This is a genomic window from Massilia sp. UYP34 (assembly GCF_056279385.1).
This window is the reverse complement of the sequence record NZ_JBWBRF010000003.1, coordinates 1-56,117: the sequence shown is the minus strand read 5'-3', so window position 1 is coordinate 56,117 and position 56,117 is coordinate 1. Positions and strand designations below refer to the sequence as shown.

Below are 56,117 nucleotides of genomic sequence, written 5' to 3'. Positions count from 1 at the left end.
ACGACGATCGCGCCCCAGGGCTTGATCGCCAGTGTGTACGTGGTGCCGGCAACGGCCGCCTCGGGCGGCGTGCCCTGCGGCGCCAGCTGGACCGAGGTGGGCGGCACCGCGGCGTCGGGCGCGGGCGGGGGCGCGACCGGCGTCCCGGAGGCGCTCTCGTCGATCACCGGGCCTTCCAGGCGCGCCGCGGGTTCCTGGGGCAGCGTCACCAGCGGCGCGTCGGAGGCGTTGTGCGGGTCTTCGAGCGCGGGCGGCACGGACAGGGCCAGCGCATCGCTGGAGTCGGCCTGGCGCAGCAGTGCGAACAGGGCGGCCAGCGCCGCCACCACCACCAGCGCGGCGATGCCGATGAGCAGCCAGCGGCGCGGGCGTTCGGTGGCGGCAGGGGCCGCGGCCGGATCGGGCGCCGAGCGGGTCTGGGGCACGTGGACCGGCGACGCAGGCGAGACAGGCGAAGCAGGCGAGGCAGGCGAGGCGGGCGATGCAGGCGAAGAGTACGCGGGAGCGGGAGCGGGTGTGACGACCGGCTCCGCGTGGATGTCGGCGGGCGGCGCCAGCGGCGCTGGCGCGACGTCGTCTTCCTCGGGCGGCAGCGCCGCCGCGGGCGGCGGGCCGAGCACCACGATGCCCAGCAGTTCGCGCATCTGTTCAATGGTGTGCGGCCGCAGCGCCGGATCGGGCGCCAGGCAGCGGTCGATGGCCGCGATGAAGGCCTCGCTGTAGTCGCCGAGCGGGCGTCCGTGCAGCAGCGTGGTGGGAGCGAGGTCGAGCGTCACCGCATAGTGCACCACCGCCGCCAGGTCGTGCACGTCGCGCGCCTCGATGTCGGGCAGCGTGGCCGGATCCGGTTCTTCGTCCGAGCTGGGCAGCAGCACGGGATCGCCGGAATCGAGGATGAGCAGGGTGTCGGGCGTGATTACGCGATGCGGCATGCGCATGCCGTACTGCACTTCGAGCGATTGCAGCACCTGGCGCACGATACGGCGGCACCAGGCTTCGCTGACCATCTCGTGGTTGTGCTCGACGATTTCGCGGACGGTACGGCCGTCGAGTTGCTGTGTTGGGGTGTCGGAACTGATCATGGCATCATGGCGGACGCTGGGGCGGCGCCCGGTGAATGTTTATTTGTTGCAAATAATGCCAGAATTGCGCCAAAGATGGCGTTGTCCCGCTCAACCGTGCGCGGCAGTTACAACTGCCGGGAGGGGGCGGGGGGCGCTCAGACTTCCATGAAGCGCATCTTGAACCAGCGTCCCTTGATGGCGCCGAAGCCGGGGCCGGGCGAGGCGCCTTCGCCCAGGCGCGCGACCGCGGCCGCCGCCACGCTGCGCTCCAGCGCGATATAGCTGTTGAACTCGCCAATATTGATCTTGCCCACTTGCTCGCGGGTCAGGCCGGCGTCGCCGGTCAGGGCGCCCAGCAGGTCGCCGGGACGCAGCTTGGCCTTCTTGCCGCCGGCCACGCACAGGGTCACCATCGGCGCCGGCGCGGCTGGCTCCTGGTGTTCGCCCAGGGCGTCGAGGTTGTCCCAGATCGCTTCCTGGTTCTGGTATTCCTCGACCAGGCGCACCCATTTCTTTTCGTTCGGCGCCACCAGCGTGTGCGCCATGCCGCTCGCGCCGGCGCGGCCGGTGCGGCCGACCCGGTGCACGTGGACCTCGGGGTCGCGCGAGACGTCGACGTTGATCACGGTGTCGAGGTCGGCAATGTCGAGGCCGCGCGCGGCGACGTCGGTGGCCACCAGCACCGAGCAGCTGCGGTTGCTGAACAGCACCAGGATCTCGTCGCGTTCCTGTTGTTCCAGTTCGCCGTACAGCGCCAGCGCCGAGAAGCCCTGCGCCTGCAGGCTGTCGGCCAGTTCGCGGCAGCGCGCCTTGGTATTGCAGAAGGCGAGGGCCGACACCGGGCGATGCGCCTTGAGCAGGCGGCCGACCGCTTCCTCGCGGCCTTCGAAGCCGATCTCGTAGAAGCGCTGGTCGATCGCCTCCAGGCTGTGCTGGCCTTCGACCTTGACTTCGAGCGGGTCGCGCAGGAAGCCGGCGGTGGCGAAGCGGATGTCGTCCGGGTAGGTCGCCGAGAACAGCAGGGTCTGGCGATGGACCGGCGTGGCCGACACGATGCCCGCGATTTCATCATAGAAACCCATGTCGGTCATGCGGTCGGCTTCGTCGAGCACCAGGGTCTGCACCTTCGACAGGTCGAGCGTGGCGCGGCCCAGGTGGTCGCGGATGCGGCCGGGCGTACCGACCACGATGTGGGCGCCATGCTCGAGCGAAGCGATCTGCGGCCGCATCGACACGCCGCCGGTCAGGGTCAGGATCTTGACGTTGCCGACGCCCCGCGCCAGGCGCCGCAATTCGCCCGCGACCTGGTCGGCCAGCTCGCGCGTCGGGCACAGCACCAGGCCCTGCACCGCGAACCAGGCCGGATTGAGCTTGTTCAGGATGCCGATGCCGAAGGCCGCGGTCTTGCCGCTGCCGGTCTTGGCCTGGGCGATCAGGTCGCGTCCGGCCAGCACCGACGGCAGGGTCTCGGCCTGCACCTGCGTCATGTGGTGGTAGCCGAGCGCGGCCAGGTTGGCGAGGAAACGCGGTTCGAGGGACAGCGAGGTGAACGAGTCGGATTGCATGGCTAAGCCTCCAGCCGGCAGGGCCGGGCTATTCAGGATCGGGCGCCCAGACCGGCAGGCCGGTCAGGTCGAGTTTGTCGTCGCGCTTCCAGACGGGCAGGCCGGTGGTGTCGGTTTCGTCGAGCAGGCGAAGCTGCTCTTGCTTGAGCGCGGTGCGGCGCGGACGGGAGCCGGTGCGCTTCGGCTCCGGCGTCGATTCGGGACTGGAGCCAGGCGCTGCGACGACCGGCGCGGCCGGCTCGAAGCCCGGCAGGTCGAACGTCGCGTTGTCTTTCTTGTCTCTCATCCTCTGCCCTCTGCATGTTTCTGCCGCAGAAAACAAAAGCCCGGCTCGTTGAGTCGGGCTTTGTATTGAATTTGGTTGCGGGGACAGGATTTGAACCTGTGACCTTCGGGTTATGAGCCCGACGAGCTGCCAGACTGCTCCACCCCGCGTCTGAGAACGATAGTATAGCGCCTTCTGCCGGTATTTGCAATGCCGGCATGTGGCGCGGGCTCGACGCTCATCCGGCGCTCAGCCGGCGCTGCGCAGGCGCCACAGCGACGTGACTTCTTTCGCGCGCGCCGCATGCAGCGGATCGTCGGGGTCGCTGGCGCGCGGGTGGACCGGGCGCGTATCGTGGCGCGCCACGACCTCCAGCCCCGCGTCCGCGATCCAGCCCAGCAGTTGCTCGCGGCTGCGCAGACCCAGGTGTTCGGCGAAATCGGACATGATCAGCCAGCCTTCGCCGCCGGGCTCCAGGTGCGCGTCCAGTCCACCGAGAAAGCCGCGCAGCATGCGGCTGTCCGGATCGTAGATCGCGTATTCGATCGCCGAACTCGGTTTGCCGGGCAGCCAGGGCGGATTGCAGACGACCAGCGGGGCGCGGGCATGGCCTTGCGGGAACAGGTCGGCCTGGACCACCTCGACCTGCGCGGCCAGGCCGAGCCGCGCGATGTTCTCGCGCGCGCAGCCGAGGGCGCGCGCATCCATGTCGGTGGCGAGCACGCGCAGGCCGCGCCGCGCCAGCACGGCGGACAGCACGCCGGTGCCGGCGCCGACGTCGAAGGCCGTTTTCGCGCCCGCGGGCAGCGGCGCCTGCGCCACCAGCTCGACGTATTCGCCGCGCACCGGCGAGAACACGCCATACCAGGGATGGATGCGCTCGCCAAGCGCGGGGACCATGACGCCCTTGCGGCGCCATTCATGGGCGCCGATCACGCCCAGCAGCTCGCGCAGCGAAGCGACGTAGGGTTCGTCGGCCGGGCCGTAGGCTTCCAGGCAGGCCAGGCGCGCATCCGGCGCGCGCCGCAATGGGATGCCGTGGTCGGCCTCGAACGGGATCAGGAGCATGGCTAGCAGGCGGGCGCGCTGCAGCTGGGTCAGGCGGTGGCGGTGGAAGGCTTCGGTCGGCGTGGCCGGCGCCCTGGGCTTGGCGCGGCGGCCGCGTTCGCCCTTGTGCTCGATGCGGCGCACCAGCGCCTGCAGCAACTGGCGTGCATTCTGGAAGTCGCCGCGCCAGAGCAGGGCGGTGCCGTCCAGCGCGAGCCGATAGGCGGCGTCGGCGCTCATGGTGTCGTCGGCCAGCACCACGTTCTTCGGCGCCGGCCAGCCGCTCTCGGAACGCCACAGCGCCGAGCGCGTCTCGCCGCCTTCCACCCACTCGATCCGCGTCGTCATGTCAGTGATGGTGATGCCAGTTGCCGTCGGCCGACGCCAGATAGGACTTCACCGCGTCCGGGCTGCCGGTCGCGTGACGCTTGACTTCGCCGCAGGCGCAGATGCCCTGGTAAGGCTGGATGTGCGAGCAGGCGGACACTTTTTGAAGGAAGACTTTGACCGGCTTGGTGCACTTGGCGCACTTGAAGGTCAGGATGCGGGCGGGCTTCATGGTTGGGCGATGGTGTGGATGAAAAGAGCGGCATTTTACACCTGCCGCCGGGACGCCTCCGCTGGCGCTGCAGGAATTGACAAACGCCAAGCCCATACACGAGTGATCGCGCCGACAATCAATGTTATCGCTTGCTCCGGGCCTGGTGGTGCGGGGCAGCGCATGACGCGCACTGCCCTTGCGCACTGCCCTTGTTGACGTGCCGAGGCCGAAGAATCAGGCCCGACGCATCGGCATCGCGCGCAGCGAGGCGGCGATGGCTTCGCGCATCGGCTTGGCGCGCAGCTGGCTGTCGTAAGGCGTCGGACGCTGCGCCAGGCCGTCGGCACGCCTGGCTTCGCTCCAGGTCTGCAGCCAGTTCACGTGGTCCGCCATGCCCCACAGCAGGAAATCGCGGCAGCTCGGGTAGCTCAGGGTCACGTCGAGGTAGTCGCGCGCCAGCGCCGCGCTGGCCGCGTCGCGCCTGGCGACATCGGCGGGGAAGCCCTTGTCGTTGACGTCGAACTCCGTGATCAGGAGGTCCAGGCCCATGCCGGTGACCTCGTCCAGGAACTTGCGCCATTCGCGCAATACCGCCGCGTTGGCGGGGCCGGACATGGCGTCGCCCGCGCTGATATGGCTTTGCAGGCCCAGGGCGTGGATCGGGGCGCCGCGTTTTTTCAGTTCCGCCAGCAGCTTGAGCACGCCGGCGCGGTGCCTGGCGTCATTGCCCGGGCCGGGGCCCATGAAGTCGTTGTACACCAGTTGCGCCTTCGGCGCGTGCTCGTGGGCCTGGCGGAAGGCGAATTCGATCTGCTCGACGGCGCCCATGCGCCTGGTGAACACGTTCTCGATCAGTGAGCCGTCTTGCGGCGACACCGCCTCGTTGACGACGTCGTGGCTGATGACGTCCTGCCCCATGTGCGCGCAGACGGTCTTGATGTGCTCGCGCAGGATCGCTTCGGCGTCGCCGACCGGCCTGGACTTGAGGTCCAGCGCATTCACCCAGCCGGGCAGCCATTTCGGATCCTGCCAGATCAGGGTATGGCCGCGCACCGCCATGCCTTCCTTGCGCGCCCAGGCGAACATCTCGTCGGCCGGTCCCCACTGGTACGGCCCCGGTTTGGGTTGCAAGGCCTGCCACTTGGTCTCGTTCTCGGCGACGATCAGGTTGCACTCGCGCGCCATCAGCGCGCGGTAGGCAGGATCGCGGAAACTCTTGCGGGTGTCCTGGTCTTCCAGCATGCCCACGGCGTTACCGAAGCGCATGCCCTTGGCCTTGGCCAGGTCCTTGAGGGCGGGGCCGGCGTCCTGCGCGGCCAGTGCATGGGGGGCGAGCAAGGCGCCGGCCGCGGTGCCAAGCAGTTTCAGGGTGTCGCGTCGCGATGTCATTGGGTGGTGTCTCCTTTTTTGTGTTGATCGATATCGTTCAGGCCTCGCGATAAGGCGAGATGGTGACGATCCTGCCGTCGTCGTCGTAATGCAGCTCGGTCACCTTCACCGAGCGCAGGTGGGTGACGCCGCCAGAGAGGCTGCTGTCGTGATAGAACAGGTACGAGCGGCCTTCGAACTCGCAGATCGAGTGGTGGGTGGTCCAGCCGATCACCGGGGTCATGATCCGGCCCTGGCAGGTGAACGGGCCGTAGGGGTTGTCGCCGGTCGCATAGCACAGCAGGTGGGTGTCGCCGGTCGAGTACGAGAAATAGTATTTGCCATCGTGCTTGTGCAGCCACGGCGCCTCGAAGAAGCGGCGCTCGTGGTCGCCGGCCAGCAGGTCGTTTCCATCCTGGTCGAGGATGCGCACCGCGCGCGGCGCTTCGTCCAGCTCGAGCATGTCGCCGCGCAGGCGCGCCACGCGCGGCTGCAAGGCCGGCTCATGGGCCGCCGGTTCCTCATGGCCGGGGCTATAGGCGTTGTCGCGGTACTTCTGCAGCTGGCCGCCCCAGATGCCGCCGAAATACAGGTAGAACGCGCCGTCGTCATCGCCGAACACGGCCGGGTCGATCGAATAGCTGCCGGCGATCGGCTGCGGCTGCGCCGTGAACGGGCCGGTGGGACTGTCGCTGACCGCGACGCCGATCTGGAAGATGTCGTCGGGCCGCTTGGCCGGGAAGTACAGGTAATACCTGCCGTCCTTGCGCGCGCAGTCGGGCGCCCACATCTGGCGCGCCGCCCACGGCACGTCGCGCACGTGCAGGGCCACGCCATGGTCGATCGCGTCGGCGGCCGGATGGTCCATCGAGACGACGTGGTAGTCCTCCATCGCGAAATGGGCGCCGTCGTCGTTGAAGGGCACGCCGGCTTCGATGTCGTGCGACGGGTAGATGTAGATGCGGCCGTCGAACACGTGGGCGGACGGATCGGCGATGTAGATGTGTTCGAGCAGGGGCGCGGAGATGGCGCGTTCCTTCAGGGACTGCACGCGGTCTTGGTCGATGGTTTCGGACATGGTGTCGGGGTCTGGGTCTGGGTCTGGTTCAGGAAAAGGTCATTGCCGGGCGAGGGCGCGGCGTGCGCCGAGTTCGCGCTCGATCTGCAGCTCGGTGATCTTGCGGATGTCGTAGGCCGCCAGGCAGCACACGGCCAGCAGGAAGGGAATGGCGGCGTACACGCTGATCGACAGCCGCACGCCATCGGCGACCTGGGCCGGCTGGACGGCCTGGGCGGCGTCGTAGCCATAGGCCGACAGCAGGGCCGCCACCAGCGCGCCGCCGATGGAGAGGCCCGCCTTGAGGCCGAAGATCATGGCCGAGAACAGCAGGGCGGTGGCGCGGCGGTTGTTCTTCCATTCCGAGTAGTCGGCGACGTCGGCGATCATCGCCCACAGCAGCGGGATCGTGATCCCGTAGAAGAAGCCGTACAGGACCTGGGCGCCGAACACCAGGGCGATCGAACCCGGGCCGATCCAGTAGTAGCCGAGGCGGAGCACGGCGGCCAGCAGCAGGGCGGCGCCGAACACGTCGCGCTTGCCGAAGCGGTCGGCCAGGGGCTTGGAGAAACCGATCCCGACGATCATCAGGATGATGCCGACCGCGTTGAACAGGCTAAAGCCCGAGGTGGCGGCGTCTTCCGGCCAGTGGAACTGCGTCAGGCCCATGCCAGTGAGCACCGCATTGAGCCCGTCGATGAAGGCCAGGAACCCCACGTCGTCGAGAAAAGCCGCCAGCGCCGGCTCTTCCAGGAAGTTGCGGAAGTAGAAGATGTACATGCCGCCCTTGAGCGACAGCGTGATGAATACCAGGATGGTCAGCACCAGCATCACCACCCAGGGGCGGTTGCGCAGCAGGTCGGCGATGTCCTGCCTGATGCTCGAGCGCTGGCTCGGGTCCGGAATGACGCGCTCGCGGGTGGTCAGGAAAGTGATCAGGAAGCAGATGGTGCCGGCCACCGCGAAGAACATCATCACGGTCTGGAAGCCGGCCACCTTGTCGCCGCCGCCCAGGATCAGCACCAGCGGCAGCAGCAGCACCTGGATCACCAGCTGCGCGACCAGCACCGCCACGAAGCGGTACGACGACAGGCTGTTGCGGTCGGCCATGCTGCCGGTCAGCACGCCGCTCAGGGCCGAGTAGGGCAGGTTGTTGGCCGAATACACCAGCATCAAGAGGATATAGGTCAGCAGCGCGTAGATGTATTTGCCGCGCTCGCCCAGGTCGGGCGTGCTGAAGGCCAGGATCGCCACCAGGCCGAACGGCACCGAGGTCCACAGGATCCAGGGACGGAACTTGCCCCAGCGGGTCGAGGTGCGGTCGGCGATGATGCCCATCAGCGGATTGAAGAAGGCGCCGACCAGGCCGCCGATGAAGATGATGCTGGCCGCGGCGTTGGGCGAGATCTGATAAACGTCGGTGTAGAAGAAAGCGAGGAAGGTGAGCAGGGTCTGGAAGATCAGGTTGGCGGCCAGGTCGCCCAGTGCATAGCCGATTTTTTCCGTTGTCTCCAGCGTCGGCTGCGCCTTGTTAATTATAGTCATTGTCTTATCAATCTCTATGTTGAAAAGCACTTGTGGCCCTCGACCGCCAGGCACGCGGCGAGCGCGTTCATGGCGGTCGGCGCCACGCATGGTTCGCCCCAACCTCCCAGAAAGTTAGCGCAATCATTGTTGTCGATTGTGGATGAGATGCTAACGCCCGTCAACCGCTTTATGGCCCGGCCGTGTGGCCGATATCCGCGCACGAAAGACGAACATTCGCCGGCGTCGCGGGGCCGCGCTGCAGGGGGCGCGACCGGAGTGTCAAGCGCGAGTCGACCGTGCGCGATCCGCATCGGCTGCCTGTGGCGCAGCATCGCCAGATTGCTGGTCACTTCAAATTGATTGCGCTATCATTCGCATCACAGATTTGGCAGTCCCGCCTTTTGCAGGCCATGCCAATCACCGGAGACCCTTCATGCATGCTTTTCGCCCTGGCCGCCTGGCCATCGCCGTCCTGGCCGCGCTCGGCCTCGGCGCCTGTGGTTCGACCGATCGCTTGTCGCCACCTGTTTCCGATCACGGTCCCCACCACTGGGTGGCCAGTTGGGGCACGTCCCAGATGCGCTTCGGGCAGGCCGAAGGCATGCCGGCCGGGTTGTGGAAGGACGGCACCGTGCGCCAGGTGGTGCGGCTGTCTCTCGGCGGCAGCCAGGTCCGGGTCCGGATCAGCAATGCCTACGGCAGCGATATGCTGGTCGTCAACGAGGCCAGCATCGCGCGCGCGGTGCGGCCGGGGTCTTCCGGGGTAGTCGCCGGCTCGCTCCAGGCCCTGCGCTTCAACGGCGGCGCCGCGGTGCGCATACCGGCGGGCGCCGAATACGTCAGCGACCCGGTCGACCTGGCGGCCGTGAGCGGCCTCGATGTCGCGGTCACCCTGCACCTGGCGAATGCGGCGGACCAGCAGACCGGCCACGCCGATGCGCGCACGACGACCTTCCTGGCCCCGGGCCGCCAGACCGCGGCGGCCAGCCTGGAAGGCGCGCAGAGCGTCACGCGCTGGCACCAGCTGGCCGACGTCGAAGTGAGCGCCGCGCCGCCGGCGCGGGCCGTGGTCGTGATCGGCGACTCGATCACCGACGGCTACGGCGTCACCATCGATGCGAACAACCGCTGGACCGATCACCTGGTGCGGCGCATCGCCCGGGACGGCAAGCGGCAGCTCGCCGTGATCAATGCCGGCATCGGCGGCGGCCGCCTGCTGCGCGAGGGCCTGGGCCCGAGCCTCGTCACGCGCTTCGAGCGCGACGTCCTGGCCAGGAATGGGGTGAGTCACGCGATCGTCTTCATCGGCGTCAACGACATCGGCGTGCTGCGCCGCGCGAAAGAGGACACGCCGCAGGCGATCGAGGCGATGCTGGCCGACGTCAAGCAGGCGCATTTGCAGATGATCGCGCGCGCGCATGCAAAAGGGATCTGCGTGATCGGCGCGACCATCACGCCGTTCATGGGTAGCGACTACTATGCGCCGGCGCCGCACAACGAGGCGCTGCGCCAGGCCGTCAACGACTGGGTGAGGACGGCGCAGGCCTTCGACGGCGTGCTCGATTTCGACGGCGTGCTGCGCGACCCGGCGCGCCCGTCCTACCTGGCCGAGGCCTATGACAGCGGCGACGGCCTGCATCCATCCAATGCGGGCTACGCCGCGCTGGCGGCGGCCGTGCCGCTCCGGCAGCTCGACAGATGCGCCTACAGCAGGTCGCCCGGCTTGCGCTAGGGCCGTTCGCGGTACGCGAAGTCATCGACGTCGGCATGCAGAGCGCTGCTGGCCGTGTCCTCCCGCGCTTGCCATGCACCGATGAGCGCCCGGAGGAGTGAAGTCAAAAAAAAGAGCAGACGCCGGCCAATGATTGCGTTAACATAAATGTTAGAATCATGTCAGGCGATGTTCCCATCACAGGCGATGTTCCCATCACGAACCTTCCATAGAGGAATCATGACTACTCTTCAAGCCAATCCGCTTCCCGATGACCTCGACCGCGCGCTGCTGGTCGGCCGGGTCTGGCGCACCGGCGCCAACGCAGGTCCGGCCGTGGTCGCCGTGCGCGGCGGCCGCCTGGTCGACATCACCCGCCATGCGCCGACCGTGGCCGACCTGTTCGAGCGCCGCGACCTCCTGGCCATCGTGGGCGGCGCCGAGGGCACTGACCTCGGCGCGGCGCACGCGCTGATGGACGCCGCGCTGCGCGGCGCGGACGGCGCGGACGGCATGCGCCTGCTGGCGCCATGCGACCTGCAGGCGATCAAGGCCTGCGGCGTGACCTTCGCCGTCAGCCTGCTGGAGCGCGTGATCGAAGAGCAGGCCAAGGGCGACCCGTCGCGCGCGCAAGATCTGCGCGCGCAGCTGCAGGCGACCCTCGGCGCCGACCTGTCGGACATCGTGCCGGGTTCCGAGGCTTCGCAGCGCCTCAAGACCGAGCTGTCGGCGCGCGGCTTGTGGTCGCAGTACATGGAAGTGGGCATCGGCCCGGACGCCGAAGTCTTCACCAAGTCGCAGCCGATGTCGTCGGTGGGCCACGGCGCCGACATCGGCCTGCATCCGACGTCGCACTGGAATAATCCCGAACCCGAGATCGTGCTGGCGGTGAACAGCCGCGCCGAGATCGTCGGCGCCACCCTGGGCAACGACGTCAACCTGCGCGACATCGAGGGCCGCAGCGCACTGTTGCTGGGCAAGGCCAAGGACAATAACGGCTCGTGCGCCATCGGCCCCTTCATCCGCCTGTTCGACGGCGCGTACACGCTCGACACCCTGCGCCAGTGCGAGGTGAACATGCTGATCGAAGGCGTGGACGACGGCTTCATCCTGGAAGGCAGCAGCCGCATGCGCGAGATCAGCCGCGACCCGCTCGACCTGGTGGCCCAGACCTGCGGCGCGCACCACCAGTACCCGGACGGCTTCATGCTGTTCCTCGGCACGATGTTCTCGCCGATCAAGGACCGCGACGCCGAGGGCGGCGGCTTCACCCACCACCTGGGCGACAAGGTCGCCATCTCGACCCCATCGCTCGGCACCCTGGTCAACACCGTGCAACGCAGCGACGCGATCACGCCCTGGACCTTCGGCGTGCGCGCGCTGTACGCCAACCTGGCGCAGCGCGGCCTGCTGGTCCCGGAATGAACACAGTCCTCAGCGACCTACCTGGAATACGAAAAACCCATGTCTGACACCAATCTACCAGTCTTTGTATATGCGAATTATCCGGACCTGGACGGCAAGCGCGTCGTCATCACCGGCGGCGGCAGCGGCATCGGCGCCGAGCTGGTCACCGCCTTCGTCGGGCAGGGCGCCCGGGTCTGGTTTCTCGACATCGCCGAGGACGCAGGACGCGCCCTGGCCGCGTCGCTGGCTGAATCGGTGGCCAACCCGGCCCAAGCGCCGCGCTTCGTCCACTGCGACCTGACCGACCTCGATGCGATCGAGCGCGCCTTCGATGGCATCGTGCGGGACGCCGGCGCCGTCGACATCCTGCTCAACAACGCGGCCAACGACGACCGCCACACCATCGGCGACGTCACCCCGGCCTACTGGGAGAGCCGGATGAACGTCAACCTGCGCCACCAGTTCTTCTGTTCCCAGGCCGTCATTCCTGGCATGAAAGAACAGGGCCATGGCGTGATCCAGAATTTCGGCTCGATCTCATGGCATTTGCCGCATACCGAGCTGGCGCTGTACATGACGGCCAAGGCCGGGGTCGAGGGCATGACGCGCGCCCTGGCGCGCGAGCTGGGACCGCACGGCATCCGCGCCGTGGCCCTGGTGCCGGGCGCGGTGCGCACCCCGCGCCAGGATGCAATGTGGCATACGCCGCACGAGGCAGCGCGCATCCTGAACGGCCAGTGCCTGCAGGAGCGCGTGGAAATGCAGGACGTGGCGGCGCTGTCGCTGTTCCTGGCCTCGAACAATGCACGCCGCTGCAGCGGCCGCGAATACTTCGTCGACGCGGGCTGGTACGGCGCATGAACGTGACGCCGCACTGCCTGTGGGAGGTGGGCGCCACGCTTGGCGAAGGCGCGCTGTGGCACGGCGCGGCGGGCCAGGTGTGGTTCGTGGACATCAAGGGCCGGCGCCTGCATTGCTACGATACCCGGGACGGCGCAAAGCGCAGCTGGGATGCGCCGGGCCAGGTGAGTTTCGTGGTGCCGGTCGCGGGCGGCGGCTTCGTCTGCGCGCTGGAGGACGGCCTGTATCGCTTCATTGAAGCAAGCGGCGAATTCGCCCCCTTGCTGAAGGTCGAGGGCGACCTGCCGGGCAACCGCTTCAACGACGGCCACGTCGACGCCGCGGGCCGCCTGTGGTTCGGTTCGATGGACGATGCCGAGGAACAGGCCAGCGGCGCCCTGTACCGCTTCGACGGGCGCGCGGTGCGCCGCATGGACGACGGCTACGTGATCACCAATGGCCCGGCCATCAGCCCCGACGGCCGCACGCTCTACCACACCGATACGCTGGCGCAGCGCATCCATGCCTTCGACCTGGACGAGGACGGCCTGCTCGCGCGCAAGCGCCTGTTCGCGCAGCTGGCGGACGGCGGCTACCCCGACGGGATGGCGGTAGACGTCGAGGGCTGCCTGTGGGTGGCCACCTTCGGCGGCTGGCGCATCGACCGCTTCGACCCGCGCGGACGCAAGGTGGGCGAAGTGCGCTTCCCGTGCGCGAACGTCACCAAGCTCGCCTTCGGCGGCGACGACCTGCGCACTGTCTACGCCACGACCGCGCGCAAGGGCCTGTCGGCCGCCCAGCTCGAGGCGCAGCCGCTCGCGGGCGCGCTGTTCACCTTCCGCGCCGACGTGCCGGGCCTGCCGCAGCATGCGCTGCGGCTGCAGGATCAACCATGGAATGACCGACACAATGGCCAATAACGAGAGCAACAACGCCACGCGTCGCTACCGGTCCCAGGACTGGTTCGACAATCCCGAGCGCATCGACATGACCGCGCTCTACCTCGAGCGCTTCATGAACTACGGGATCACGCCCGAGGAGCTGCGCTGCGGCAAGCCGATCATCGGCATCGCCCAGAGCGGCAGCGACATCACGCCGTGCAACCGCATCCATCTGGAGACCGTCAAGCGGGTGCGCGACGGCATCCGCGACGCCGGCGGCATCCCGATGGAATTCCCGCTGCATCCGATCTTTGAAAACTGCCGCCGCCCGACCGCGGCGCTCGACCGCAACCTGGCCTATCTCGGGCTGGTCGAGATCCTGCACGGCTATCCGATCGACGCCGTGGTGCTCACCACCGGCTGCGACAAGACCGTGCCGGCGCAACTGATGGCCGCGGCCACGGTCGACATTCCCGCCATTGTGCTCTCGGGCGGGCCGATGCTCGACGGCTGGTTCGAGGGTGAGCTGGTGGGCTCCGGCGCTGCCATCTGGAAGGCGCGCCGCCAGCTGGCGGCCGGTTCCATCGACGAAAAGAAGTTCGTCGACATCGCCACCGCTTCCGCGCCGTCGGCCGGTCACTGCAACACCATGGGCACCGCTTCGACCATGAACGCCGTGGCCGAGGCGCTGGGCATGTCGCTCACCGGCTGCTCGGCGATTCCCGCGCCTTACCGCGAACGCGGGCAGATGGCCTACGAGACCGGCCGCCGCATCGTCGAACTGGCCAGGGACGACGTGCGCCCCTCGCAGATCATGACGCGCGAGGCCTTCCTGGACGCGATCGTGCTCAACGCCGCGATCGGCGGCTCGAGCAACGCCCAGCCGCACATCGTGGCCATGGCGCGCCATGCGGGCGTGGAGATCACGCCCGAGGACTGGATGGAATACGGCTACGATGTGCCGCTGCTGCTGAACATGCAGCCGGCCGGAAAATACCTGGGCGAGCGCTTCCACCGCGCCGGCGGCGTGCCGGCCGTGATGTGGGAGCTGGAGCAGGCGGGCAAGCTGCGTTCGCAACGCCTCACCGTCACCGGCAAGAGCATGGCCGAGAACATCTATAACCGGGAGGCCGACGACCGCGAGATGATCAAGCCGTTCGCCGAACCGCTCAAGGAAACGGCCGGTTTCCTGGTCCTGAAGGGCAATCTGTTCGATTTCGCGATCATGAAGACCAGCGTGATCTCGCCGGCCTTCCGCGCGCGCTACCTGGCCCATCCGGGGCACGAGAACTGCTTCGAGTGCAAGGTGGTCGTGTTCGACGGCTCGGACGATTATCACGGTCGGATCAACGATCCGAGCCTGGGCATCGACGAGAACACGATGCTGGTGATCCGCGGCGCAGGTCCGGTGGGCTGGCCCGGTTCGGCCGAGGTGGTCAATATGCAGCCGCCCGATCGCCTGATCAAGGACGGCATCAACAACCTGCCGACGCTGGGCGACGGCCGCCAGTCGGGCACCTCGGACAGCCCGTCGATCCTGAACGCCTCGCCCGAGAGCGCGGCCGGCGGCAACCTGGCCCTGCTGCGCACGGGCGACGTGATCCGGGTCGACCTGAACCAGGGCCGCTGCGACGTGCAGCTGTCCGACGAAGAGCTCGAAGCGCGGCGCCAGGACACGCCGCCGCCGATCCCCGCCAGCCAGACCCCGTGGCAGGAGATCTACCGCGCCACGGTGGGCCAGCTGCACCGCGGCGCCTGCATGGAACTCGCCTTGCCGTATCGCGGCGTCGGGCGCGACATGCCGCGGCATAATCACTAAGCTGGCTGGGCGAGCAAGCTTGATCGTTAGCTCGGAAACGTCGTCCCCGCCTGCGCGGGGAGTCGTTTTTGCCAGTGGCAGAAACGACGGCTTTGGGCGAACAATACGGTATTTACTCCACCACCACCGCGCTGCTGCCTCCACCGGTGGGCCGCACCAGCACCTTGGTCGCGATCCGCTCGGTCATCTCCTGCACGTGCGAGATCACGCCGACCTTGCGGCCCATCGACTGCAGCGCATCCAGGGCGTCCATCGCCACCCCCAGCGTTTCGCTGTCGAGGCTGCCGAAGCCCTCGTCGATGAACAGCGATTCGACCCGCACCCGGTTCGAGGACAGCGAGGCCAGGCCCAGCGCCAGCGCCAGCGACACCAGGAACGATTCGCCGCCCGACAGCGAGTTGACCGAACGCACTTCGCCGCCCATGTCCTGGTCGCGCACCATCAGCGCCAGCGACGGCATGCCCTGGTAGCCGACGCGCTCCAGGCGGTAGCGCCGGGCCAGCTGCTTCAGGTGCTCGTTGGCGTAGCCGAGCAGCACGTCCAGCGTGAATTGCTGGGCGTAGTTGCGGAACTTTTTGCCATCGCTGGAGCCGATCAGCTCCGACAGCTTGCCCCAGCGCTGCTCGAGCGCCTGCTGGCGCTCGATCTCGGCCAGGCTGGATTCGGCCTGGCGGCGCCGTTCGTCGTCCTGCAGCGCGCGCAGGCGCAGCGCGGTCGCCGCTTCGATCGCCGCCTGGCGCTCGGCCACCAGCGCGTCGAAGGTGGCCTTCACGGCCTCGAACGGCTGGCCGTCCGGCGGCGCGGACGCGAGATGCGCGGCGCGCTGGGCGCGCCGTTCATCGAGGATCGTGGTGGCACTGGCGACCGCGGTCTCGATCGCGTTCAGGGCGCTGCGCTCCTGCGCGAGCCAGGCGGCGCCGACCTGCAACAGGCGCGCCAGTTCGTCGGTGTCCTGGATGTCATCCAGGCCGTCGGCCTGCCGGCGGTAATCGTCGAGCCACTCGGCCAGCGCCGCGCTGGCGCCGGCGCCGGCCTGGTCGAGTTCCGCGATGCGCTCGATCAGCTGGGCCTGCGCGGTGCGGGCGCGGGTTTCGGCTTGCGCCGCCTCATTGGCGGCTTGCTGGCGCGCCGTCACCTGCGCGCGCGCGCCGCTCACGGCGGCGTTCAGTTCGCGTTCGACCTCGCCCGCCGCGCGCCCTTGCCACAAGGCGGCGCGCGCCGCGCGTTTCGCGCCCGATTCCTTGTCGATGCGCTCGTACTCGAAGGCCAGCCGGGCGCCCGCCGCGTCGATCTCGGCGATGCGCGCCTGGAGCGCGCCGGCCTCGACTTCCAGGGTCGCGCTCGCGGCAGCGGCGCGGCCCTGGGCCTCGGTCTGCTCGCGCCATCCGGCGGCTTCCGTCGACCGGGCCTGGCGCCAGCCGGCGGGATCGTGGCGCCACGCCGTCTGCCAGCCGTCGCCGTGGGCGGCCGCCATGGCAGGGTCGAGCTCGGCGAGCAGGGCGTCCAGTTGCGTGCCTGCCGCCTGCTGGCCGGCGTCGAGTGCTTTCAGTTCGTTCTGCAGGCGGGCCGCCGTTTCGCGCTCGGCCTCGGCATCCTGGCGCAGCCTGGCCAGCACCGACTGCGCGCCGTCGACGTCGCGCTGGGCCGCGTCGCGCGCGCCGGCGGCGGCGCGCCAGGCCTGTTCGTGCCGCGCCAGCGCGTCGAGGGCGTCGCGCAACGCGCCGCGTTGAACGCCGAACCAGTCGCTGCGCTCCTGTTCGCCTGGGGCTTCGGCCGCCAGTGGATCGGCATCCCAGGCGGCGGCCAGGCCGGCGATGCGCAGGTCGATCGCCGTACGGTCATGGGACAGCGCGGCAAGACGCTCCCGGGCGCCGGCGAGCGCGGCGTTGTTGGTCGCCTGCAGCGCGGCATTCTCGCGCACCCGCGTGCGGCAGCCGTCGACCTCTGCACGCAGGCCCGTCAACATCGCCTTCAGCGTCGCGTCCTGGTGGGCGTAGGGGTGCTCGAGCGCGCCGCACACGGGGCAGGGATCGTCGTCCGTGAGGTTCGCGCGCAGTTGCTCCACATTGGCGGCGCAAGCCAGTTCGGCGGCGCTCAGCGAGCGTTCGGCCTGCGCCATTGCCGCTTCCAGCGCCGGCGCCGCGGCGCGCGCCTCCTGCAGCGCGCATTCGGCGCCGGCCGCCGCGGTCGCGGCGCGTTCGGATTCACGCGCGAGTCCGGCCAGCGTCGCGCGCGCCGCCGACAGGTCGAGCCAGACGCGTTCGGCCGCCGCCAGCCGCTCGCGGCGTCCTTCCAGATGCTGGCGCTCGGCGTCGATCGCCTCGGCGTCGAACTCCGCCAGCGCCGCCATCGCCCCGCGCCGGTTCGCCTCCAGGGTGTCGAGGCGTTCGATGGCCTGCGCCAGCGCGGCGGCCGCCTGGGCGTCGCGCCCGCGCGCCTGGTCGGCCGCCGTGCGGGTGGCCGCCAGCGCCGTTGCGCCAGCGGCGAGCGCGGCTTGCGCCTGGCCGGCCTGGCGCAGCAGGTGTTCCCACTGCTGCCAGCCGGTGGCCAGGGCTTCGTGCCCGCGCCGGGCCGCCAGCCACGCGGCGGCGGCCTCGACCAGGCCGCGCGCGCGCGCCAGTTCCTCGGACTTCGCCGCATGCTGGATACGCGCCGCGCGGGCCTGCCGGCGCGCCGCTTCCAGTGCGGCGCTTGCCTGGGCATGGCCGGGGGCCAGCGCCTCGAGCGCCGCATCCAGCGCCTTGGCCTGGTCCAGCAGCGGGGCGGCGGCGCGCAGTTGCGCTTCGACGGTGTCGAGGCGCGCGATGGCGGCATCGACGTCGGCGTTGCCGGCGCTGCGCGCGTCGAGCGCCGCCGCCAGTTCGGCCTCCAGCCTGGCGACGGAAGAATGGGCCTGGCGCCGTTCGGTTTCCAGGCGCTGGACCTCGACCGCCAGGGGTCGCGCGGGCTGCACCGCTTCCAGCGTGGCCAGGCGCTGGCGTCGTTCGGCAGCCGCGACGCGTTCGCCGTTGGCGGCGGCCAGCGCTTCCTCGGCCTGGGCCTGGCCGCGCTGGAGCTTGTCGAGCTCCTGGTGCCAGCGCAGTTGCTGTTCCAGCAGGGCGTGGCGGCTGTCGAGCGCTTCCCGCGCGGCGTCGGCGGCGCCCCGCTCGAGGTCGAGCTGCGCGCGTTCGTCTGGTGCCAGCGGCGCCACGTTGGCCAGTTTCGCCTGCAGCACCTGGGTGCGCTGCTGTTCGAGCTTGTGGCGCTCGAAGGCGCGGCGCGAGATCGCGCTGTAGATCGTGGAGCCGGTGAGCGTTTCCAGTAGCTCGCCGCGCTCGTTCTCGTCCGACTTCAGGAAAGCGGAGAACTCGTTCTGCGCCAACAGCACCGCACGCGTGAATTGATCGAACGACAGGCCGACACGCCCGATGATTTCGCCGGCCGCTTCGGTGTTGGTGCCGCCCAGAGGGACCAGTTCGGGCAGCCGGTGGAGGGTGATCTTGACCGGCTGCAGCGCGCCTCCCGGCTTGTTGCGCGAGCGGCGCACGGCCCAGCGTGCACGGTAGCGGCCTTCGTCGCTACCGACGAAATCGACTTCGGCCCAGCCTTCCGCCGCGCCGCGCCGCAGCAGGGTGCGGGGATCCTGCGCCGTCACCGTGTCTTCCCCGACGTCCGGCAGGCGGGTGCCGGAACGCTTCAGCAGGCGCGGCGTATCGCCGTAGAGGGCGAGGCACAGCGCGTCGAGCAGGGTGCTTTTCCCCGCGCCGGTCGGGCCGCTGATGGCGAACAGGCCGGTGGCGGCCAGCGGTCCGGATTCGAAGTCGACCGCGAATTCGCCCGCCAGCGAGGCCAGGTTCTTGCCGCTGATACGGAGGATCTTCATGGCGCGTCTCCTTCGGTGGCGTGGAACAGCTCGGCGAACGCGTCGATCTGGTCGGGCGGCGCCTCGTCGCCATATTTTTGGCGCCACAGGCGGCGGAAGATGTCGTCCGGCTGCAGCTGCGCCAGCTGGTCCAGGCTCAGCGCTTCGGCCTCGCCGGCCGCCGCGACGGGCTTGCGCGTCGGCTCGATCTTGGCCAGCCGCACGGGTTTGCCCGCCAGCACCGCCTCGATGCGCGCGCGCAGGCCCGGCTCGGGGCCGTCCAGCAGCACCCGCACCTCGAGATAGGGCCAGGCCTGCTGCGGCAGGTCGGCATCCAGTTCCAGTGCTTCCAGCGCCGCCAGCGCTTCTTCGAGCGGCGCAGGCAGGGCCGGCACGCGCAGCAGCTCTACCGCACGCGGCACGTACAGGGGAGTGATGGCGGCGACGCTGGCGCCGTCGAGGTCGATGCGCAGCACCTGGTGCCGGTAGCCGACTTCGGAGAACGACAGCGGCAGCGGGCTGCCGCAATAGCGCACGTGGTCGAGCCCGCCGACGCGCTGGGCCAGGTGCAGGTGGCCCAGCGCCGCATAGGCGATGCCGGCGTCGAACATGCCGACCGGCAAGGCTTCGCTGCCGCCGATGACGATGCGGCGCTCGGAGTCTTCGGACGGCTGGCTCCTGGCCATATGGCAGTGGCCCATGGCGACGATGGCCTGGCCCGCGGCCGCCCGTTCGCGCGCCAGCGCCTGCGCCTGGCGGTAGAGCAGGGCGGCGCCGTGCAGATAGGGATCCTGCGGCGCCGCCTCGGCCGCTTCGGCCGGCTCGCCGCCGTCGGCGGCGCGCAGGCGCGGCAGGTCGCCGGGCCGCAGGAAGGGCACGGCCAGGCACCAGGCCGCCGTGTTGCCGTCGCGGTCGCGCAGCGGCACCAGCAGGCGTTCCAGGTCGATCTCGCCGTCGTCGCGGCGCAGGACGTTGCCGACCACGATCGTGCCATGGGCTTCCAGCAACGGCGCGGGCGCTTCCAGCCGGCCCGGCGAATCGTGGTTGCCGGCGATCACCACCACCTGCAGCTGCGGCGTGCGGGTGCGCGCCTGCTGCAGGAAGCGGTACAGCTGGCGCTGGGCGCTCGAGGACGGATTGGCGGTGTCGAAGATGTCGCCCGCGATCAGGAGCACGTCGATGCGCTCTTCCACCAGCGTATCGGCCAGCCAGTCGAGGAAGCACTGGTGTTCGTAGGTCCGGTCGTGATTGTGCAGGGTCTGGCCGAGGTGCCAGTCGGAGGTGTGCAGCAGCCGCATGAGAGACTCGAGAAAAGTGGAACGACAAATCGGCGCCTACTATAGCGCAGCCGGCGGCCGTTCTGCTCAAGCATGTCGATCGACCCGGCCGCTTTCGATAACATGTTGAAAGATTATTTGGTGAAGGAAATTCACCCCGACTGACCTCGCTCGCATTGTGAAATCGGGTTTGAGCAATGTCAAACCTGCCCCCCTTCTTCTCTCTACACTACGAAGTTCCTGTCGGCCGGCGCATGACAAGCCAGAAGCGCAAACCAATAGCCGGCTTACCCCTATAAAGCATCCCCCACCGCCCCAGGCGTGGACTATCCGCGCGCGCCGGAGGAGCAAATTGAGAGGAGACACCATGCTGACATCCACCTATACGCTGGTCGCCTTGTCCGTCGAGCAGGCACGCGCGCGGATCGAGGTGCAGGCGTTGCTCGAACGCTGGCGACCTTGCGCCTGGTGGGGCGAGCCGCCCGCCATGCCCCAGTACGAACAGGCATGCGACGCCCTGCGCCAAGTGTGCGACGCCTGCCACTGGCGCAAGCTCGACAAGTTCGTGCTGCCGGCGCTGCGCCGCTGCGGCGAGGATGCCGCCCGGCTGGTGGCCGAGCTGGATGGATTGAGCCGGCAGGCGCTCGAAGCGCGCCGGGCGGCGCAGGCGGCCGCCGTCGACGGCGATCCGGGCTGCCTGGCGGCGCTCGAGCGCTGCTGCGAGTTGTTGCTCGAGCGCCTCGACCGCGAAGAGCGCGAGTTGCTGCCACTGGCGCGGACGATGATCCCGGGCGAGGCCTGGTTCGCCATCGCCAACCAGATGCTGGCGCACGACGCCCACCAGAGCGAGAATCGTGGCGACGGCCGCGGCGCCGACCTGGGCATCATGCGCGGGCTGCCGCCAGCTGAACTTTCTTCAAGGAAAAACCACGCCTTGCCGCTCGCAAACTAAGGCTCCAGCCGGGCCGGACATGCCGAACGATACCGGGGTTCTTTGCTATGATGGGAGTTTTGGAAGTGCGATTTCATCATGTTCGAATTCCTATTCAAGCGGCAGGGCGGGAAATCCGGCGACAAGCCGGAGGCCAAGCCGGCCGCGGCGAAGGCTTCCGCGCCTGCCGGCGCCAAGTCCGGCGCCGGCAGGTCGGGCAGTGCGGTGTCCGCTCCAGCGACCGCGCCTGATGGGCCGCATGCTGCCCGCCTGGCGCTCGCCGACGCCCGCGCGCGCCAGGCCGAACGGCTCAAGCAGTTGGGCGCCGACGAAGCGGCCGCCGTCGATTTCATCCTCCAATCCGAATTCTCCGAACTGCGCCTCGCCGCGGCCGAACTGATCCACGGACGCGACCACCTCGAGCGCGTGCACGCGGCGATGCGCAACGTCGACCGCCGCGTCGCCAAGCTGGTGCAGGGCAGGCTGGACGCGATCCGCCACCACGAATCCGAGCTGCGCCGCGGCGAAGAAGCGCTGGCCCAGGCCAGGTCGCTGCTGAACGATACCCTCTTGACCCCGAACCACGTGGCCGAGCTGGACCGCAAATGGTCGGTCATCCGCGCTCCCGAGCTGACGGCCGAGTTCGATACGGTGCGCGCCGAACTCGGGCGCCGCCTCGCATCGCAGGTGGCGCTGCAGCGCGCCATGATCGACCGCCTGTCCGCCCTGCGCGCCCTCGAGGCCGGCGGGCTGGACGCGGCCGCGCTGGCCGCGCGCCTGGCCGGGCTGTGGCAGGAGCACGAGGCGGCCCTGCAAGACCCCGGCCACGCCTCGCTGCCGCGCGCCCTGGTGGCCGAATTCGCGGCCGAACACGCGCGCCTGACGGCCGGGCTGGCGACGATCGAGCAAGACCAGGCCGCGCTGGCCGCACGCGAGGCGGCCCTGGCCGCATGGCAGGCCCAGGCTCCCGCCGAACTCAAGCGCGAGACGCTGCGCAGGGAGTGGCAGCGCCTGCCGGCCCTGCCGTCGAACGCCGCCGCCACCGCCGTGCAGGCGGGCTTCGACGCGCTGCTCGCGAGCTTGCCGCAGGAAGCGCAGCGACCCGCGCCGGCCGCGACCACGGTAGAAAGCGCCAGGCCGGCCGGCAAGCCGGCCGCGCGCGGCGCCGACCAGGCGTTTCTGGACAAGCTCGATGCGCTCGAAGCCGCCTTGCAGCAGGGCTCGCTGGGCACCGCTGCCGATCTCGACAAGGCGTTGAAGGAAGCCAAGGACAAGGGCATGCGCCTCTCCGCGCCGCAGGCCGACCGCCTGGCCCATCTGCGCGCCGAGCTCAAGCGGTTGTCGGACTGGGCGCGCTGGGGCGGCAACGTCTCGCGCGAAGAATTGATCAAGACCGTCGAAGCGCTGCCGACCCAGGGCCTGGAGATGGCCGAGCTGGCCAAGAAGGTGGGCAGCATGCGCGATCGCTGGAAAGCCCTGGACAGCCTGTCCGGCCCCGCGCCGCGCAGCCTGTGGGAGCGCTTCGACGCCGCCTGCAGCGCCGCCTATGCGCCGGCCGCGGCCCACTTCAGGCAGCTGGCTGACGAACGCCACGCCAACGCCGCGCGCGGCCAGGCCCTGGTCGAGGAAGCCATGGCCGAGGTGGGACGCCTGCAATCGGGCGAGGCCGACTGGAAGCACGTGTCCGGCACCGTGCAGCGCCTGCGCACCGCCTGGAGCCACCTGGGCGCGGTCGATCGCAAGGAAAAGAAGCGCCTGGACGCGCTGTTCGCCGAAGCGCTGACGACCTTGCAGCGTCCGCTCGAAGACCAGCGCAGGGTCGAGATCGCGGTGCGCGAGCAGCTGATCGAAGAAGTGCGCAAGCTCGACCCGCACGAACGCCATGCGGTGGACATGCTGCGCGAGCTGCAGGCGCGCTGGCAGGAGCACGCGCGTGCGCTGCCGCTCGAGCGCAAGGCCGAGCAGGCGCTGTGGCAGCGCTTCCGCGGCGCCTGCGACGCGCTGTTCGCCGCGCGCAAGGAGCAGGCGCACGCGGCCGACAGCGAGCGCCGCGCCCACGAGAGCGCCAAGGAAGCGCTGTGCGAACGGCTCGAGGCCGCCGCGCCGGATGCCTCACCCGCCAACGTCGGCAAGCTGCTGCGCGAGGCGGCCGCCGAATGGCAGGCGATCGGCCCGGTGCCGCGCGCCCACGAGGCGCGCATCGACAAGCGCTATCACGCCGCCATCGCCCGCGTGCAGCAGCATGCCGACGCCGCCCGCCGCGCCCAGGATACGGTCCTGGCCGGCACCGTGCGCGACAAGCTGCGCCTGGTCCAGGCGCTCGAGATGGCGCTGGCCAATCCCGGCGCCCCTACCCAGGCCGCCGACTGGCGCGCGCGCTGGGACGCCATGCTGGCGCTCGAAGGCGGCTACGAGCCGATCCTGCGCTCGCGCTTCGAGGCCGCCCTCGCGGCCCTCGAAGCGTCCGAGGACGAGCGCGCCGCCTACGTGCGCGCGATGGAAGACAACCGCGGGCGCCTGCTGAACGACTTGCTGCGCCTCGAGATCGCGGCCGGCATCGACAGCGGCCCCGAATTCGCGCGCGAGCGCTTGCGCCTGCAGGTCGAGGTGCTGCAAAGCTCGCTCAAGTCGGGCCAGAAACCCGGCGCGCAGGCGGCCGAGCTGCGCGTGCTGCTGGCGCTGCCGACGCTGCTCGACGTGCGCACCGAAACCCGTATCGAACACCTGCTGTTGCGCCAGCCGAAGGACAATCCATGAATGAAGTGAGGGTACAGGCCGGGGATTTCGACCTCGGCCATGAAGTGGCGCGCCTGCGCGCGAACGATGCGCGCATCGGCGCCGTGGTGTCTTTCGTCGGCACCGTACGCGACCTGAACGACGGCGCCAGGGTCTCCGAGATGGAGCTCGAACACTATCCGGGCATGACCGAAAAATCGCTGCAAGAGATCGCGGAGCGGGCCCGCGCGCGCTGGCCCCTGTACGGCACCCTGGTCATCCATCGCGTCGGCCCGCTGGCCCCGCTGGACCAGATCGTGCTGGTGGCCTGCAGCGCCGCGCACCGGGGCGATGCCTTCGCGGCCTGCGAGTTCATCATGGACTACCTCAAGACCGAGGCGCCGTTCTGGAAGAAGGAGCAGACGCCGGACGGCGCGCGCTGGGTCGACGCCCGCGTCAGCGACGATACGGCCAGGGCCAAGTGGGCGCGCTAGCGTGGGTGGCCTGGTGACGCCGCTGGGCTTCGCCGCGGTCGGCCTGGGCGCGGCGCTCGGTGCCTGGCTGCGCTGGGGCCTGGGCCTGTGGCTCGGTGGCCTGCACGGCCTGGTGCAGGTCGGGACGCTGGCGGCCAACCTGGCCGGCGGCTACCTGGTGGGCCTGGCGCTCGGCTTTTTCGCCGGCCAGCCCGACCTGGCGCCGGCGTGGCGCCTGTTTTTGATCACCGGCTTTCTCGGCGGCCTGACGACCTTTTCCAGCTTCTCGGGCGAGTCGGTGACCCTGCTGCAGCGCGGCGAGGTCGGCTGGGCGCTGGCGCACACGGCCTTGCACCTGCTTGGCTCGCTGCTGCTGTGCGCGGCCGGCTTCGCCACCTGGCGCGCGCTGCGCGGCTAGTCGCCGCGGGCGGCGCCGGCCGCCTTGAAAACCGTGCCCCCACCCCCATTTTGCTCTCACGCTAAGAACTACATCGAGGGAGCACCACCATGCGGCAAGATAAATTGACGACCAAGCTCCAGGAAGCCCTGGCGGACGCCCAGAGCCTGGCGGTCGGGAACGATAACCAGTACATCGAAACAGTCCACCTCCTGCTCGCCCTGCTGAACCAGGACGATGGGGCCGCGCGCTCGCTGCTGCAGCGCGCCGGCGTCAATGTCGGCGCGCTGACCAATGCGCTGAAAGCGGCGCTCGAGCGCCAGCCCAAAGTGACCGGCGCCGGCGGCAACGTCCAGGTCGGGCGCGACCTGATGGCGCTGCTCAACCTGGCCGACCGCGAGGCGCAGAAACGCGGCGACCAGTTCCTGTCGTCCGAGATGGTGCTGCTGGCGCTGACCGAAGACAAGTCCGACGCCGGCCGCCTGGCGCGCGAAAACGGCCTGGCGCGCAAGTCGCTGGAGTCGGCGATCCAGGCCGTGCGCGGCGGCGAAACGATGGATTCGCCCGAGGCCGAAGGCCAGCGCGAAGCCCTCAAAAAATACACGCTCGACCTGACCGAGCGCGCCCGCGCCGGCAAGCTCGACCCTGTGATCGGCCGCGACGACGAGATCCGGCGCGCGATCCAGGTGCTGCAGCGGCGCAGCAAGAACAACCCGGTGCTGATCGGCGAACCCGGGGTCGGCAAGACCGCGATCGTCGAGGGCCTGGCCCAGCGCATCGTCAACGGCGAGGTGCCCGATTCGCTCAAGGGCAAGCGCGTGCTGTCGCTCGACATGGCCGCGCTGCTGGCCGGCGCCAAGTTCCGCGGCGAGTTCGAAGAAAGGCTGAAAAGCGTACTGAAGGAGCTGGCGCAAGATGAGGGCCAGACCATCGTCTTCATCGACGAGATCCACACCATGGTGGGCGCCGGCAAGGCCGAAGGCGCCATGGACGCCGGCAATATGCTCAAGCCCGCGCTGGCGCGCGGCGAGCTGCACTGCGTCGGCGCGACCACGCTCGACGAGTACCGCAAGTATGTCGAGAAGGACGCCGCGCTCGAGCGCCGCTTCCAGAAGATCATCGTCGACGAGCCGAGCGTGGAGGCGACCATCGCCATCCTGCGCGGCCTGCAGGAGAAATACGAGCTGCACCACCAGGTGGACATCACCGACCCGGCGATCATCGCCGCGGCCGAGCTGTCGCACAGGTACATCACCGACCGGTTCCTGCCCGACAAGGCGATCGACCTGATCGACGAGGCGGCAGCCAAGATCAAGATCGAGATCGATTCCAAGCCCGAGGTCATGGACCGCCTCGAGCGGCGCCTGATCCAGCTGAAGATCGAGCGCGAGGCGGTGCGCAAGGAAACCGACGAGGCGTCGCAGCGCCGCCTGGAACTGCTGGGCGAAGAGATCGCGCGCCTGGAGCGCGAGTACAACGACTACGAAGAAGTGCTGAAGGCCGAGAAGGCGGCGGTGCAGGGCACCACCCACATCCGGGAAGAGATCGAGCGCGTCCGCTTCCAGATGGAAGAGGCCAAGCGCCAGAGCAACTGGCAGAAGGTGTCGGAGCTGCAGTACGGCCGCCTGCCGGAGCTGGAAGCGCAGCTGCGCCAGGCCGAGGAAGCCACGGCCCGTGCCGACGCCGACAACAAGAAGCCGAAGCTGCTGCGCACGCAGGTGGGCGCCGAGGAGATCGCCGAAGTGGTCTCGCGCGCGACCGGCATCCCGGTGGCGCGCATGATGCAGGGCGAGCGCGACAAGCTGCTGCACATCGAGGACGAGCTGCACAAGCGCGTGGTGGGCCAGGACGAGGCGATCGTGGCGGTGTCGGACGCGATCCGCCGTTCGCGCGCCGGGCTGTCGGACCCGAACCGCCCGTACGGCTCCTTCATGTTCCTGGGCCCGACCGGGGTCGGCAAGACCGAGCTGTGCAAGGCGCTGGCGGGCTTCCTGTTCGATACCGAGGATATGCTGATCCGCATCGACATGAGCGAATTCATGGAGAAGCATTCGGTCGCGCGCCTGATCGGCGCGCCGCCGGGCTACGTCGGCTACGAAGAGGGCGGTTACCTCACCGAGGCCGTGCGCCGCAAGCCCTACAGCGTGATCTTGCTCGACGAGATCGAGAAGGCGCACCCGGACGTGTTCAACGTGCTGCTGCAGGTGCTGGATGACGGCCGCATGACCGATGGCCAGGGCCGCACCGTGGACTTCAAGAACACGGTGATCGTGATGACCTCGAACCTGGGCTCGCACCGGATCCAGTCGATGGACACCGACGAGCCGGCAGTGGTCAAGCTGGCCGTGATGGCCGAGGTGCGCGGCCACTTCCGTCCCGAGTTCATCAACCGGATCGACGAGATCGTGGTGTTCCATGCGCTCGACGAGAAGAACATCGGCGCCATCGCCCGCATCCAGCTGCACAACCTGGAGGCGCGCCTGGCCAAGATGGAAATGACGCTCGACATCGACGACGAGTCGCTGCAGAAGATCGCGGAGGCCGGCTACGATCCGGTGTATGGCGCGCGCCCGCTCAAGCGCGCGATCCAGCAGCAGATCGAGAACCCGCTGTCCAGGGCGATCCTGGCCGGCCGCTTCGGACCGAAGGACACGATCCCGGTGCGGGTGCGCAATGGCGAACTGGTGTTCGGCGAGGAGACGGTCGACCTCGCCAAGTAATCAGGCGATGGTCCGGCAACGAGGGCGCGGCAATGGCCGCGCCCTCGTTGTTTTCACGATGCGAAATCATGGTCCTGCAATGTGGGATACGCAGCAAATGCGCACCCCGGTTTGTTCTCACGGGAAGAAATTTTATTCCATATCGCGGAATGTTCAATTCAAGTCATTGAATTTACAGCCTAAAATTTTACTTATCTGTCTTATATAAGAGTGATGGTGCTGCGCACAAAGCGGGCTATGATGGTGTCAACGGATTCGCACCACCTTCAATCATGCCGTCGACTTCAGGAGAACATCATGACTAGCCGTGAACAGCAAATCGCCGAACTGCAGCAGGAATGGGACAACAATCCACGCTGGAAAGGTGTGACCCGCAACTACACCGCGGCCGACGTCGTTCGCCTGCGTGGCTCGGTCCCGATCGAGCACACGCTGGCCAAGCGCGGCGCCGACAAACTGTGGAAGCTGGTGCACGACGAGCCCTACGTCAACGCCCTCGGCGCCCTGACCGGCAACCAGGCCATGCAGCAGGTGAAAGCCGGACTGAAGGCGATTTACCTGTCGGGCTGGCAGGTGGCGGGCGATGCCAATGCCGCCGGCGAAATGTATCCCGACCAGTCGCTGTATCCGGCCAACTCGGTGCCGCTGGTCGTGCGCCGCATCAACAACACCTTCCAGCGCGCCGACCAGATCCAATGGTCTGAAGGCAAGGACGACATCGATTACTTCGCGCCGATCGTGGCCGATGCCGAAGCCGGCTTCGGCGGCGTGCTCAATGCCTATGAGCTCATGAAGTCGATGATCGAGGCGGGCGCCGCCGGCGTGCACTTCGAAGACCAGCTGGCTTCGGTCAAGAAATGCGGCCACATGGGCGGCAAGGTGCTGGTGCCGACCCGCGAGGCGGTCGAGAAACTCAACGCCGCGCGCCTGGCCGCCGACGTGATGGGCACCTCGACCCTGGTCATCGCCCGCACCGATGCCGAGGCGGCCGACCTGCTCACCTCGGACGTCGACGCCAACGACAAGGAATTCTGCACCGGCGAGCGCACGGTGGAGGGCTTCTTCCGCGTCAAGCCCGGCATCGAGCAGGCGATCGCGCGCGGCCTGGCCTATGCGCCCTATGCCGACCTGGTCTGGTGCGAGACCGGCAAGCCCGACCTCGAGTTCGCGCGCCGCTTCGCCGACGCCATCCACGCGAAATTCCCGGGCAAGATGCTGGCCTATAACTGCTCGCCCTCGTTCAACTGGAAAAAGAACCTGGACGACGCCACCATCGCCAAGTTCCAGCAAGAACTGGGCGCGATGGGCTATAAATTCCAGTTCATCACGCTGGCCGGTTTCCACTCGCTCAACTATGGCATGTTCAATCTCGCCCATGGCTACGCCCGCAGCGGCATGTCGGCCTTCGTCGAGCTGCAGGAAGCCGAGTTCGCGGCGGCCGAGAAGGGCTTCACCGCCGTCAAGCACCAGCGCGAAGTGGGCACCGGCTACTTCGACGCCGTGACCCAGGCCATCCAGCAGGGCCAGAGCTCGACCACCGCATTGCATGGCTCGACGGAGGACGAACAGTTCTTCGAAGACAAAAAGGTAGCGTGATCGTAGCGTCGGCGGCGATGCCGCCGACGCGGTGATTGCCAGCGGTTCCGATTTCATACCGGATGATCTCGCTGTCAACCATCACCGCGTCGGCGGCATAGCCGCCGACCCTACTGGAATTCCCAGCCGCAGTCGGTTGTAGTGGATAATGGCGCCTGATTCTGCCGCCAAATTTCTCGCGGCAAACCTCTTTTAGGAATTCCAGCTTATGTTGAGCTACCGCCACGCCTTCCACGCGGGTAACCACGCCGATGTCCTCAAGCATTTCGTACAGGTGCAGCTGCACTTGTACATGAATCAAAAGGATGCCGCCTATACCTATATCGACACCCACTCGGGCGCCGGCGTCTATGCGCTCGACAGTTTTCAGGCGACCAAGACCGCCGAGTTCGATACCGGCATCGGCCCGCTGTGGACCTGCACCGATGTCCCGGCCGCGCTGAAGGAATACCTCGACCTGATCAAGGGGATGAACCCGAGCGGCAAGATGCGCTATTACCCGGGTTCCCCCTACGTCGCCGAGCAGATGTCGCGCGAGCAGGATCGCCTGCGCCTGTTCGAACTGCACCCGGCCGATTGCAAGATCCTGGCCGATAACTTCCGCAAGCTCGACGCGCACAAGGCCGAGCAGGGCGAGCGCTCGCGCGGGCGCCGCGTGATCATCGAGCATGGCGACGGCTTCCACAGCATGAAGGCGCTGCTGCCGCCGCCGTCGCGCCGCGCGCTGGTGCTGATCGATCCGCCCTACGAGATCAAGGACGACTACAAGCGGGTGCGCGACGCGCTCGACGAGGCGCTGGGTAAATTCCCAAGCGGTATTTATGCGATCTGGTATCCCGTGCTGCAGCGCATGGAGTCGCGCCAGTTCGCCGACCGCCTCAAGCGCCTGCCGGCCAAGGAGTGGCTCAACGTCACGTTCACCACCACTACCCCGACCCCGGACGGCACCGGCCTGCACAGCAGCGGCATGTTCATCCTGAATCCGCCGTACACGCTCGAGCCGATCCTACGCGAAGTCATGCCCTACCTGGTGCGCGTGCTGGGCAAGGACGCCGGCGCCCGCTTCACGATCGAGAAGGGCGTGCAGGTGACGGGCGCAGCCGCCGGCCGCATGGTGGGCGACGCGCCGCGCGCGCCGGTGGGCAATGCGCGCCGCGCCAGCCCGCTGTCGGGCAAGGGCAGCCTGCGCCTGCCAGGCCAGAGCATGCCGCGCGCCGACGAAGCGCCGGCCGCCCCGGCCAGGCCGGCGCGCGCGGATGGTCCACGCAACACCGCGCCGCGCGATGGCGCGCCACGCGGCAGTGCGGCGCGCGATGGGGCGCAACCAGGCAAGGCGGCGCGTGATGGCGCGCCACGCAGCAGCGCCGCGCGCACGCGCGCCGACGCGGCTGCCGGCCCGCGCGATGGTGCAGCGCGCAGCGCGCGCAACGACGCCGCCCGGCCGGCGGCGCCGAGCGCGCCGCGCACCGGGCGCACCCGCCAGGGCGGTGGTGGTCGCGGCTGACCCGAGCGTCGTACGATTCGATGTCGAAATGCTAAGATTGGCATTCTTGTAGTATAGTCGGCGTAGATGGGTGGCGCGTGCCGTCCATCGGGCGCGGCGCGCTGCCGTGACTGTTTCCAGGAGTATTTTTCGATGCACGCCGATGCAACGGCAGCGGTCTCCGTGCCGGCCGATGATTTCTTTCTTGCGCGTCAGCCCATCCTTGGGCGCGACCAGCATCTGGTGGCGTTCGAGCTGCTGTTCCGTGCCGCCGGCGAGGATGACGACGCCAAGCTGACCGACGGCGCGGCAGCCACCGCCGCCGTCATCTCGCATGCATCCCAGCTTGGCATGGAGCAGGTGGTGGGCGAGCAGCTTGCCTTCGTCAACGTCGACGAAGTGGTGTTGATGAGCGACTTCGTGCGCTTCTTACCATCCCACAAGGTGATCCTGGAAATCCTCGAGACGGTGGAGCCGACGCCGGAACTGCTGGCGCGGGTGGCCGAGCTCAAGGAACTGGGATTCAAGTTCGCGGTCGACGATGTGGTCGAGCATTCGAGCGAGCTCGACAAGCTGGTGCAGCTGGTCGACATCATCAAGGTCGACGTCAAGGGCGTTGCCCCGAACGAGCTGGCCCAACTGGTCGACTCGCTGCGCGCCACCGGCAAGCGCCTGCTGGCCGAGAAGGTCGAAACCATCGACGAATTCAAGCTGTGCATGGAACTGGGCTTCGAGTATTTCCAGGGCTATTATTTTGCCCGTCCCGCCATTCTGAGCGGACGCAAGATCACGCCGTCCGAGATCACCATCCTGCGCCTGCTGGAACTGGTCAACTCGAACGCCGACAGCCAGGCGATCGAGACCGCCGTCAAGCGCGACGCCCTGATCAGCCTGAACCTGCTGCGCCTGGTGAACAGCCGCGCGGTGCCGGGTCCGCGCATCGAGTCGCTGTCGCAGGCCCTGGTCCAGCTCGGCCGGCGCCAGCTGGGGCGCTGGCTGCAGATCCTGCTCTATACCGCGGCCGGCGCCAAGGTCGAACTGAAGTCGCCGCTGCTGCAGCTGGCCACGACGCGCGGCAAGCTGCTCGAACTGATGACCCTGCGCGTGCGGCCGGGCGACACCGCCAGCGCCGACCGCGCCTTTACGGTCGGCATCATGTCGCTGGCCGAAGCCCTGTTCTCGGTGCCGATGGCCGACATCCTGGCCCACGTTGACATCGCGCACGACGTGCGCCAGGCCCTGCTTGCGCGCGAAGGCGACTTCGGCACCATGCTGCGCATCGCCGAACTGCTCGAGGCGGCCGAAGGCGGCAGCAAGCTGACCTGCGCGCTCAAGAAGATCGGCCTGACGGTGGCCGAAGTGCGCGAGATCGAGCTGGCGGCCTTCGACTGGGTGCGCGAATTGACCCACGACGCCCAGCAGCCAGCGCCGGTTGCGTGAATTTTTCGTGAGCGCGTAGCGGCGCGCCCGGCCGCAGTACTGGCGCGAGCTTGACTGCGCCAGGATGACTGCCCGGGTATTACTGACCCAAAAACAGGAACACGGTCGGCTTCTTGTGGAAGTCCGGCCCTTTATTGGCCGCCAGCGCCGTCTTCCACTTGGCCGCCGTCAAGGTGCGCACCGATTCGCTCGGCAGCGACAGGTCGGTCGCCACGCAGACCAGGGTGCCCGGCTGGCAGCTCGCCGCCAACGCCTCCAACATGGCGCCGTTGCGATACGGCGTTTCGATCAGCAACTGGGTCTGGCGCTCGGCGCGCGAGCGCTTTTCCAGTTCCAGGATCCGCTTGCTGCGCTGCGCTGCATCGGTCGGCAGGTAGCCATTGAAGGCGAAGCTCTGGCCGTTCAGGCCGCTGGCCATGACGGCCAGCAGCAGCGACGACGGTCCCACCAGCGGACGCACATTGATGCCGTGCTGGTGGGCCAGGCGCACCAGGTCGGCGCCGGGGTCGGCCACGGCGGGCACGCCGGCTTCCGACACCAGGCCCGCGTCGCGGCCCGCCAGCAGCGGCGCCAGCAGTTGCGCCAGCGCCGCCGGCGGCGTGTTCACGTTCAGTTCCGCGATCTCGATTTCCTGCAGGGGCTTGGCCAGCGGGTGGTCGATCGCGATCAGTTTCAGGAAGGCGCGCGCGGTCTTGGCGTTCTCGGCCACGAAGTAATCGAGTTTGCTGGTCAGCGCCTGCACCTGGGTCGGGAGCAGGGCGTTCAGGGAGCCTGGGGTGGCGTCGGTCGGGCCGAGGGTGTTCGGAATCAGGTACAGGGTGCCGGGCATGATGGAAAGAAATTGATGAGTCAGCCGCCAAAGAAGGGGACGCCGGCCTTGCGCAGCATGCCGGTCAGGGCAATCAGCGGCAGGCCGGTGAGGGCGGTGGGGTCGTCCGACTGGACGCGTTCGAGCAGGGCGATGCCGAGCCCCTCGTTCTTGGCGCTGCCGGCGCAGTCGTAGGGCTGCTCGATGCGCAGGTAGGCGTCGAGTTCATGGTCTGGCAGGTCGCGGAAAGCGACGCGCACCTGCACGTTCTCGAGCTGGGCCGCCTGGCGCGGGTCGGCAACGCGGCCGTCCCACAGGCACAGGGCGGTATGGAACACGACTTCGCGCCCGCGCATCAGCTGCAGCTGGGCCAGCGCGCGTGAATGGTCGCCGGGCTTGCCGATCTGCAGCCCGTCCAGCGTGGCGACCTGGTCGGAGCCGATCACCAGCGCGCCGGGGTGCAGGGTTGCTACGGCCTGCGCCTTCTCGCGCGCCAGGCGCAGCGCGGTGGCGGGCGGCGCTTCGCCCTCCAGCGCGGTCTCGTCGATGTCGGGCGCGACGGTTTCGAAGGGCAGGCCCAGGCGCTCGAGCAGTTCACGGCGGTAGGCGGAACTCGAAGCGAGGATGAGCGAAGGCATAGGTATCATGGCGCTGGTGTTCGAGAATACGTCGGGAGAATACGCCGGAAGAATGCGACGGTTTTTTGACGCTGGTGCGAAAATCCTGCTATTATCGCAGGTTTTCCGGGGTGACTTTCTAAATGAGCGCTTTTGTCATCGACGCCTTCGAGTTTTGCAAGAACGACGGCCATCGTGAAGGCGCTACGCCCCTGGTCGACATGCCGCGTCTTGCCGCCGAAAGCACGGACAAGGGCGGCGACATCCGCTGGTCCATCCAGGGCGGCCGGACCCGCCAGGCGTATCCGTCGCTGACCCTCACGGTCGCCGGACATGTCAAGCTGGTGTGCCAGCGTTGCCTGCAGCCTATGGACTACGAGATCGATTCGTCGACCATGCTGGTGCTGGGCGAGAACGACGAGGATGCCGACGCGATCGAGGCAATCCTCGACGATGAAAGCATCGACGTGATCGTCGGCAGCCGCAGCTGCGACATCCGCGAGTTGCTCGAGGACGAGGCCCTGCTGGCCTTGCCGCAATCGCCGCGGCACGATGTTTGTCCGGATACGGGCTTGCTCGATCGCCTGAAAACCGATAAAGTGTCGCCTTTCGCCGCTCTGAAGAACCTGAAGACGGACTAAGAAGAAATAGTAACAACAATCAGCATTACAGGTTTCGCAGTACGGTGGCGGCAGCGTAGAAACAATGTCGTCCAAAATCTGCAAAAAAACGTGTCAAACGCGTGCAATCGAGTATGGCATTCGCGGTAGTTGTAGCAGCGTTCAACATGTCGGCAGTCGTCAAAAAGCTTGCCGCCGAGATACTCGATTTGCAGCTGGTTTGCCTATCGAATGTGTTAAAATTTTAGAACTTTGTACTAGGAGTTATCATGGCAGTTCAGCAGAACAAGAAATCCCCATCGAAGCGCGGCATGCACCGTTCGCACGATTTTCTGACCGCCCCGAACCTGGCAGTCGAGCCGACCACCGGCGAAACCCACCTGCGTCACCACATCTCGCCGAACGGCTTCTATCGTGGCCGCAAGGTCCTGAAGACCAAGAACGACGAGTAATCGACGTTCTGGCTTTTAGCATCATGAAAGCGGCGCAACGTATGTTATCTGCGTGGCGCCGCTTTTTCTTTGGCATCTGCTCAGTAACCGGCTGCATCCTGGGAGTCCGTCCCGACGCTCCTGGCACCGTCATGTTGAACAGCCTGGATCCCGTGCGCATGTGCGCCACGACCCGATCCCCTCTCGCCGCTCGTCCTGCGTGAGCCGCGGCATCTCCAACAAATGACAATTAAAATATCCATTGACTGCATGGGCGGCGATCACGGCCCTTCAGTTACCATTCCGGCAGCCATCTCCTTCCTCAAAAAGCAAGCTGACGCCGAGCTCGTGCTCGTGGGCGTCGAAGAGGTGCTGCGCGCAGAACTCAAGAAGCATCATGCGGAGAACAACCCGCGCCTGACCGTCAAGCACGCCTCCGAAGTCATCACGATGGACGACCCGGTCGAAGTGGCCCTGCGCCGCAAGAAGGATTCGTCGATGCGGGTGGCGATCGAGGCCGTCAAGGATGGCAGCGCCCACGCCTGCGTCTCGGCCGGCAATACCGGCGCCCTGATGGCCGTCTCGCGCTACGTGCTCAAGACCATGGCCGGCGTCGACCGCCCGGCGATCTGCTCGATCATGCCGAACCAGAAGGGTGGCCCGACCTATATCCTTGACCTCGGCGCCAACGTCGACTGCGAGCCGGACCACCTGCACCAGTTCGCCATCATGGGATCGGTGCTGTGCTCGGCGATCGAGGGCATCCCGCGCCCGACCATTGGCCTGCTCAACGTCGGCACCGAGGACATCAAGGGCAACGAGGCGGTGAAAGCCGCCGGCGTGCTGCTGCGCGCCGACGCCGAACGTGGCAAACTCAACTTTTTCGGCAATGTCGAAGGCAATGACATCTTCAAGGGCACGGTCGACGTCGTCGTGTGCGACGGTTTCGTCGGCAACGTCATGCTCAAGGCGATTGAAGGCCTGTCGCGTTTCATGAAGGCCACGTTCAAGGAAAGCGTCCTGTCGATGCTCGGCGCGTTGCTGGCGCGCAAGTCGCTCAAGAAGCTCAATCCGGAACGCTACAACGGCGCCGGCCTGCTGGGCCTCAAGGGCCTGGTGTTCAAGAGCCACGGCGGCGCCGGTGCCTATGCCTTCGAGTGGGCGATCAAGCGCGCCTACGATGCCGCGCACAATAATGTGCAAGAGCACCTGTCGGCCCTGATCGCCGAACTGATGCCAAGCTCCCCGGTAACGGCGCCCGTAGTCGCGCCGGCGCCGACGCTCGACAGCCAGCGCCAGGCGCAATAACCCAGCAGAATGGTGAAGCAATGACCATGTATAGCAAAATTACCGGCACCGGCAGCTACCTGCCAGCCAATCGCGTTACCAACGACCAGCTCGCCGCGCAGTTGGCGCAGCAGGGCGTCGAGACGTCGCACGAGTGGATCTTCACCCGCAGCGGCATCGAGGCGCGCCACTTCGCCGCGGCCGACGAACTCTCGTCCGACCTGGCGGTGCACGCCGCCCGCCGCGCGCTCGAGATGGCCGGCAAGACCCCGCTCGATGTCGACCTGGTGATCGTCGCCAGTTCCACTCCCGACTTCCACGGCAGCTTCCCGAGCACGGCATGTATCGTGCAGCAGAAGCTGGGCATGGCCAGCGGCAGCGCCGCCTTCGACGTGGCCGCCGTGTGCAGCGGCTTTGTGTACGCGGTCTCGACCGCCGACGCCTTCATCCGCGCCGGCAACCACAAGCGCGTGCTCGTGATCGGTTCCGAAGTGTTCTCGCGTATCGTCGACTTCAGCGACCGCACCACCTGCGTGCTGTTCGGCGACGGCGCCGGCGCCGTGCTGCTCGAAGCCTCGAACGAGCCGGGCATCCTGGCTGCCCGCCTGCATGCCGATGGCAGCCATGCCGGCATCCTGTCGATCCCGGGCAACCTGGCCAATGGCGCGGTCGCCGGCAGCGGCTTCCTGCACATGGACGGCCCGGCGGTGTTCAAGCTGGCTGTCACCGTGCTGGAGCAGGTGGCGCACGAAGTGCTGGATCACGCCGGCGTACGCCCGGCGGACGTCGACTGGCTGGTGCCGCACCAGGCGAACATCCGCATCATGAACGGCACCGCCAAGAAGCTCGGCCTGCCGCTGGAAAAGATGGTCGTCACCGTCCACGAGCACGGCAATACCTCGGCCGCCTCGATCCCGCTGGCGCTCGACCAGGCGGTGCGCGACGGCCGCATCAAGCCGGGCCAGAACGTCCTGATGGAAGGCGTGGGCGGCGGCTTTACCTGGGGCGCGGTGCTGGCGCGCATGTAAGCGTGAGCACCAGCCTCCAAGAACAACAACTACGGAAAACAACGATGAGCAAATTCGCATTCCTGTTCACCGGACAAGGCGCCCAGGCAGTGGGCATGCTGAACGGCTTCGCCGGTAACCCGACCGTCGATCAGACGGTGCAAGAAGCGTCCGACGCCCTGGGCTTCGACCTCAAGCGCATGATCGCCGAGGGACCGAAGGAAGACCTGGACCTGACCACCAATACCCAGCCGGTCATGCTGACCGCCGCGGTTGCCGTCTACCGCGCCTGGATCGCGGCCGGCGGCCCGGCGCCGAGCGTGGTCGCGGGCCACAGCCTGGGCGAGTATTCGGCCCTGGTGGCGGCCGGCGTGATCCCGTTCGCCGACGCCGTGCCGCTGGTACGCTTCCGCGCGCAATCGATGCAGGACGCGGTGCCGGTCGGGCAGGGCGGCATGGCCGTCATCCTCGGCCTGCAGGCCGCCGATGTGCAGGCCGTTTGCCTTGAGGCAGCGCAGGGCGAAGTGGTGGAGGCCGTGAACTTCAACGAGCCGACCCAGATCGTGATCGCCGGCCATACCGCCGCCGTCGAGCGCGCCTGCGAGATCGCCAAGGCCAAGGGCGCCAAGCGCGCCATGAAGCTGGCGGTATCCGCGCCGTTCCACTCGTCGCTCCTGAAGCCGGCATCCGACCGCCTGCGTACCTATATGGCGGAGCTGAAATTCGCCGCGCCGCAGATCGACGTCATCAACAACGTCGACGTCGCCGTGCTGAACGATCCCGAGCAGATCAAGGACGCGCTGGTGCGCCAGGCCGCCGGTCCGGTACGCTGGGTCGAGACCATGCAGAAGATGGCGCTCGATGGCGTGACCCAGGTCATCGAATGCGCACCGAGCAAGACCCTGATCGGCATGGCCAAGCGTATCGATGCGAACCTGGCCGGCGAAGCGCTGGTCGACCAGGCTGCGCTGGAGCGCGTGCTGGCGTCGCTCTCCGAATAAAAGATAAAGGAAAACCATGAATCTGCAGAATCAAGTCGCCCTTGTCACCGGCGCATCGCGCGGCATCGGCAAGGCCATCGCGCTGGAACTGGCGCGCCAGGGCGCCAAGGTCGTCGGCACCGCCACCAGCGAGTCGGGCGCGCAGGCGATTTCCGACTATCTGGCCGAGTTCGGCGGCAAGGGCGTGGTCCTGAACGTGCTCGACGCGGCCGGCTGCGCGCAAGTCGTGGACGACGTGCAGAAGGGCTTCGGCAGCCTGTCGATCCTGGTCAACAATGCCGGCATCACCCAGGACAACCTGGCCATGCGCATGAAGGACGACGAGTTCGACAACGTGATCGCCACCAATCTCACCGCCGTCGGTCGCATGTCGCGCCTGGTGCTACGCGGCATGATGAAGGCCAAAGCCGGTCGTATCATCAGCATCACCTCGGTGGTCGGCGCGGCCGGCAATCCGGGCCAGATGAACTACGCGGCCGCCAAGGCCGGTGTGGCCGGCATGACCCGTGCGCTGGCGCGCGAGATCGGCAGCCGCAACATCACCGTCAACTGCGTGGCCCCGGGCTTCATCGATACCGACATGACCCGCGCGCTGGGTGAAGGGCAGCACGAGGCGCTACTGACCCAGATTCCGCTGGGCCGCCTGGGCCTGCCGGAAGACATCGCCCACGCGGTGGCGTTCCTGGCCGGGCCGACGGCCGCCTACATCACGGGCACCGAGCTGCACGTGAATGGCGGCATGTATATGAATTAATCAGTAAAGTAATGAATTGATAAAAACCGCGTCCCAATTGGTCCCGGCGAGCCGGGCCCGATTAGGACGCAATCTCGACTTTTAGCAGGACTTTCCGGCGAAATGGCCGCAGTCGCCGAAAATAGTTTTTCGGGTCGCAAACCTGATAAAATGCGCGCACTTTCCGCAACACATACCTTAATGGAGCCAAAACATGTCGGATATCGAACAACGCGTTAAAAAAATCGTCGCTGAGCAACTGGGCGTTGCCGAAGCAGACATCAAAATCGATTCCTCGTTCGTTGACGACCTCGGTGCAGACTCGCTGGACACCGTGGAACTGGTGATGGCACTGGAGGACGAGTTCGAAATGGAAATTCCTGACGAGCAGGCTGAGAAGATCACCACCGTCAAGCAAGCCATCGACTACGCAACCGCGCACGTCAAGGCCTGAGTAGTCGCTTTACCGTTTTTGGGAGAATCGCTTGAGTCGTTCACGCAACCGCCGTGTCGTCGTCACCGGCCTGGGCTGCATTTCACCGATCGGCAACACCGTTGCCGAGACGTGGGATGCGGCATTGGCCGGCAAGTCGGGCATTGCCAACATCACCAAGTTTGATGCAGCGCCATTCACGACCCACTTTGCTGGTGAGGTCAAGAACTTCAACGTCGAAGACTACCTGCCGGGCAAGGAAGGCCGCCATATGGATACCTTTATCCATTTCGGCATGGCAGCCGGCATCCAGGCCCTGAAGGACTCGGGCCTGGAAGTCACCGAAGAGAACGCGGACCGCATCGGCGTGGTGATCGGTTCGGGCATCGGCGGCTTGCCGATGATCGAAGCGACCAAGGACGAATACGCGAACCGCGGCGCACGCCGCATCTCGCCGTTCTTCGTGCCGGCATCGATCATCAACATGATTTCGGGCGATCTCTCGATCAAGTTCGGCCTGCGTGGCCCGAACCTGGCCATCGTCACCGCCTGCACCACCGGCCTGCACAGTATCGGCGCGGCAGCGCGCCTGATCGAGTACGGCGATGCCGACGTGATGATCGCGGGCGGCGCCGAATCGACCGTGTCGCCGCTGGGCCTGGGCGGTTTCGCCTCGGCACGCGCGCTGTCGACCCGCAACGACGACCCGTCGACCGCCTCGCGTCCATGGGACCGCGACCGCGACGGCTTCGTGCTGGGCGAGGGCGCCGGTGTCATGGTGCTCGAAGAGTATGAACACGCCGTCGCGCGCGGCGCCCGGATCTATGCTGAAGTCATCGGCTTCGGCATGAGCGCGGACGCCAACCACATCACCTCGCCGGTCGAGGATGGCAGTGGCGCGGCGCGTTGCATGGTCAATGCGTTCCACAACGCCGGCATCAACGTCGACCAGGTGCAGTACGTGAACGCGCACGGCACGTCGACGCCGCTGGGCGACGTGGCCGAAGTGCGCGGCATCAAGCGCGTGTTCGGCGACCATGCCAAGAGCCTGGTCGTGAACTCGACCAAGTCGATGACCGGTCACCTGCTCGGTGGCGCCGGCGGCCTGGAGTCGGTGTTCACCGTGCTGGCGATCCACAACCAGGTGTCGCCACCGACGATCAACATCTTCAACCAGGATCCGGAGTGCGACCTGGACTTCTGCGCCAACACGGCGCGCGAGATGCAGATCGACTACGCGGTGAAGAATTCCTTCGGTTTCGGCGGCACCAACGGTACGCTGATCTTCGCCAAAGTCTGAACCACTTCGCCCCATCCAGGTCTAACTGGATGGGCGCTTCCAACAGCCCGGCCTGTCGCCCGTTCGTGGCGGCCTGCCGGCGCTGGCGGTAGAAGGGCTGTCTCCGGGGCTTGCTCCGGAGTTTCCTCCGCCCGCCATCCTGCTCATTGTGCTCATTGTGCTCATTCGCAGGCCATTTCCTCGATTTGTCCTGTGCTTCATGTCGCTTGCGGTGTCCGCCGTCATCGCGCCGTCGCGTCGCCTGCGCGGTCTGCTCGCAGCCTTCTGCGCGGCCCTGTGCGCGGCTGCCCTGGCCGTGGGCCTGCTGCTGCCTGAACGCTTCGCATTCGGCGGCGCTGTCGCATGCGCGCCGCTGCTGGCCGCGCTGTCGCTGGCGCGCCTGCCTGTCGCCGTCCCGGCCGGCTGGCCGCGCCGTCGTTGGCGCGCCAAAGGGAGCGCCAAAGGGGGCGCCCGCCGCGCGGCTGATTCCACGGTGTTTTTGCCTGGGATTGCAACGGTGCGCCGGATTGATATTTCTGGAGTTGGTCAGGTACGCCTGACGGTACAACAGGAGTTGGGGAAAGGCGCGCCAGCGGCCGGGAATCCTGAGCCGGGCCCGACCATGACGCTGCTGCCCGGCGCCATGGTCTGGCCCTGCTGCATCGTGCTGCGACTGCGCGCCGAGGATGGCGCGACCTGGCCGCTGGTGCTGCTGCCAGACGCCGTGGGCGCCGGCCAATACCGCGCGCTGGCGGTGGCCGTGCGTGCGCTCGCCAATGGCGCGGCAACAATACCGATACAAAACAGTGTGAACTTATTGCAGGTGGCCAACTCTTAAGGATGTACCGATTCACGCTGCGCGCATGAATCGGTGCCTCCTCGCGAGAGGCCGCCAATGGGGCATGGTCCGTGACGACAGAACGCGAGTGTGATCAGTTGCTGGTAGAGCGCGTCCAGGCCGGGGACCAGGGGGCTTTTGATTTACTGGTCTCCAAGTACCAACGTCGCCTGATGCGCCTGGTGTCGCGTCTCGTCCACGATCCGGCCGAAGCCGAAGACGTGGTGCAAGAGACCTTCATCAAAGCATACCGGGCCCTGCGTCATTTTCGTGGGGATTCGGCTTTTTATACATGGCTTTATCGAATAGGAATCAACACCGCCAAGAATTTTCTAGTAACCCAGGGAAGGCGCGCACCGACGTCGACCGAGACGGACGCCGAACGCGCCGAAGGATTCGATGATGCAGATAGCTTGCGCGACATTAATACACCTGAATCCATGCTCGCCAGTAAACAGATCGCCCATACAGTCAATGCGGCCATGGAAGCATTGCCGCTCGAACTGCGCACGGCGATCGTCTTGCGCGAAATCGAAGGCCTCAGCTATGAGGAAATCTCCGAAGTGATGGCCTGTCCAATAGGTACGGTGCGCAGCCGGATTTTCCGGGCGCGCGAAGTCATCGCCGAGAAATTACGCCCTTTACTCGATTTCCCGGTTGACAAACGTCGGTAGGTAGCGGGATCGTACGAACACAGCACATATTGAACACCACCGACGTCGATGGAACCACCGATGGACACCAATAGAAAACTACGCGAGCAGATTTCTGCCCTGAAAGATGGCGCCTTGCCCGAAGCCGACCTGGAACTGGCATTGGCCGCGTTGCAGGGAAGCGACGGCCGCCAGGCATGGGATCTGTATCACCTGATCGGCGACGCGCTGCGCGACACGGCCACGCCGGCGCTGTCGCCGGAATTTCGCGCCCGCCTGGCCGAACGCCTCGCCGGCGAGCCGCCGCCGCTGCGCCGTGCGGCCGTCGCGGCCGAGCCCACCGGCCTGGCGGCGGTGCTCGCCAAGACCGCGTCTTCCTGACAGTTTCCGACCGTCCTGTCCGGCATCCTTACCCCAGGCTTAAATTCCTTCCTTTCGTCGCCGGGCCAGGGCTTTTATGGCCGGCGCGCGGCTGGCATGGCGCGACAAAGTGCGCAATTTGGCTTACCATTCAGTCAATCTTAGCCATTCAATAGCGAATCCATGACCAGTAAAACTGCCAGCCTGCTTCTGTCGGCACTGCTCGTGTCCGGCGCCACGGCCTTCGTTCAACCCGTCCACGCCGCTGCCCCCGTTCCCACCCCTACCGTTACCGGTCTGCCCGACTTCACCGACGTCATCGACAAGGTGGGGCCGGCGGTCGTCAATATCCGCACCACCGAGCGCGTGCGCACCCGCGGCGGTGCGCCGGGCGAGGAAGAGATGCAGGAATTCCTGCGTCGCTTCTTCGGCGGCCAGATGCCGCCGCGCGGCGGCGGCCGGCGCGGCCCGCAGCAGGAAGAAGAACGCGAAGTGCAGCGCGGCGTCGGCTCCGGCTTCATCATCTCGGCCGACGGCTTCGTGCTGACCAACGCCCACGTGGTCGAAGGCGCCGACGAGGTCACGGTGACCCTGAGCGACCGCCGCGAGTTCAAGGCCAAGGTGCTGGGCGCCGACCGCCGCTCCGACGTCGCGCTCCTGAAGCTCGCCGCGACCAACCTGCCATACCTGCGTACCGGCGACTCCAGCAAGATCCGGGTCGGCGAGTGGGTGCTGGCCATCGGTTCGCCGTTCGGCCTCGAAAACACCGTGACCGCCGGCATCATCTCGGCCAAGTCGCGCGATACCGGCGAATACTTGCCGCTGATCCAGAGCGACGTGGCGGTCAATCCCGGCAATTCGGGCGGCCCCCTGATCAACCTGCGCGGCGAAGTCATCGGTATCAACTCGCAGATCGCGACGCTGTCGGGCGCCTATAACGGCATTTCGTTCGCGGTGCCGATCGACGAGGTCATCCGCGTGTCCGATCAGCTCAAGACCACCGGCAAGGTCACCCGTGGCCGCCTGGGCGTGCAGATCAGCGAAGTCACGCGCGACGTGGCCGAATCGCTGGGCCTGGGCAAGGCGCGCGGCGCCGAAGTCTCGATGGTCGAACCGGGCGGCCCGGCCGAGAAGGCGGGCATCAAGGTCGGCGACATCATCCTGGCCTTCAACAAGCAGCCGATCCAGTCGACCACCGACCTGCCGCGCCTGGTGGGCGCCTCCAAGGTCGGCAGCCGCGCCAGCGTCACCGTCTGGCGCCGCGGGGCCCAGGTCGAGGTGCCGGTCACCATCGTCGAGTTGCAGGAGGAACGTGCGGCCCAGGGCCAGCAGCCGAAGAAGCCGGCGCCGGGCGCCGCGCCGGACGCGCTGGGCCTGCACATGTCGAATATTGCGCCGGCCGACCGCAAGGAGCTGGGCATCGACCACGGCCTGCTGGTCGAAGAGGCGCAGGGCCCGGCCGCCAGCGCCGGCATCCAGCCGGGCGACGTGATCTTGCAGTGGAACAATACGCCGATCACCAGCGTCGAGCAGTTCAAGTCCCTGCTGGCCAAGCACGACAAGTCGAAGGCGGTGGCCCTGCTGGTGCAGCGCGAGGGCGCCACGCAATACCTCACGCTCAAGCCGCGCCAGTGACGCAGCAGGGGAGTGCGCCGCACCGCGCCGCACGCCGCGCCCCGCGCTTCACCTTGTATTCGCGCAGCTGGTGCCACCTGTGCGAAGACATGCTGGCGGCGCTGCGCGCGCTCGAGCCGCCCGGGCAGCCGTTCGACGTCACCGTGCTCGACGTCGATGCCGACCCGGTGCTGGTGGCGGCCTTCGACGAGCTGGTGCCGGTGCTGTATGGCGACCCGGCCCAGCCCGAGCTGTGCCATTACTTTCTGGACGAGGCGGCGGTGCGGGCCTACCTGGCCGCCTGCGCCGGCGCGCAGGCGACGTCCTGAGCCACCCGCCGGAAACCGGCCTTTCTGCCTCGAAATCCGGTAAAATGCCGGGTCGGAGCGGTGATGTCCAACCTTCCAAGATTGCCAAGGCGCTCGCCTGGGGACCGGCACGGCCCCCGACGCAGCGCGTTTTCGTATTGCGCGGCCCGTTCGTCCTGCATCGCAGTGCGCCATATTTCGTCGTAGTCGCCGCCTTTCGCGGCCTTTCTGGTTTTGAGCTTTGTTAATGAACAACATACGTAACTTCTCCATCATCGCCCACATCGACCATGGCAAATCGACGCTGGCCGACCGCATCATCCAGCTGTGCGGCGGCCTGTCGGACCGCGAGATGGACGCCCAGGTGCTCGATTCGATGGACCTGGAGCGCGAGCGCGGCATCACCATCAAGGCCCAGACCGCGGCGCTGCAGTACAAGGCGCGCGACGGCCAGGTCTACAACCTGAACCTGATCGATACCCCGGGCCACGTCGACTTCTCGTACGAAGTGAGCCGCTCGCTGTCGGCCTGCGAAGGCGCGCTGCTGGTGGTCGACGCCTCGCAGGGCGTGGAAGCGCAGACGGTCGCCAACTGCTACACCGCGCTCGACCTGGGCGTGGAAGTGGTGCCGATCCTGAACAAGATCGACTTGCCGCACGCCGACCCGGACAACGCCAAGAAAGAGATCGAGGACGTGATCGGCATCGACGCGTCCGACGCCACCGTGTGCTCGGCCAAGACCGGCCTGGGCGTGGAAGACGTGCTGGAAACCCTGATCGCCAAGGTGCCGCCGCCCAAGGGCGACCCGGAAGCGCCGCTGCAGGCCCTGATCGTCGATTCCTGGTACGACCCGTACGTCGGCGTCGTGATGCTGGTGCGCGTGGTCAACGGCACCCTGCGTCCGAAAGACAAGATCCTCCTGATGGCCACCGAGTCGGTGAATCTGGTGGAAAACATCGGCGTGTTCACCCCGCGTTCGGTGTCGCTGCCGCAACTGACCGCCGGCCAGGTGGGCTTCATCATCGCCGGCATCAAGGAACTGACCGCCGCCCGCGTGGGCGACACGGTGACCCTGGCCAGCCGTCCGGCGTCCGAGCCGCTGCCCGGCTTCAAGGAAGTGCAGCCCCAGGTGTTCGCCGGCCTGTTCCCGGTCGAGGCGAACCAGTACGACGCCCTGCGCGATTCGCTCGAGAAGCTGAAGCTGAACGACGCCGCCCTGATGTACGAGCCGGAAGTCTCGCAGGCGCTGGGCTTCGGTTTCCGCTGCGGCTTCTTGGGCCTGCTGCACATGGAGATCGTGCAGGAGCGCCTCGAGCGCGAGTTCGACATGGACCTGATCACGACGGCGCCGACCGTGGTGTACGAGGTCGAGATGAAGGACGGCACCATCATCCGCGTCGACAATCCGTCGAAGATGCCGGAACCGTCGAAGATCAACGAAGTGCGCGAGCCGATCGTCGACGTCAACCTGTACATGCCGCAAGAGTACGTGGGTGCGGTGATGACCCTGTGTAACGGCAAGCGCGGCGTCCAGATGGACATGGCCTACCACGGCCGCCAGGTCAAGTTGCACTACGAGATCCCGATGGCCGAGATCGTGCTGGACTTCTTCGATCGCCTCAAGTCGACCTCGCGCGGCTATGCCTCGATGGACTACGAGTTCAAGGAAAATCGCGCGGCCGACGTGGTCAAGGTCGACATGCTGATCAACAGCGAAAAGGTCGACGCCCTGGCCATCATCGTCCACCGCGCCAACGCGCCGTATCGCGGACGCCAGGTGGCGGCCAAGATGCGCGAACTGATCCCGCGCCAGATGTTCGACGTGGCGATCCAGGCCGCCATCGGCGCCACCATCATCTCGCGCGAAAACGTGAAGGCGCTGCGCAAGAACGTCCTGGCCAAGTGCTATGGCGGCGACATCTCGCGCAAGAAAAAGTTGCTCGAGAAGCAAAAGGCCGGCAAGAAGCGCATGAAGCAGGTCGGCTCGGTGGAGATTCCCCAAGAAGCCTTCCTGGCCATTCTCCAGGTGGAAGATAAATAATGAATTTGCAACCCATCCTGGGCAATTTTGCCCTGATCCTGTTCGTCGCTATGGTCATCACGGGCATCATCTGGTGCCTGGACACGTTCTATCTGGCGAAACAGCGGCGCCGCGCCGCCGATGCCGCCTTGCGCGAGTACGATGCGCGCAATGACAAGCTGATCGCGGATGGGATCAAGGTGGACCACAATGGCAATCGCGCCGCGATCGAGCAGGCCCATCTGCGCCAGCCGACCTGGATCGAGTATTCGGGCAGCTTCTTCCCGGTGATCGCCCTGGTGTTCATCTTGCGCTCGTTCCTGTGGGAGCCGTTCAAGATCCCGTCGTCGTCAATGGTGCCGACCCTGCTGGTGGGGGATTTCATTTTGGTGAACAAGTACACCTATGGTATCCGGCTGCCGATCGTGAATAAGAAAATCATCCAGATGAATAATCCCCAGCGCGGCGACGTAATGGTGTTCAAGTACCCAAAGGACATGAACCAGGATTACATCAAGCGCGTCATTGGCGTGCCGGGTGATAAAATCACCTATGAGGACAAGCGCCTGACGGTCAACGGCAAGCCGGTGGAATATACGGCGCTGGACGACTACCTGGACGACCAGCATCCGATCTACCACAAGCAGTTCGTCGAGAAACTGCCGAGCGCGGCTGGCGTTACCCAGCACCGCATCCTGAATACGGCCGACAAGCGCAATATCGACCTGGGCAGCGTGGAAAACTTCCCGCTGCGCGAAAACTGCGAATACACCTACGACAAGTTTACTTGCGTGGTGCCGGAAGGACAGTATTTCATGATGGGCGATAATCGCGACAATAGCGCGGACAGCCGTTATTGGGGTTTCGTGCCTGATCGCAATATCGTCGGCAAGGCCTTCGTGGTCTGGATGAACTTCAGCAATCCGAAACGTGTCGGCAGTATCCAATAACAAGGGGCGGGCATGGATCGCAGCAAGCTGTTGAACAAGCAAGCCGGACTGTCCCTGTCCGGCCTGATCGGGGCGCTGGCGCTCATCGGCGTGGTCGGCATCTTTGCCATGCGCATGATTCCGGCCTATATCGAGTACGGCGCGATCAAGTCGGCGATCGTCCAGGCCAAGGACGCCGGCGGCGGCATCCGCGACATGCAGCAAGCCTTCAACCGCCATACCAGCGTCAATGACGTCGAGGCCGTACGCGGACAAGACCTGGTGTTTACCCGTGACGGCGAAGAAGTGCAGATCAGCTTTGCCTACGAAAAGCGGCTGCCACTGATGGGCAACGTCAGCCTGCTGATCGACTTCGCCGGCACCACCGACCCCAGCGGCGTGGTGGCCGAAGCCGACAGCGCCGCCCAATAGGGCTTTATAAAAATGCCGTGGTCCGCCCGGCCACGCACACGACATCGACAATGAATCTTCAGTTATTGCAAACGCGCTTGGGGTATACGTTCCGGGAAATCGGGCTGCTGCAGCAAGCCCTGACCCACCGTAGCCATAGCAGTCTGCATAACGAGCGCCTGGAATTCCTGGGCGATTCGGTTCTCAACTGCGTCGTCGCGTCGGTGCTGTACGAACGTTTCGGCATGCTCGACGAGGGCGACCTGTCGCGCCTGCGCGCCAACCTGGTCAAGCAGCAGGCGCTGTTCGAGATCGCCCAGAAACTCGACCTGTCGCAATTCCTGCGCCTGGGCGAGGGCGAACTCAAGTCCGGGGGCTTCCGCCGGCCCTCGATCCTGGCCGACACGCTGGAAGCGCTGCTCGGCGCGATCTTCCTCGACAGCGGGTTCGACAGCGCGCGCGGCGTGATCCGCGCCTTTTACATTCCGCTGCTCGAGACGGTCGACCCGGCCACGCTCGGCAAGGACGCCAAGACGCTGCTGCAGGAATTCCTGCAGGCGAAGCGCATCGCGCTGCCGACCTATAATGTGGTGGCCACCCACGGCGCCGCCCACAGCCAGGAATTCGAAGTCGAATGCCTGGTGCCCAAATTTGGCGTGCAGGTGTTCGGCCGCGGCGGCAGCCGCCGCGCGGCCGAGCAGGCCGCCGCCGGCCTGGCGCTGGACGCGGCCCAGAAGGCGCTGGCCAAGACGCCGGGCGCGCGCAAGCCGCGCCAGCGCTCGGCCCAATTGAAGCTGGCCGGCATTGCCACCCCCCAGGGCGAAGCTGCCGCATCCGGCGCGCCCCACGCAGCACAACCAGGAACAGAAAAAGCATGAACGCCACTCCCGACAATTTCCGCTGCGGCTATATCGCCATCGTCGGCCGCCCGAACGTCGGCAAGTCGACCCTGATGAACGTCCTGATCGGCGCCAAGGTATCGATCACGTCGCGCAAGGCCCAGACCACGCGCCACCGCATCACCGGCATCCAGACCCGTGACGACGCGCAGTACATCTACGTCGACACCCCGGGCTTCCAGACCCGCCACGCGAATGCGCTGAACAAGACGCTCAACAAGACCGTCTCGAACACCCTGACGTCGTCGGACGCGATCCTGTTCCTGGTCGAAGCCGGCACCTTCGGTCCGGCCGACCAGCAGGTGCTGGAGATGTTGCCAAAGAATGTCCCGGTGATCCTGGTCATCAATAAATCGGACCGCGTCAAGGACAAGGCGGTCCTGATGCCGTTCGCGCAAAAGATCGCGGCCCTGTTCAATTTTGCCGCGATCGTGCCGGTCTCGGCCAAGCTGCGTTTCCAGGTCGATGCACTGGAAACCGAGATCAAGCGCCACCTGCCGGAAAATCCGCCGGTGTTCGGGCCGGACGACATCACCGACCGCAGCGAGAAATTCCTGGCGGCCGAGATCGTGCGCGAAAAAGTGTTCCGCCTGCTGGGCGACGAACTGCCGTACACCAGCACTGTCGTGATCGAGCAGTTCGAACAGGAAGGCAACCTGCGCCGGATCTTCGCGGCCATCCTGGTCGAGCGCGATACCCATAAATCGATGATCATCGGTAACAAGGGTGCGCGCCTGAAAGAGATTTCCACCCAATCGCGCCTGGATATGGAAAAACTGTTCGGCGGCCCGATTTATCTGGAGATCTGGATCAAGGTCAAGTCCGGCTGGGCCGACAACGAAGCGGGCCTGCGCGCTTACGGCTACGAGTAAGGGCACAGGACGCAAGCCGCGCGCATGTCCAGCCACGACCAATTCGTCGATGACCTGCCCGAGCAGGGCGCGCCCGCCGCGGGCAAGCGCACGCGCGCGCCGGCACGCGACAGCCGGATCACCGGCCAGCCCGGCTTCGTGCTGCACAGCTATCCCTACAAGGAAACCAGCCTCATCATCGACATGTTCACCCGTGACCATGGCCGGGTGGGGGTGGTGGCGAAGGGCGCCAAGCGCCCGTTTTCCAAGCTGCGCGGCGTGCTGCAGACCTTCCAGCCCCTGTCGGTGTCATGGAGCGGCAAGTCCGAGCTGCGCACGCTGATCGATGCCGAGTGGGTGGGCGGCATGCTGCCGCTGGAGCGCACGGCGCTGTTGTGCGGCTTTTACCTGAACGAGCTGCTGGTCAAGCTGCTGGCGCGCGACGACCGCCATCCGGCCCTGTTCGATCACTACGTCTCGACCCTGAACCAGCTCGCCCACGGCGAACCGGCGCCCATCGTCTTGCGAAAATTCGAAAGAGCCTTACTTAAGGAAACAGGCGTGGCAGCCGATCTCGGCCGCTGCACGAGCAGCCGCGGTCCGGTCGCGCCGGACCGTGACTACGTGGTCGATCCGGAGCGCGGCGCGCGTGCGGCGGGTCTGGGGGAAGTCTGGCCCGTTGTGTTGGGCAAGACCCTGCTGGACATGGAGCGCGAGGACTATACTGATCCGGCGACCCAGGCGCAGAGCAAGCAATTGATGCGCTTCCTGCTGGCGCATCACCTGGGCGGGCAGCCGCTCAATACGCGCCAGATTTTGATCGACTTGATGCAATTGTAAAAATAACACTATGAGCTTCCTGCAACCCGCCGGCCAGGTGATCGACCTGGGCGTGAACATCGACCACATCGCCACCGTGCGCAATGCGCGCGGGACCACGTATCCGGACCCGCTGCGCGCCGCGCTGCTGGCCGAGCAGGCGGGCGCCGACCTGATCACGCTGCACCTGCGCGAAGACCGCCGCCACATCAAGGATGCCGACGTGCTGGCATTGCGTCCGCTGCTGGCGACGCGCATGAACCTGGAAGCGGCCGTGACCCGCGAGATGATCGACTTCGCCTGCCGGGTGCAACCGCAGGACGTGTGCCTGGTGCCGGAGCGGCGCGAGGAAGTCACGACCGAGGGCGGCCTGGACGTGCTGCGCTATTACAACGAGGTCGAGGCAGCCGTGAAGCAGTTGCAGCAAGAAGGCATCCGCGTCTCGCTGTTCATCGATGCCGATGCGCGCCAGATCGAGGCCGCCTGCGCCGTCGGCGCCACCGTGATCGAGCTGCACACGGGCCGTTATGCCGAGGCCGAAGGCGAAGAAGTGGCGCACGAGCTCGAGCGCATCCGGCTGGGCGTGCATGAAGGCGCGAGACGCGGCCTGCGCGTGAATGCCGGCCATGGCCTGCACTACACCAACGTGCAGCCGATCGCGGCGATTCCCGACCTGCACGAGCTGAACATCGGCCACGCCATCGTGTCGCATGCGCTGTTTGCCGGCTGGGAAAACGCGGTGCGCGAGATGAAGGCGATCATGGTCGCGGCGCGCCTGGGCGTATCGTATACTGCGAAAGCCGGAGCCTGAGATGATCTACGGCATCGGCACCGACATCGTCCAGATCTCGCGTGTCGAGGCAGCCCTCGCGCGCAGCGGCCCGCGCTTCGTCGAGAAGATCCTCGGCCCGCAAGAGCTGGAAAAATACCATGCCCGCAGCGCCAAGAACGCGGTGCGCGGCCTGCGCTTTCTGGCCACCCGTTTTTCGGCCAAGGAGGCGTTCTCGAAAGCCATCGGTCTGGGCATGCGCATGCCCATGACCTGGCGCAGCGCCCAGATGCTCAATGACCCGAGCGGCAAGCCGGTCATCGTCTGTAGCGGCGCCCTTGGCGACTTCATGCGCGAGCACCGGCTCAGCGCCCAGGTGACGATCAGCGACGAGGCCGACTACGGCGTCGCCTTCGTGATCGTGACCCAGGCGCCGTTGGCATCACCATCATTGGCAGAGTAATGTCCGAAGCAAAACCCGCAGCAGCCGGCAACCCATCCGTCGAACTCACCCCCGAACTGGCCGCGCGGCTCGGCCGCGAGCGCCTGTCGGAAGCGCGCGAGGAAATGCGCGCCGAAGCCAACCGCGAACTGAGCCCGAAGGTGGAGGCCGAGATCCGTGCCCAGGTGCTGGCCGTCGTCAACCGCCTGCCGGGCTTGCCCGGCGTGTACCGCTACTTCGACGCCGCCGACAACGTGCTCTACGTCGGCAAGGCGCGCAACCTCAAGAACCGCGTCTCGAGCTACTTCCAGAAGAACCTGGCGAGCCCGCGCATCGCGATGATGGTGTCGCAGATCGCGCGCCTGGAGACGACGGTGGTGAGCAGCGAGGCCGAAGCGCTGATCCTGGAAAACAACCTGATCAAGTCGCTCAAGCCGCGCTACAACATCCTGTTCCGCGACGATAAGTCTTACCCCTACATCAAGATCACGGGCGGCGAGGCGCCGCGCATGGCGTATTACCGCGGCGCGCTGGACAAGAAGAACCAGTACTTCGGTCCTTTCCCCAGCGCCTGGGCGGCCAAGGAATCGATCCAGCTGCTGCAGCGCGTCTTCCGGCTGCGCACCTGCGAGGACAGCGTCTATGCGAACCGCACGCGGCCCTGCCTGCTGCACCAGATCGGCCGCTGCAGCGCGCCCTGCGTGAAGCTGGTCGCGCCGGAGGATTACCAGCGCGACGTCGAGAACGCGGCGCGGTTCCTGCGCGGACGCCAGAGCGAGGTGATGGCCGACCTCGAGCAGAAGATGCTGGATTACGCGATGGCGCTCAAGTTCGAGCAGGCCGCGTCGGTGCGCAACCAGATCCAGGCGCTGTCGAAAGTGCTGCACGCGCAGAGCATGGAAACGACGGGCGACGCCGACGTCGACGTGATCGCGGTGGTGGTGCAGGGCGGGCGCGCCTGCGTCAACCTGGCCATGGTGCGTGGCGGTCGCCACCTGGGCGACCGCGCCTATTTCCCGAGCCACGTCGGCGAATCGCTGGGGGAATGCCCGATCGAGGTCGAGGTGCTGTGCGCCTTCCTGGCTCAACATTACGCCGGCCAGTTCATTCCGGGCACCCTGATCCTGAACGTGGAATTCGACCAGCCCGAGCTGATCATGGCCTTGCAGGAGCAGTGCGGCCACCGCATCAACCTGGTGCTGCAGCCGGGCGGCCAGCGCCGCCAGTGGCTCGAGATGGCCTGCAAGGGCGCCGAGATCGCGCTGGCGCGGCTGCTGGCCGAGCAGGGGTCGCAACAGGCGCGCACGCGCGCGCTGGCCGACACGCTGCAGCTCGACAACGAAGACCTGGACGCCTTGCGCATCGAATGCTTCGACATCAGCCATACGGCGGGCGAGGCGACGCAAGCGTCGTGCGTGGTGTTCCACCACCACCAGATGCAGAACGGCGAATACCGCCGCTTCAACATCAACGGCATCACCCCGGGCGACGACTACGCCGCCATGCGCCAGGTGCTGACGCGCCGCTACGAGAAGGTGGCCGGCGGCGAGGGCGTGATGCCCGACATCGTGCTGGTCGACGGCGGCAAGGGACAAGTGGAGATGGCGCGCCAGGTATTTACCGAGCTGGGGCTCGAGATCTCGATGATCGTCGGCGTGGCGAAGGGAGAAGGGCGGCGCGTGGGCCTGGAGACCCTGATCTTCGCCGATGGCAGGCCGGCGCAGGAACTGGGCAAGGAATCGGCGGCGCTGATGCTGGTGGCCCTGATCCGCGACGAGGCGCACCGCTTCGCCATCACCGGCATGCGCGCCAAGCGCGCCAAGGCGCGCCAGGCCTCACGCCTGGAAGAGATCGAGGGCATCGGCGCCAAGCGCCGCCAGCGCCTGCTGGCGCGCTTCGGCGGCCTGCGCGGCGTGATCGACGCCAGCGTCGAAGACCTGATGACGGTCGAGGGGATTTCGAGCGCGCTCGCGGAAGAGATTTACAAGCAGTTGCATTAGCACTGTCGCTACCGGTAGGGTTGGCGGCTCTGCCGCCGACGCGTCGATTGTTTGCGGTTCCGATATCGTGCGCGATGATCTGGCTGCTAACAATCACTGCGTCGGCGGCGTAGCCGCCAACCCTACGGTCAACCTCCATTGCTTGCCAATCGTTAGCTAGAAGCATCTCCTTCCGTGTCATACAGATGAGTCAACTGGCCCAAACCAGCATACCCATGTAGACTAACGGCCAAGCATTTTTCCACGGTAATCAGCTCTCTCATGCCCTTCAATATACCGATTCTCCTGACCTGGTTACGCGTCGCGCTCATTCCCCTCGTTGTCGGATTGTATTACTTGCCGGTTGACTGGATGACGCTCCCCGAGCGCAATCTCGCGGCCACCGCCGTGTTCATCATTGCCGCGGTCACCGACTGGTTCGACGGATTCCTGGCCCGCCGCTGGAACGAAACCTCGGCCTTCGGCGCCTTCCTCGACCCGGTCGCGGACAAGCTGATGGTGGCCGGCGCCTTGCTGGTGCTGGTCCAGCTGGATCGGGTGGATGCGATCATCGCCGGCATCATCATCGGCCGCGAGATCACGATCTCGGCCCTGCGCGAATGGATGGCCCAGATCGGCGCCACCCGCTCGGTGGCGGTCAGCTCGCTCGGCAAGGTCAAGACCGCGGCCCAGATGACGGCGATCCCGATGCTGCTGTTCCACGACCGCCTGTTCGGCATCGACATCCACTTCTGGGGCGAGTACCTGCTGTGGGTGGCGGGCGTGCTGACGGTGTGGTCGATGTTCTACTATTTGCGCCGTGCCTGGCCCTTGATCAAGGAGAAAGCCGGGACGATTTAATTTGTTCGTGGCATCCTTGACGTACAGAATAGAATCTCTATAATGCCTGCCTGTTGCGACGACAACGCAGCAGGATGAAAGACGAAGCGGGAGTAGCTCAGTTGGTAGAGCGCAACCTTGCCAAGGTTGAGGTCGAGAGTTCGAGACTCTTCTCCCGCTCCAAAGATTGCAAAGCTGCAAAGCGATCTTGGAAAAAAGTCAAAGTTCTGTCATAATCGTTGTTCTGTACGCGGGAGTAGCTCAGTTGGTAGAGCGCAACCTTGCCAAGGTTGAGGTCGAGAGTTCGAGACTCTTCTCCCGCTCCAGTTTTCCGAACTGGCGCTGCGGTTGGTAAATAGTAGGACTCCATGCGGGAGTAGCTCAGTTGGTAGAGCGCAACCTTGCCAAGGTTGAGGTCGAGAGTTCGAGACTCTTCTCCCGCTCCAGGTTTTACGAAGATGTAGCAACACTCCTAAGCGGGAGTAGCTCAGTTGGTAGAGCGCAACCTTGCCAAGGTTGAGGTCGAGAGTTCGAGACTCTTCTCCCGCTCCAGAATTCAGGAAGACACTTTCTTCCCTTGTTGATGTGAGACATAACCGCTCTCGTCGATAAGCGCATTATATCCTCTGGCGAGGTAGCAAAGCGGTTATGCAGCGGCCTGCAAAGCCGTCTAGACGGGTTCGACTCCCGTCCTCGCCTCCAAAAATCAAGGACTTAGCCTGCATCAGGCTGGTTCACCAAGCGGTGAAACCTCCCGGAACGGGAGGTGCACCTACCACTGAAACGGCTAATTGGCTGTTACCTCCCGGATGCAGGCTTTGAGAGAGCTTAGCCATGGCATCCATCAAGCAAACCCCATCCGGCGCATTCCAACTTTGCGTCAAGAACAAACTTCTCCCCAAGACGTTGTGGGCGACGTTCGACACGCGCGACGCCGCCGAGCAGTACGGTGCGCAGCTCGAGCGTCTGCTGGGCCAAGGCATCGTGCCCTCGGCGCTTCTCGAGCAGACGCCGCCGAAACCACAGGCCTGGACAGTCGGTCGCTGCATTGTCGAGTACCTGAGGCATAACGCGGTTCCGGAGTCCGACGTCAAGCTGCTCGACACGGTCCGTCCCAGCGTTGCATTGTTCGCGACGAGCACACTCAACTACGACTGGGCTGAGGCTTGGATCAAATCGATGAAGCGCGTCGACCATCTGGCTCCTTCGACCATCCGTCACCGCCATGGCGCCCTGGCGCGCTGTTTCGACTGGATGCTGCGAAAGCATCCGGACATCATGGCGCAGAACCCGCTGCGTCTGCTCAAACGCGGATTCTCGACCTATACGCCTGAAGATGCTGCCGTGCTGGCGCAGGAAGGCAAGGAACCGCGGCTTGACATCGAGCGTGACCGTCGTGTGGCAGAGGCGGAGGAGGCCGCCATTCTCGGGGTGCTTGAAGAACGCAGTGAGGACCGCGTCTTCTTCAACCTTGCGCTCGAAACGGCGATGCGCATGCGCGAGTCCTACACTCTGTACGCCGACCAGGTGAGCCTGCAGAAGCGGACCATCCATCTCGAACGCTCGAAGAATGGTGAAACACGGCAGGTGCCGCTCTCGTCCGTCGCGCGCGAACTGCTCGACAGCTTCATGCGCGAATACCAGGCCGAAATCACCGCACGTGAGGGCCGACTGTTCAGTTACTGGAACGGCGACCTTGCCGTACGCAACCTCGACCGCACGACGGCGGAAGTCTCGCGCCGGTTCCGCATCGTTTTCACTGAAGCTGGAGTGCAGGGACTTAATTTCCACGATTTGAGGCATGAGGCGACATGCCGGCTGTACGAACGTACTTCGCTCTCCGATGTGCTCATCGCGAAGATTACAGGACATCGTGATCCGCGCATGCTGCGGCGCTACGCCAGCTTGCGGGGTAGCGACCTGGCGGCTCATCTCTGGTAACGCTTCTGAATGGGCTACTTGAGTACCACCACGATTACAGTGTTGCACCAGTCACGGCCTAGGATGAGGCAACGTCACCGGCCCCTAATAGCCGCAAGTCGACTTCGAACACGTTAACTGTGGGTAATGGGTGCTAAAGCCAAAGGCGACGAGGCTTGGATGTCACCTTGAACCGCCCCGGGTTTTGTAGAGGCTCCATTCTTTGAGAAAATGGAGCTATGAAGAAGCAACCGAAGTATTCCCCCGAAGTCATCGAGCGCGCT

Annotated in this window: 49 protein-coding genes and 6 tRNA genes (1 of these 55 running past the window's edge); 42 read left to right on the top strand and 13 right to left on the bottom strand. The window is 66.5% G+C overall.

Annotated features, from left to right (window positions below; genetic code table 11):
- The 9 genes from ACZ9AQ_RS06890 to ACZ9AQ_RS06850 form a co-directional block, all read right to left on the bottom strand.
- Positions 1-1,082: the 5' portion of a serine/threonine-protein kinase gene (locus tag ACZ9AQ_RS06890; RefSeq protein ID WP_429202925.1), read on the bottom strand. Its footprint begins 175 nt before the window's first position; 1,082 of the gene's 1,257 nt are visible here — the first part of the coding sequence; the start codon lies at positions 1,080-1,082; the stop codon falls past the left edge of the window.
- A 137-nt stretch (positions 1,083-1,219) separates the two neighbouring features.
- Positions 1,220-2,629 (bottom strand): ATP-dependent RNA helicase DbpA, encoded by a 1,410-nt coding sequence (gene dbpA, locus ACZ9AQ_RS06885; RefSeq protein ID WP_429202923.1) that lies wholly within the window; start codon positions 2,627-2,629, stop codon positions 1,220-1,222.
- A 28-nt stretch (positions 2,630-2,657) separates the two neighbouring features.
- On the bottom strand, positions 2,658-2,915 hold the full coding sequence (locus ACZ9AQ_RS06880; protein ID WP_429202921.1) for a hypothetical protein: 258 nt from the start codon (positions 2,913-2,915) through the stop codon (positions 2,658-2,660).
- 72 nt (positions 2,916-2,987) lie between these two features.
- Positions 2,988-3,064, bottom strand: a tRNA-Met gene (locus ACZ9AQ_RS06875).
- A gap of 79 nt (positions 3,065-3,143) precedes the next feature.
- The gene (locus ACZ9AQ_RS06870) at positions 3,144-4,289 is read right to left on the bottom strand and encodes a methyltransferase (RefSeq protein WP_429202919.1); all 1,146 of its coding nucleotides are present in this window, start codon (positions 4,287-4,289) and stop codon (positions 3,144-3,146) included.
- A 1-nt stretch (position 4,290) separates the two neighbouring features.
- Entirely contained in the window at positions 4,291-4,500 is a 210-nt protein-coding gene (locus ACZ9AQ_RS06865; protein ID WP_429202917.1) for a hypothetical protein, read from the bottom strand.
- Positions 4,501-4,716: 216 nt separating this feature from the next.
- A complete protein-coding gene (locus ACZ9AQ_RS06860) occupies positions 4,717-5,871 on the bottom strand; it encodes an endo-1,4-beta-xylanase (protein WP_429202915.1) in 1,155 nt (384 codons plus the stop codon).
- A 37-nt stretch (positions 5,872-5,908) separates the two neighbouring features.
- On the bottom strand, positions 5,909-6,928 hold the full coding sequence (locus tag ACZ9AQ_RS06855; protein WP_429202913.1) for a glycoside hydrolase family 43 protein: 1,020 nt from the start codon (positions 6,926-6,928) through the stop codon (positions 5,909-5,911).
- A gap of 39 nt (positions 6,929-6,967) precedes the next feature.
- Entirely contained in the window at positions 6,968-8,452 is a 1,485-nt protein-coding gene (locus ACZ9AQ_RS06850; protein WP_429202911.1) for an MFS transporter, read from the bottom strand.
- 415 nt (positions 8,453-8,867) lie between these two features.
- Between ACZ9AQ_RS06850 and ACZ9AQ_RS06845 the strand changes: the two genes are divergently transcribed.
- The 5 genes from ACZ9AQ_RS06845 (at position 8,868) to ACZ9AQ_RS06825 (ending at position 15,092) form a co-directional block, all read left to right on the top strand.
- A complete protein-coding gene (locus tag ACZ9AQ_RS06845; RefSeq protein ID WP_429202909.1) occupies positions 8,868-10,166 on the top strand; it encodes an SGNH/GDSL hydrolase family protein in 1,299 nt (432 codons plus the stop codon).
- Positions 10,167-10,385: 219 nt separating this feature from the next.
- Positions 10,386-11,570, top strand: coding sequence for a fumarylacetoacetate hydrolase family protein (locus ACZ9AQ_RS06840; RefSeq protein WP_429202907.1), 1,185 nt, complete (start codon positions 10,386-10,388; stop codon positions 11,568-11,570).
- A gap of 39 nt (positions 11,571-11,609) precedes the next feature.
- Positions 11,610-12,413, top strand: coding sequence for a D-xylose 1-dehydrogenase (xylB, locus tag ACZ9AQ_RS06835; protein WP_429202905.1), 804 nt, complete (start codon positions 11,610-11,612; stop codon positions 12,411-12,413).
- On the top strand, positions 12,410-13,312 hold the full coding sequence (locus ACZ9AQ_RS06830; protein WP_429202904.1) for an SMP-30/gluconolactonase/LRE family protein: 903 nt from the start codon (positions 12,410-12,412) through the stop codon (positions 13,310-13,312). Before xylB ends, ACZ9AQ_RS06830 begins: the two co-directional genes overlap by 4 nt.
- Positions 13,302-15,092: an IlvD/Edd family dehydratase gene (locus ACZ9AQ_RS06825; RefSeq protein WP_429203377.1), complete on the top strand. Its 1,791-nt coding sequence runs from the start codon at positions 13,302-13,304 to the stop codon at positions 15,090-15,092. Before ACZ9AQ_RS06830 ends, ACZ9AQ_RS06825 begins: the two co-directional genes overlap by 11 nt.
- A 112-nt stretch (positions 15,093-15,204) precedes the next feature.
- Here ACZ9AQ_RS06825 and ACZ9AQ_RS06820 read toward each other — a convergent pair whose 3' ends face one another.
- Together ACZ9AQ_RS06820 and ACZ9AQ_RS06815 are read right to left on the bottom strand one after the other, a co-directional pair.
- Positions 15,205-18,954, bottom strand: coding sequence for an AAA family ATPase (locus tag ACZ9AQ_RS06820; RefSeq protein ID WP_429202902.1), 3,750 nt, complete (start codon positions 18,952-18,954; stop codon positions 15,205-15,207).
- Positions 18,951-20,231 (bottom strand): exonuclease SbcCD subunit D C-terminal domain-containing protein, encoded by a 1,281-nt coding sequence (locus tag ACZ9AQ_RS06815; protein WP_429202900.1) that lies wholly within the window; start codon positions 20,229-20,231, stop codon positions 18,951-18,953. Before ACZ9AQ_RS06815 ends, ACZ9AQ_RS06820 begins: the two co-directional genes overlap by 4 nt.
- Before the next feature lie 346 nt (positions 20,232-20,577).
- On the opposite strand from ACZ9AQ_RS06815, the gene ACZ9AQ_RS06810 reads away from it, so the two are divergent.
- The 8 genes from ACZ9AQ_RS06810 to ACZ9AQ_RS06775 all read left to right on the top strand — a co-directional run bounded on the left by ACZ9AQ_RS06810 (position 20,578) and on the right by ACZ9AQ_RS06775 (position 31,965).
- Positions 20,578-21,162, top strand: a complete 585-nt coding sequence (locus ACZ9AQ_RS06810) for a hypothetical protein (RefSeq protein ID WP_429202899.1) — start codon at positions 20,578-20,580, stop codon at positions 21,160-21,162.
- A 78-nt stretch (positions 21,163-21,240) separates the two neighbouring features.
- The gene (locus ACZ9AQ_RS06805; protein WP_429202897.1) at positions 21,241-23,898 is read left to right on the top strand and encodes a DUF349 domain-containing protein; all 2,658 of its coding nucleotides are present in this window, start codon (positions 21,241-21,243) and stop codon (positions 23,896-23,898) included.
- Positions 23,895-24,350 carry a molybdopterin synthase catalytic subunit MoaE gene (gene moaE / locus ACZ9AQ_RS06800; protein WP_429202895.1) on the top strand — a complete coding sequence of 152 codons (456 nt, stop codon included), beginning with the start codon at positions 23,895-23,897 and terminating at the stop codon, positions 24,348-24,350. Before ACZ9AQ_RS06805 ends, moaE begins: the two co-directional genes overlap by 4 nt.
- A gap of 1 nt (position 24,351) precedes the next feature.
- Positions 24,352-24,747 (top strand): fluoride efflux transporter CrcB, encoded by a 396-nt coding sequence (gene crcB / locus ACZ9AQ_RS06795; RefSeq protein ID WP_429202893.1) that lies wholly within the window; start codon positions 24,352-24,354, stop codon positions 24,745-24,747.
- Between the two features lie 89 nt (positions 24,748-24,836).
- Complete coding sequence (gene clpB / locus ACZ9AQ_RS06790) at positions 24,837-27,446, top strand: ATP-dependent chaperone ClpB (protein WP_429202891.1); 2,610 nt, start codon at positions 24,837-24,839, stop codon at positions 27,444-27,446.
- Between the two features lie 297 nt (positions 27,447-27,743).
- Positions 27,744-29,042, top strand: a complete 1,299-nt coding sequence (gene aceA, locus ACZ9AQ_RS06785) for an isocitrate lyase (protein WP_429202889.1) — start codon at positions 27,744-27,746, stop codon at positions 29,040-29,042.
- 208 nt (positions 29,043-29,250) lie between these two features.
- Positions 29,251-30,546, top strand: coding sequence for a 23S rRNA (adenine(2030)-N(6))-methyltransferase RlmJ (locus tag ACZ9AQ_RS06780; RefSeq protein ID WP_429202887.1), 1,296 nt, complete (start codon positions 29,251-29,253; stop codon positions 30,544-30,546).
- Positions 30,547-30,678: 132 nt separating this feature from the next.
- A complete protein-coding gene (locus ACZ9AQ_RS06775) occupies positions 30,679-31,965 on the top strand; it encodes an EAL and HDOD domain-containing protein (protein ID WP_429202885.1) in 1,287 nt (428 codons plus the stop codon).
- A 79-nt stretch (positions 31,966-32,044) separates the two neighbouring features.
- On the opposite strand, the gene ACZ9AQ_RS06770 is transcribed toward ACZ9AQ_RS06775, so the two are convergent.
- Together ACZ9AQ_RS06770 and ACZ9AQ_RS06765 are read right to left on the bottom strand one after the other, a co-directional pair.
- The gene (locus ACZ9AQ_RS06770) at positions 32,045-32,794 is read right to left on the bottom strand and encodes an SAM-dependent methyltransferase (protein WP_429202883.1); all 750 of its coding nucleotides are present in this window, start codon (positions 32,792-32,794) and stop codon (positions 32,045-32,047) included.
- Positions 32,795-32,814: 20 nt separating this feature from the next.
- Positions 32,815-33,411 (bottom strand): Maf-like protein, encoded by a 597-nt coding sequence (locus ACZ9AQ_RS06765; RefSeq protein ID WP_429202881.1) that lies wholly within the window; start codon positions 33,409-33,411, stop codon positions 32,815-32,817.
- Between the two features lie 122 nt (positions 33,412-33,533).
- Here ACZ9AQ_RS06765 and ACZ9AQ_RS06760 point away from each other — a divergent pair, with 122 nt between their 5' ends.
- The 29 genes from ACZ9AQ_RS06760 to ACZ9AQ_RS06620 all read left to right on the top strand — a co-directional run bounded on the left by ACZ9AQ_RS06760 (position 33,534) and on the right by ACZ9AQ_RS06620 (position 55,854).
- The gene (locus ACZ9AQ_RS06760; RefSeq protein ID WP_429202879.1) at positions 33,534-34,031 is read left to right on the top strand and encodes a YceD family protein; all 498 of its coding nucleotides are present in this window, start codon (positions 33,534-33,536) and stop codon (positions 34,029-34,031) included.
- Between the two features lie 248 nt (positions 34,032-34,279).
- Positions 34,280-34,462, top strand: a complete 183-nt coding sequence (gene rpmF, locus ACZ9AQ_RS06755) for a 50S ribosomal protein L32 (RefSeq protein WP_005666806.1) — start codon at positions 34,280-34,282, stop codon at positions 34,460-34,462.
- 222 nt (positions 34,463-34,684) lie between these two features.
- Positions 34,685-35,749: a phosphate acyltransferase PlsX gene (gene plsX, locus ACZ9AQ_RS06750; protein WP_429202877.1), complete on the top strand. Its 1,065-nt coding sequence runs from the start codon at positions 34,685-34,687 to the stop codon at positions 35,747-35,749.
- 20 nt (positions 35,750-35,769) lie between these two features.
- A complete protein-coding gene (locus ACZ9AQ_RS06745; protein ID WP_429202875.1) occupies positions 35,770-36,756 on the top strand; it encodes a beta-ketoacyl-ACP synthase III in 987 nt (328 codons plus the stop codon).
- 44 nt (positions 36,757-36,800) lie between these two features.
- Positions 36,801-37,736, top strand: coding sequence for an ACP S-malonyltransferase (gene fabD / locus ACZ9AQ_RS06740; protein ID WP_429202873.1), 936 nt, complete (start codon positions 36,801-36,803; stop codon positions 37,734-37,736).
- A 16-nt stretch (positions 37,737-37,752) separates the two neighbouring features.
- Entirely contained in the window at positions 37,753-38,490 is a 738-nt protein-coding gene (gene fabG, locus ACZ9AQ_RS06735) for a 3-oxoacyl-ACP reductase FabG (RefSeq protein WP_429202871.1), read from the top strand.
- A 193-nt stretch (positions 38,491-38,683) separates the two neighbouring features.
- A complete protein-coding gene (gene acpP / locus ACZ9AQ_RS06730) occupies positions 38,684-38,923 on the top strand; it encodes an acyl carrier protein (RefSeq protein WP_005666812.1) in 240 nt (79 codons plus the stop codon).
- Positions 38,924-38,954: 31 nt separating this feature from the next.
- Positions 38,955-40,202, top strand: coding sequence for a beta-ketoacyl-ACP synthase II (gene fabF / locus ACZ9AQ_RS06725; protein WP_429202869.1), 1,248 nt, complete (start codon positions 38,955-38,957; stop codon positions 40,200-40,202).
- Between the two features lie 199 nt (positions 40,203-40,401).
- On the top strand, positions 40,402-41,019 hold the full coding sequence (locus ACZ9AQ_RS06720) for a hypothetical protein (protein WP_429202868.1): 618 nt from the start codon (positions 40,402-40,404) through the stop codon (positions 41,017-41,019).
- A 71-nt stretch (positions 41,020-41,090) separates the two neighbouring features.
- Positions 41,091-41,693, top strand: a complete 603-nt coding sequence (rpoE, locus tag ACZ9AQ_RS06715; protein WP_040776532.1) for an RNA polymerase sigma factor RpoE — start codon at positions 41,091-41,093, stop codon at positions 41,691-41,693.
- Positions 41,694-41,753: 60 nt separating this feature from the next.
- The gene (locus tag ACZ9AQ_RS06710) at positions 41,754-42,053 is read left to right on the top strand and encodes an RseA family anti-sigma factor (RefSeq protein WP_429202866.1); all 300 of its coding nucleotides are present in this window, start codon (positions 41,754-41,756) and stop codon (positions 42,051-42,053) included.
- A gap of 162 nt (positions 42,054-42,215) precedes the next feature.
- On the top strand, positions 42,216-43,667 hold the full coding sequence (locus ACZ9AQ_RS06705; protein ID WP_429202864.1) for a DegQ family serine endoprotease: 1,452 nt from the start codon (positions 42,216-42,218) through the stop codon (positions 43,665-43,667).
- On the top strand, positions 43,664-43,975 hold the full coding sequence (locus ACZ9AQ_RS06700) for a glutaredoxin family protein (RefSeq protein ID WP_429202863.1): 312 nt from the start codon (positions 43,664-43,666) through the stop codon (positions 43,973-43,975). Before ACZ9AQ_RS06705 ends, ACZ9AQ_RS06700 begins: the two co-directional genes overlap by 4 nt.
- 226 nt (positions 43,976-44,201) lie before the next feature.
- Entirely contained in the window at positions 44,202-45,995 is a 1,794-nt protein-coding gene (gene lepA / locus ACZ9AQ_RS06695; protein WP_429202861.1) for a translation elongation factor 4, read from the top strand.
- Complete coding sequence (gene lepB / locus ACZ9AQ_RS06690) at positions 45,995-46,924, top strand: signal peptidase I (protein WP_429202859.1); 930 nt, start codon at positions 45,995-45,997, stop codon at positions 46,922-46,924. The genes lepA and lepB overlap by 1 nt, the downstream gene beginning before the upstream one ends.
- 12 nt (positions 46,925-46,936) lie before the next feature.
- Complete coding sequence (locus ACZ9AQ_RS06685) at positions 46,937-47,335, top strand: DUF4845 domain-containing protein (protein ID WP_429202858.1); 399 nt, start codon at positions 46,937-46,939, stop codon at positions 47,333-47,335.
- Positions 47,336-47,385: 50 nt separating this feature from the next.
- Positions 47,386-48,192 (top strand): ribonuclease III, encoded by an 807-nt coding sequence (gene rnc, locus ACZ9AQ_RS06680; RefSeq protein WP_429202856.1) that lies wholly within the window; start codon positions 47,386-47,388, stop codon positions 48,190-48,192.
- Positions 48,189-49,085: a GTPase Era gene (era, locus tag ACZ9AQ_RS06675; protein WP_429202854.1), complete on the top strand. Its 897-nt coding sequence runs from the start codon at positions 48,189-48,191 to the stop codon at positions 49,083-49,085. Before rnc ends, era begins: the two co-directional genes overlap by 4 nt.
- Before the next feature lie 24 nt (positions 49,086-49,109).
- Positions 49,110-49,904 (top strand): DNA repair protein RecO, encoded by a 795-nt coding sequence (gene recO / locus ACZ9AQ_RS06670; protein WP_429202853.1) that lies wholly within the window; start codon positions 49,110-49,112, stop codon positions 49,902-49,904.
- 10 nt (positions 49,905-49,914) lie between these two features.
- Positions 49,915-50,694, top strand: a complete 780-nt coding sequence (gene pdxJ / locus ACZ9AQ_RS06665; protein ID WP_429202851.1) for a pyridoxine 5'-phosphate synthase — start codon at positions 49,915-49,917, stop codon at positions 50,692-50,694.
- A gap of 1 nt (position 50,695) precedes the next feature.
- Complete coding sequence (gene acpS / locus ACZ9AQ_RS06660; protein WP_429202850.1) at positions 50,696-51,115, top strand: holo-ACP synthase; 420 nt, start codon at positions 50,696-50,698, stop codon at positions 51,113-51,115.
- Between the two features lie 104 nt (positions 51,116-51,219).
- Positions 51,220-53,094 carry an excinuclease ABC subunit UvrC gene (gene uvrC, locus ACZ9AQ_RS06655; protein ID WP_429203376.1) on the top strand — a complete coding sequence of 625 codons (1,875 nt, stop codon included), beginning with the start codon at positions 51,220-51,222 and terminating at the stop codon, positions 53,092-53,094.
- A gap of 261 nt (positions 53,095-53,355) precedes the next feature.
- Complete coding sequence (pgsA, locus tag ACZ9AQ_RS06650) at positions 53,356-53,934, top strand: CDP-diacylglycerol--glycerol-3-phosphate 3-phosphatidyltransferase (protein WP_429202849.1); 579 nt, start codon at positions 53,356-53,358, stop codon at positions 53,932-53,934.
- A gap of 86 nt (positions 53,935-54,020) precedes the next feature.
- A tRNA-Gly gene (locus ACZ9AQ_RS06645) sits at positions 54,021-54,096 on the top strand.
- Between the two features lie 67 nt (positions 54,097-54,163).
- Positions 54,164-54,239: transfer RNA gene (locus ACZ9AQ_RS06640), tRNA-Gly, on the top strand.
- A gap of 44 nt (positions 54,240-54,283) precedes the next feature.
- A tRNA-Gly gene (locus tag ACZ9AQ_RS06635) sits at positions 54,284-54,359 on the top strand.
- Positions 54,360-54,389: 30 nt separating this feature from the next.
- Positions 54,390-54,465 (top strand) — tRNA-Gly (locus ACZ9AQ_RS06630).
- 76 nt (positions 54,466-54,541) lie between these two features.
- Positions 54,542-54,615 (top strand) — tRNA-Cys (locus ACZ9AQ_RS06625).
- 132 nt (positions 54,616-54,747) lie between these two features.
- Positions 54,748-55,854: a site-specific integrase gene (locus ACZ9AQ_RS06620; protein ID WP_429202848.1), complete on the top strand. Its 1,107-nt coding sequence runs from the start codon at positions 54,748-54,750 to the stop codon at positions 55,852-55,854.
- Positions 55,855-56,117 lie beyond the last annotated feature (263 nt).

What these genes read in the sequence shown, in the direction of transcription:
- ACZ9AQ_RS06780 (WP_429202887.1), top strand. Translation starts at nt 29,251, where the DNA reads ATGTTGAGCTACCGCCACGCCTTCCACGCGGGTAACCACGCCGATGTC.
- ACZ9AQ_RS06770 (WP_429202883.1), bottom strand. Translation starts at nt 32,794, where the DNA reads ATGCCCGGCACCCTGTACCTGATTCCGAACACCCTCGGCCCGACCGAC.
- ACZ9AQ_RS06805 (WP_429202897.1), top strand. Translation starts at nt 21,241, where the DNA reads ATGTTCGAATTCCTATTCAAGCGGCAGGGCGGGAAATCCGGCGACAAG.
- plsX (WP_429202877.1), top strand. Translation starts at nt 34,685, where the DNA reads ATGACAATTAAAATATCCATTGACTGCATGGGCGGCGATCACGGCCCT.
- fabG (WP_429202871.1), top strand. Translation starts at nt 37,753, where the DNA reads ATGAATCTGCAGAATCAAGTCGCCCTTGTCACCGGCGCATCGCGCGGC.
- ACZ9AQ_RS06860 (WP_429202915.1), bottom strand. Translation starts at nt 5,871, where the DNA reads ATGACATCGCGACGCGACACCCTGAAACTGCTTGGCACCGCGGCCGGC.
- lepA (WP_429202861.1), top strand. Translation starts at nt 44,202, where the DNA reads ATGAACAACATACGTAACTTCTCCATCATCGCCCACATCGACCATGGC.
- recO (WP_429202853.1), top strand. Translation starts at nt 49,110, where the DNA reads ATGTCCAGCCACGACCAATTCGTCGATGACCTGCCCGAGCAGGGCGCG.
- lepB (WP_429202859.1), top strand. Translation starts at nt 45,995, where the DNA reads ATGAATTTGCAACCCATCCTGGGCAATTTTGCCCTGATCCTGTTCGTC.
- ACZ9AQ_RS06830 (WP_429202904.1), top strand. Translation starts at nt 12,410, where the DNA reads ATGAACGTGACGCCGCACTGCCTGTGGGAGGTGGGCGCCACGCTTGGC.
- ACZ9AQ_RS06705 (WP_429202864.1), top strand. Translation starts at nt 42,216, where the DNA reads ATGACCAGTAAAACTGCCAGCCTGCTTCTGTCGGCACTGCTCGTGTCC.
- pgsA (WP_429202849.1), top strand. Translation starts at nt 53,356, where the DNA reads ATGCCCTTCAATATACCGATTCTCCTGACCTGGTTACGCGTCGCGCTC.
- clpB (WP_429202891.1), top strand. Translation starts at nt 24,837, where the DNA reads ATGCGGCAAGATAAATTGACGACCAAGCTCCAGGAAGCCCTGGCGGAC.
- ACZ9AQ_RS06710 (WP_429202866.1), top strand. Translation starts at nt 41,754, where the DNA reads ATGGACACCAATAGAAAACTACGCGAGCAGATTTCTGCCCTGAAAGAT.
- pdxJ (WP_429202851.1), top strand. Translation starts at nt 49,915, where the DNA reads ATGAGCTTCCTGCAACCCGCCGGCCAGGTGATCGACCTGGGCGTGAAC.
- ACZ9AQ_RS06620 (WP_429202848.1), top strand. Translation starts at nt 54,748, where the DNA reads ATGGCATCCATCAAGCAAACCCCATCCGGCGCATTCCAACTTTGCGTC.
- ACZ9AQ_RS06840 (WP_429202907.1), top strand. Translation starts at nt 10,386, where the DNA reads ATGACTACTCTTCAAGCCAATCCGCTTCCCGATGACCTCGACCGCGCG.
- uvrC (WP_429203376.1), top strand. Translation starts at nt 51,220, where the DNA reads ATGCGCGCCGAAGCCAACCGCGAACTGAGCCCGAAGGTGGAGGCCGAG.
- ACZ9AQ_RS06745 (WP_429202875.1), top strand. Translation starts at nt 35,770, where the DNA reads ATGACCATGTATAGCAAAATTACCGGCACCGGCAGCTACCTGCCAGCC.
- ACZ9AQ_RS06685 (WP_429202858.1), top strand. Translation starts at nt 46,937, where the DNA reads ATGGATCGCAGCAAGCTGTTGAACAAGCAAGCCGGACTGTCCCTGTCC.
- era (WP_429202854.1), top strand. Translation starts at nt 48,189, where the DNA reads ATGAACGCCACTCCCGACAATTTCCGCTGCGGCTATATCGCCATCGTC.
- acpS (WP_429202850.1), top strand. Translation starts at nt 50,696, where the DNA reads ATGATCTACGGCATCGGCACCGACATCGTCCAGATCTCGCGTGTCGAG.
- aceA (WP_429202889.1), top strand. Translation starts at nt 27,744, where the DNA reads ATGACTAGCCGTGAACAGCAAATCGCCGAACTGCAGCAGGAATGGGAC.
- ACZ9AQ_RS06815 (WP_429202900.1), bottom strand. Translation starts at nt 20,231, where the DNA reads ATGCGGCTGCTGCACACCTCCGACTGGCACCTCGGCCAGACCCTGCAC.
- ACZ9AQ_RS06760 (WP_429202879.1), top strand. Translation starts at nt 33,534, where the DNA reads ATGAGCGCTTTTGTCATCGACGCCTTCGAGTTTTGCAAGAACGACGGC.
- fabD (WP_429202873.1), top strand. Translation starts at nt 36,801, where the DNA reads ATGAGCAAATTCGCATTCCTGTTCACCGGACAAGGCGCCCAGGCAGTG.
- ACZ9AQ_RS06865 (WP_429202917.1), bottom strand. Translation starts at nt 4,500, where the DNA reads ATGAAGCCCGCCCGCATCCTGACCTTCAAGTGCGCCAAGTGCACCAAG.
- ACZ9AQ_RS06765 (WP_429202881.1), bottom strand. Translation starts at nt 33,411, where the DNA reads ATGCCTTCGCTCATCCTCGCTTCGAGTTCCGCCTACCGCCGTGAACTG.
- dbpA (WP_429202923.1), bottom strand. Translation starts at nt 2,629, where the DNA reads ATGCAATCCGACTCGTTCACCTCGCTGTCCCTCGAACCGCGTTTCCTC.
- ACZ9AQ_RS06880 (WP_429202921.1), bottom strand. Translation starts at nt 2,915, where the DNA reads ATGAGAGACAAGAAAGACAACGCGACGTTCGACCTGCCGGGCTTCGAG.
- ACZ9AQ_RS06825 (WP_429203377.1), top strand. Translation starts at nt 13,302, where the DNA reads ATGGCCAATAACGAGAGCAACAACGCCACGCGTCGCTACCGGTCCCAG.
- ACZ9AQ_RS06870 (WP_429202919.1), bottom strand. Translation starts at nt 4,289, where the DNA reads ATGACGACGCGGATCGAGTGGGTGGAAGGCGGCGAGACGCGCTCGGCG.
- rpmF (WP_005666806.1), top strand. Translation starts at nt 34,280, where the DNA reads ATGGCAGTTCAGCAGAACAAGAAATCCCCATCGAAGCGCGGCATGCAC.
- acpP (WP_005666812.1), top strand. Translation starts at nt 38,684, where the DNA reads ATGTCGGATATCGAACAACGCGTTAAAAAAATCGTCGCTGAGCAACTG.
- ACZ9AQ_RS06775 (WP_429202885.1), top strand. Translation starts at nt 30,679, where the DNA reads ATGCACGCCGATGCAACGGCAGCGGTCTCCGTGCCGGCCGATGATTTC.
- rnc (WP_429202856.1), top strand. Translation starts at nt 47,386, where the DNA reads ATGAATCTTCAGTTATTGCAAACGCGCTTGGGGTATACGTTCCGGGAA.
- ACZ9AQ_RS06855 (WP_429202913.1), bottom strand. Translation starts at nt 6,928, where the DNA reads ATGTCCGAAACCATCGACCAAGACCGCGTGCAGTCCCTGAAGGAACGC.
- ACZ9AQ_RS06850 (WP_429202911.1), bottom strand. Translation starts at nt 8,452, where the DNA reads ATGACTATAATTAACAAGGCGCAGCCGACGCTGGAGACAACGGAAAAA.
- ACZ9AQ_RS06720 (WP_429202868.1), top strand. Translation starts at nt 40,402, where the DNA reads ATGTCGCTTGCGGTGTCCGCCGTCATCGCGCCGTCGCGTCGCCTGCGC.
- xylB (WP_429202905.1), top strand. Translation starts at nt 11,610, where the DNA reads ATGTCTGACACCAATCTACCAGTCTTTGTATATGCGAATTATCCGGAC.
- ACZ9AQ_RS06845 (WP_429202909.1), top strand. Translation starts at nt 8,868, where the DNA reads ATGCATGCTTTTCGCCCTGGCCGCCTGGCCATCGCCGTCCTGGCCGCG.
- moaE (WP_429202895.1), top strand. Translation starts at nt 23,895, where the DNA reads ATGAATGAAGTGAGGGTACAGGCCGGGGATTTCGACCTCGGCCATGAA.
- ACZ9AQ_RS06820 (WP_429202902.1), bottom strand. Translation starts at nt 18,954, where the DNA reads ATGAAGATCCTCCGTATCAGCGGCAAGAACCTGGCCTCGCTGGCGGGC.
- ACZ9AQ_RS06810 (WP_429202899.1), top strand. Translation starts at nt 20,578, where the DNA reads ATGCTGACATCCACCTATACGCTGGTCGCCTTGTCCGTCGAGCAGGCA.